Raw genomic sequence first — 56,067 nt, forward strand, 5'->3', positions numbered from 1 at the left:
ACGTCCGCGGAGGGGGTGCGCCTCACCCGTGAGGACGGTGCCGCCTCCGTCGACCGGTTCGGCGAGGAGTTCGGCCGCTATCCCTACGGCGAACTCGACCTCGTGATGACCAGCGGGTTCGGCGGCGGCATGGAGTACCCCGGACTGGTCCTCCTCGGCACCACCGAGGAGGGCAGCGCCGTCGTCCACGAGGTCGCCCACCAGTGGTGGTACGGCATCGTGGGCAACGACGAATACGGCGCGCCCTGGCTCGACGAGAGCTTTGCCCAGTACGCCAACGCCCGCTTCTACGGCTGGGAAACCCGCGACTGCTGGTCCCAGGTCGACTGGCCGAGCGACGAAACGGCGCTGACCAATTCGATGGCGTACTGGGCCGGACACCCCGGCGAATACCACTTGCTCTACACGGCCAGCCCCTGCGCGCTGGCGGACCTGGAACGCACTCTCGGCGCGAACACCATGGCCCGCCTCCTCAAGCAGTACGCCCGCGACCACTGGTACGGCGTTTCCACCACCGCGGAATTCAAGAAAGCCGCACAATCCGTGACGGGCAAGGACCTGAACCCGTTCTGGAAGCTGCACCGGATCCGGTGAAGGACGGTCAGGGAACCGGCCTGATCGAGTTGTACGGCCTCAGCGAACCGTGGAACGCCTTCCCGGCGGGAATCGTCTTGTACGTGCCGTAGTAGTAATGGCGATGCTCGGGGACCGGGTTGCCCATGGGAATCAGCGATTACCGGTCGCATCAGTCCTTGGAGAAACGGCGCTGCACGTCGGGCCGGGACCTGAGGCGGTCCGGGTAGCCGGGGCCCATCCGCGCGGTCGTGTCGTCGGCGTGCAGCGGCTCGTGGCACGCGGAGCACACCACCTCCGCCCGACCGTCGTGGCCGCAGGTCTCGTGGTGCAGGGTGACCGGAGGTCCCTCGGGCCCGGCGAGCCAGCGGTCGCCCCAGCTCGCCATCGCGGCGAGGACCGGGAAGAGGTCCTTGCCCTTCTCCGTCAGCACGTACTCGTGGCGTGGCGGCTCGCTCTCGTAGAGCCGTCGCTCCAGCAGCCCCGCCTCGACCAGGCGGCGCAGCCGGTCGGTGAGCGTGTTCCGGGCGATGCGCAGCTCTGCCTGGAAGTCGTCGAAACGACGGCAGCCGTAGAACGCCTCCCGCAGGACCAGCGGGGTCCAGGCGTCCCCGACCACGTCCAGGGTCCGCGCGATGGAGCACGGCCAGTTCGCGAAGGACGTCCGCGCGCTCATGTCCGCACTCCGGCCTCGTGGACCAGCTCGATCGCTCGGCCCAGGGTGTCGAGCCGGGCGGCCAGGTCCGCACCGGCCGGGTACAGGCGGACGGTGTCCACGCCCGCGTCGCGCCAGACGCGCAGCCGCTCCCGGACCATGGTCTCGGTGCCGATCAACGTCGTCGCGAGGACCATCTCGTCGGTGACCAGCGCGGCTGCCCCGTCCCGGTCGCCGGCCTGCCAGCGCTGCCGTACCTCTGCGGCGACCTCCGCCCAACCCTGCCTGCTGTAGGCACGGTTGTAGAAGTTGGTGGACGCCGAGCCCATGCCGCCGAGGCTGAAGGCCAGTTCCTTCTTGCGGCCGGCCACCATGGCGCTCAGAGCTTCCTCGTCGGGAGCGAAGGCCACTTCGGCGCCCTGGCAGACGTCCAGATCCGCTCGGACGCGCCCGCCGTGCGCCAGCCCTTCGTCCAGGTGAGCGAAGTAGGCACGCGCCGCTCCCTCGGGCACGAAGCTCGTGCCGAGCCAGCCGTCGGCGACCTCGCCGGCCAGCCGGAGCATGGCCGGTGACAGTGCGGCCAGGTACAGCGGCACTGGGTGCTCGGCCCGCATCGACAGTTTCATCGGCACGGCGTCGCCGCCGGGCAGCGGGATGCGGTACTCGGTGCCGGAGTGGTCGATCTTGCTGCCGGCCAGGACCTGCCGCACGATCTCCACCGTCTCGCGGACGCGTGCCAGCGGGCGGGCGAAGGGAACGCCGTGCAGTCCCTCCATCACCTGCGGGCCCGAGGGGCCGAGGCCGAGCAGGAAGCGTCCCCGGGACAGGTTGGAGAGGGTGATCGCGGTCTGCGCGAGCGCGACCGGGGTGCGCGTCCCGACCTGCATGACTCCGGAGCCCAGCAGCATGCGTTCGGTGCGGGCGGCGTAGTAGCCCAGGGCGGAGGGCGCGTCCGAGCCCCATGCCTCGGCCACCCAGCAGATGTCCAGGCCCAGCTTCTCCGCCTCGACGACGAAGTCCGCCTGCCGGGTCCAGGAACCGAGCCCCGACGCCTCGACCGTGATCGCGGCCCTCATCACGCCTCCGCCAGCTTCTTGATCTGTCCCAGCGTGACGGCCATGTTGCGCTCGAACTCACGCAGGCGCACGAACACGATCTTCTGTTCCTTGTCCGGCATCGCGTCGATGGCGAAGGACAGACCGGACCGGCCGGGGCCCATCTGCATCCACTCGGCCAGTTCGGTTCCGCCGTCCTTGGACTCCAGGCGGAAGCGCCAGACGGCAGAGGGACTGGCAGGGTCCGACACGGCCCAGGCGAGGAGGTGCGGGGGCCGGCACTCGATGACATGCGAGGTGGTCTCCCACTCGCCCAGGGACTCGTGCCTGCTCCTGCCGACGAACCGAGCGCCCACGGCGGGCCGGACCGCGCCGTCGAGCCACTGCACCGACTGGAGCTCGTCGCTCATGTCCGGCATCAGCGTCACATCGGAGACGATCTCCCACACCCGGTCCGGCGGCGCGTCCACCCACGTCCGCACTTCGACCGTGGGCGTGTCCGCATAGCGTGCGCCCGTCCACTCCACTCCGCACCAACTCCATCCCCGACGAAGGTCCGTGACGCCTGTGACCTTTAGAGTTGCGTAACGAGACTCGCTGCGTCAAGAGTGCTGCGGAGCCAGGTCTCCCCCGCCCTTGTCCCTTCGCGTCGCCCCTTACGCGTCAGCCTTACGCGCCGACGTCGCCCGTCTCCTTATGCCGGACGGCTCTCCTCACTTGCGTCTCGACATCGCTGCGCTGCTCGCCCTGCGCCTTCGCATAGTCGGCAACCGCGGTCCGCGCATCCCGAGCCAGGTCCCGCCAAGCCCGCAAGGCGGTGTTGTACGTGGTGGTCTGCCGCTGGCTCCAGCCGCCTTCCTGAGTGGGCGGCCCGTACATGCCCCGCAGCTTCTCCACGCGGTGGTGCGCCTGCTCGGCCGCGCGCTGCTTCTCCACGAGCTCATCAAAAATGTTCGTCACACAAATGGAGCATAGGGAGGTAAATGCCGCACCGCGCGTCGAGCCGGGACCTGGCTTGGGCGGACGCCCACCGGAGGTATCGCCCGGCTCAGGCCGACGGCGCCACGGCGGCCCGCTCGGCCCAATCCTGCGCCGAGAGATCGAGCATCGCTTCCATGTCCTGCGGGTCGGGCAACGGCCCATGATCTCCCGTCACTTGGAGGGCGGAGGCGGCGGTGATGTGGCCCAGTCGCAGGGCGCGTGCCGTGGTCCCGCCCCGCAGGAGGCCCGCGAGGAAGCCGGCCGCGAAGGCGTCACCGGCGCCGACGGCCTCCACCACCGTCGTGCGCGGCGTCGGCACCGTGGTTCTGCCTTCGTCGCTGAACGCGCTCGCGGCGTTCGCCCCGTCCTTGACGACGAGGATGTGCGGGCGCGGGAGGTGCTTCCGTACGTCCTCCGGTGTCAGGTTCTCGCCCCACAGGGCCTGTGCCTCGTCCAGGCCGACGAAGACGATGTCCGCCCGGTCCGCCAGCTCACGCAGCACTGTCGGGGCCGAGCCGTCCGGCCACAGGGCGGCACGATGGTTGACGTCGAAGCTCACCGCGTACGGGCGTACGGCGCCCCCGGGGTCCAGCGCCCGCGCCACCAGGCGACGGCACGGCTCGGAGAGCGCGGGCGTGATGCCGGTCAGATGCAGCAGCGAGGCCGTGCGCAGGGGCTCGCAGTCCAGGGCCTCGGGGCCCAGGGCGGAGGCGGCCGAACCGCGCCTGTAGTAATGCACGCGGGTCCCGGCGGGGCTCGGGTCCTTCACGAGCAGGCCGGTCGGGCGGTGGGGGTCGGTGCGCACGTGCGACACGTCGACGCCGGCGGCGGCGACGGTGGCGCGCACACGCTGTCCCAGCGGGTCGTCGCCGAGCGCGGAGAGCCAGGCCACCGGGATGCCGTGGTCGGCGAGATACATGGCGACGTTCGACTCGGCACCCGCCACGGACAGCCGCAGCTGCGCCGCGGTCACCAGCGGGGTCGGCGGGTCGGGGGCCAGGGCCGCCATCGTCTCGCCGACGCAGACGACGGGGCCCGGGGTGAGGCGCCAGGGGGTGGTCGTGGTGGAGGGCTGGGCGGCGGGCGTAGGGGGTGCCTCCGGGGGTGCCGTATCGGATGGCGGCGCGGCGGTCATGCCGGACGGCTCGGCAGGTGCGGTCCCGGACGCTCGCAGGGCTGCCACACCGAACGGCAGCCCGGCCGTCACGCCGGAAGCCCCGGCACGTGCGGCGCCGGATGCCTCTACGGCCGCCTTGCCGGACGGCTGCCCGACACGCACCCCGGACGCCTCCGCGGCAGCCGCAGCAGACGGCCGAACACCAGCCGCACCGGAAACCTGAGCAGGCGCGGCGCCGGACGCCCCTACGGCTGCTATACCGGACGACCACCCGACCCACACCCCGGACGCCCCCGTGGCAGCCGCAGCAGACGGCCGAACAACGGCCGCACCGCAAACCTGAGCAGGCGCGGCGCCAAACGCCCCTACGGCTGCCTTACCGGCCGCCCACCCGACCCACACCCTAGACGCCTCCGCGGCAGCCGCGGCAGACGGCCGAGCAACGGCCGCGCCGGATGCCTCAGCAGCTGCGGCTCCCGATGCTCCCAGGGCCCCCACAGCGAATGGCAGCCCGACCGTCACGCCGGATTCCTCCGCGGCGGCAGCGGATCCCGTACCGGACAGCCCCGCGGCGGTCACGGCTGGTCCCCGACGGCGGTGGGCCTCGGGGGATCGCCGGCGGTGGTCGGGCTCGTCCGATCCCAGGTGGTCCCAGCATGCCGGGCGATGTCCAGGCGGACCGCGGGCGTCGGCGTGCCCGGCACGTTCACGCGGGTGGTGAACAGGGCGCCGTCGTCCGGGCCCGGTGCGGGCAGGCCCACGTGGGCGGTCGTGATGTGCAGGACGTCGTGGGCGAGGCACAGACCGGCCGGCTGCCGTGCGGGCAACCGCAGAGTGCGGTCGAGCGTGCCGTCGGGAAGATGGCGGCGGACGGTGCCGATGCCCCAGACGGCGATCCACACGGCGCCCTCGACGTCGACCGCCATGCCGTCGGGGCTGCCCTCGCCGATCGTCACGAAATCCTGGGGTGCGCCGAGGGCCGCGGTGACGGGGTCCACGGGGTAGCGCCGGACCACGCCCCGCGCACTGTCGGCCAGATACATGACGCTGCCGTCCGGCGTGAACGCCGGTCCGTTGGGCACGGTGATGCCCTCCAGTACCCGTACGACCGTGCCGTCCCGGTCGAGGCGGTACAGCGAACCGGCGCCCTCCTCGGCGTCGTAGGCCATGCTGCCGGCCCAGAAGCGGCCGAACGGGTCGGCGACGGCGTCGTTCATGCGCATGGGGGTCCGGGCGTTGTCCTCCGGCCGGGCCAGCCAGTCGACCTGGCCGTCGGAGTGGAGGATGCAGATGCCGGTGCCCGCGGCGGCGACCCACGTGCCGACGTGACCGGCCAGGGGTGCCACGGCGCCCAGCGGGACGGGGAGTTGGGCCACCGTGCGCAGGGGTGCCGCGGGGTCGTCCGGGGCCGACAGGAGGCGACCGGCGAGGATATCGACGAGGACGATGCCGGAGCCGGTCCAGCGGATGCCCTCGCCCAGTTCGAGGCGGTCGGGTCGGGTGGTGCGCAGCTCCGGGGTCACCGCGTCGCCTCTTCCACAACCTTGCGGAAGGCACCGGCCCGCTCCCTGAGGGCGGTGATGCTGCCGCCGTCGGCCGCGTCGCATACGAGGGGGGAGCCGACGCCGACCGCGATGGCCCCGGCCGCGAGGCAGGCGCGGGCGACGACCTCGTCGACTCCGCCCACCGGGACGAACGCGGCGTCGGGGAACGGGCCGCGCAGGGCCTTCAGATAGGCCGCTCCCCCGGCCTCGGCGACCGGGAAGACCTTCAGCGCGGCCACTCCCATGGCCTGCGCCGCGATGATCTCGGTCGGGGTCAGCACGCCGGCCAGGACCGGCATGCCCAGCTCCTGCGCCGCGCGGACGCCGTCGCCGAGTCCCGGCGTGACGGCGAAGTCGGCTCCGGCACTGTGGGCGGCGCGGGCGTCCTCGGCGGTCAGGACGGTGCCGACACCGAGGGGTCGGTCCGAGCCGAGCGTGGTCCGGGCGCGTTCGATGACGGAGAGGGCGCCCGGGGCGGCGAGTGAGACCTCGATCAGTTCGACGCCCTCCTCGGCCAGGGCCAGCACGGTGCGCAGGGCGGCATCGGGGTCGCCGCCCCGCACTATCGCGACCAGGCGGTGGATGGCCAGCGCGGCAGTCAGGTCCACGGACGGTGCTCCTTCGGTGCGGGGGTCGAGGGGCAGCGGCAGGCCCCGGTGAGGGTGAGACGCCAGCGGACCTCGCCGGACGCCGGTACCCGCGCGGCGTCGGCGGGGCCGGCGTCGGCGAGGTCGAAGACGCGGCCGAGCATGGGCTCCACGCCCGTGCTCCGGTACGGGTGCGGCCGGGGGTAGCCGGCGAGGTTGCGCCACAGGGCGATCGACACGGGTTGTCCGTCCGTCACCAGTTCCAGGGCGAGCCGGTCGCGGGCGTCGTGGACGCAGCATCGCGCCGAGTCGACGACCGCCCCGACCGCGGTGCCGTCGTCGGGGCCGAGCCGGTCGAGGGGCAGTCCGTGGGGTGCGGGCCAGCTGCCGGTGATCCAGGGTGCCCCGGCGGGCCAGGCCCGGGCCATGAGAGGGGCGGCCTCGGGGAACAGGCGGGTGGCCGCGCCGGCCGGCATGCGCAGGGTGGCGTGCGGCGAGAGGTCGAGCAGGGCGTGCGCGGCCCAGACGAAGCGGAACCCGGGCCGTGCGGTGAGGAGGTAGTCGACGTGGGTGCCGTCGGACGTTTCGCGGACGGACCGTGCGAGGGCGAAGGACTCGCACTCGACGTGTTCGGTGTCGCCGGTGCGGGTCCAGGGGCGTGACCAGGCGTCGCCGTGATCGGGGAGGCCGCGGACGGTGGGGATGCACTCCTCGAGGCCGCCCGCGTCCACGAACGCATCACCCGGTACGGCCTTGTCCCGTTCCGGCGCCGTACGGTGCCACAGCCATTCGCGGCCCCCTGAACGCAGGGACGTCCAACGGCCGCCGTGCGCGGGGTCGGTGGTGATGGCCGGCACCCTCGTCACCATTCGGCGAAGGAGCCGTCGGCGTGCCGCCAGACCGGATTGCGCCAGGTGTGTCCGCTGCGGTCGGCCGCGCGTACGGCCGCCTCGTCGATGGTGATGCCCAGGCCCGGGGCGTCGTTCAGCGGTGCGTGGCCGGCCACGAAACGGAAGGGGGCGGGGTCGGCGAGGTAGGACAGCAGGTCGGCGTCCTTGTTGTAGTGAATGCCTCGGCTCTGTTCCTGGATCAGGAAGTTGGGTGTGGCGAAGGCGACTTGGAGGCTGGCGGCCAGCGCGATTGGGCCGAGCGGGCAGTGCGGGGCGAGCTGGGCGCCGTAGGTGTCGGCGAGGGAGGCGATGCGGTGGACCTCGGAGATGCCGCCGGCGTGGGACAGGTCGGGCTGGGCGACGGCGATGCCCGCGGTGAGGGCGGGCAGGAACTCGGCGCGGGAGTAGAGGCGTTCGCCGGTGGCGAGCGGGATCGGGGTCGCGGCGACCAGGCCGGGCAGCAGATGGCCGTGTTCGGGGACGACGGGTTCCTCGACGAACAGCGGGTGCAGCGGGGCGAGTTCGGCCAGGACCCGGCGGGCGCTCGCGGCGGTGAAGCGGCCGTGGAAGTCGACGGCGACGTCACGGTCGGGGCCGAGTGCCTCGCGGGCGGCTGCCACACGGGCGACCACCGCCGCGGTCTCGGCCGCGGTGCCGATCGGCGAGGTGGCGCCGGCGCCGTTCATCTTGACCGCGGTGAAACCGGCCTCGACCTGGGCGGCTATCTGTTCGGTGAGCTCGGCGGGTTCGTCGCCGCCGACCCAGGCGTAGACCCGGACGCGGTCGCGCACGGGGCCGCCCAGCAGGGCGTGCACGGGGGCTCCGTACGTCTTGCCGGTGATGTCCCACAGGGCCTGGTCGAGGCCGGCGACGGCGCTGGACAGGACGGGGCCGCCGCGGTAGAAGCCGCCCTTGGTGAGGACCTGCCAGTGGTCCTGGATGCGCAGCGGGTCCTGGCCGACGAGGTACTCGGCGAGGACGTCCACCGCCGCCCGGACCACCTCGGCCCGTCCCTCGACGACGGGTTCGCCCCAGCCGACCACGCCGTCGTCGGTCTCGATCCGGCAGAACAGCCAGCGCGGCGGGACCAGGAAGGTTTCTATTCGGGTGATCTTCACTTACCGCCGTTGCCTTTCGTGTCGTCGGGTCCGTCGATCCGGTCCAGGTCGCGTCCGGCCTGGACGAGCAGGGCCCGCATCGCCGCCTCCGCGGCCTGCGCGTTCCGGTCGCGTACGGCGTCCAGGACGGCCCGGTGGGCCGGTACGGGGTCCTCGCTGTGCGGGTGGCTGTGCACGATGCGGTCGCGGTGGGCGAGGCCGGGCTCGATGACCATCTCCATGCGCTGGAGCAGCTCGTTGTGGGTGGCGCCGAGCAGGGCGCGGTGGAAGGCGAGGTCGGCCTCCACGGCCTGTCCCGGGTCGGAGCCCTGCTCGCCCATCGCCTCCAGCGCCGCGTCCAGGGCCGCCAGGTCGGCGTCGGTACGGCGTTCGGCGGCGAGGCGTACGGCGGCCGGTTCGACGATGGCGCGTACTTCGGCGAGGTTGGCCAGCAGTGTCCGGTCGGCGTCGGTGGCGACGTCGGCGCCCTCGAACTGCCAGCGCAGTACGTCGGCGTCGAGGAGGTTCCAGTCGGCGCGGGCTCTGACGAAGGTGCCGCGTTTCTGGCGGGCGTCGACCATCCCCTTGGCGGCGAGCACTTTCAGGGACTCGCGCAGGGCGGTGAGACTGACGTCCAACTCGCTCTGCAGCGCCACCAGGTCGAGCGTGGCTCCCTCGGGGATCCGGCCGCCCAGGATGCGGCGGGCGAGGGCCTCCACTGTCTGGCCGTGCACGCCGCGGCGGGCGTAGGGCGTCATGTCGTACAGCCTTTCTGCTGGGAAGTGGGGAAGGCGGCGGTCATGCGGACGCCTTCACGACGCTCCAGCCGCCGTCCACGACCAGGCTCGTGCCGGTGATGTACGCGGCTTCGTCGGCGCTCAGGAAGGCGATGGCCGCGGCCACCTCCTCGGGGGTGCCGAAGCGGCGGGCGGCCGTCTCGGCGACGCTGCGCTCACGGTCCTCGGGCGGCACCCGGTCCCAGGCGGCGGTGAGGATGGGGCCCGGCAGGACGGCGTTGACGCGGACGTCGGGCCCGTACTCGACGGCGAGCTGACCGCACAGGGACAGCAGCGCGCCTTTGGACGCGGCGTACGCGGGGTGGCCGGGAATGCCCACGCGGGCGTGCACGGACGAGGTCAGCACGGTCGCCCCGCGCCGGGCCCGCAGATCGGGCAGCACCGCCCGGAAACCGAGGAAGCTCGCGGTGAGGTTGACGGAGAGCTGCCGCTGCCACGACTCCAGGGTCATCTCGTGGGCCGGGACGACGTCGACGGTGTAGGCGTTGCCGACGAGGACGTCCACGGGTCCGAAGTCGTGGGCGGCGGCCACGATCCGCTGCCAGTCGTCCTCCGCCGCCACGTCGGCCCGCACGAACCGGGCCCGGCCGCCGTCCTTCGCGATCCTTTCGGCGACCGCCGCCCCGCGTTCCGGCGACACGTCGGCGAGGACCACGGCGGCTCCCTCCGCCGCGAGGCGTACGGCGGTGGCGGCGCCGATTCCGGAGGCCGCACCGGTGACGACGGCCGTGCGGCCGGTGAAGCGGTCCATCGTGGGTCGACTCCTTCGTGAGCGCGTTGCGCGTGCTCCGTGAGCGGGGACAGGCCGTGCGGGAAACATATGCGGCTCACTGACGTGTCAGTACCACGAGGTCCGCGTCATGATCGGCTCTCCAGGCGAACGGCAGCCCGTAGTGCAGCAGATGGGCGCCGCTGTACGTCGTCCCGGTGGCGGTGTCCCGATAGCGTGCCGTCGGCTCCAGTGCCCGCAGCCGGAGCCGGTCGGGGCGGCCGGGTACGAGGGGGGAACCGTCGAGCCGTCCGGTGCCGAGCGCGGCGACGACCGTGCGGTCCCCCGCGTCGTACTGGACCCCGCAGGTGGTGTCGGCCGGAGAGCCGAGCAGTCGGGCCTCTCCGTGGTGGACGACCTCGCGCAGATCCTTGTAGCGGGCGATCCACCGCGCGGCCTCGACCCGCTGCTCCGGAGTCCATGCGCGCAGGTCCGCGCCGATGCCCAGGACCCCGCACATGGCGTTCACGAAGCGGAAGGCGAGGCTGCGCGGGCGCGGGTCGAAGATGCCGGGCGCGTCGGTGACCCAGGAGCTCATGACGTGCGGGGCGTGGGCGTGCAGGAAGCCGTGCTGGACGGAGAGCCGGTCCAGCGGGGCGGTGTTGTCGCTGGGCCAGACGACGTCGGTGCGGGCCAGGGTGGCGTGCTCGACGCGTGCGCCGCCGCCCGCGCAGCCTTCGACGGTGACGTGGGGGTGGGTGGTGCGCAGGTGGTCGAGGACGCGCAGGTAGCCGTGGACGTGTTCGGCGTCCAGGTCGAGGCGGTCGGCGGGCCGGGCGCCGGGGCGGCCGCGTTCGGTGGGCGGGCGGTTCATGTCCCACTTCAGATAACTGATGTCGTACGTGCCGAGGAGCCGGTCCATCGTGCCGATCACGAAGTCCTGGACGTCGGTGCGGCCGAGGTCGAGCAGGAGTTGGTTGCGGATCAGGCGGGCGGGCCTGCCGTCGACGCGGTAGACCCAGTCGGGGTGTTCGGTGTGGAGCCGGCTGCCGGGGCTGACCGCCTCGGGTTCGACCCACAGGCCGAAGTCGAGTCCCAGGCCGCGCACCTCGTCGACGAACCCGTCGAAGCCCTGTGGAAAGGCGGCCGGGTCCGGATGCCAGTCGCCGAGCCCACCGGTGTCGTCGCCGCGGCCGGTGAACCACCCGTCGTCGACGACGAACAGTTCGGCCCCGATGTCCGCTGCCGCCTTCGCCAGCTCCAGCTGTCCGGCGGCGTCGACGTCGAAGCCGGTGGCCTCCCAGGAGTTGTAGAGGACCTTGCGGGGGCGGTGCAGCCGGTCGCCCGCGAGGTGGCGGTCGTAGCGGTGCCAGACACGGGACAGCCCGTCGAGTCCGTCGGGGCTGAAGGCGCAGGCGAGGCGGGGCGTGACGAGGGTGTCTCCGGGCGCGAGGAGGACCGCGCCTTCGTGGGGGACCCGACCGGCGCGCACGCGCACCGAGCCGCCCGGTTCGGCCTCGGCGGTGATGTGCCAGTTGCCCGGCCATTCGAGCGCGATGCCGTACGTGGCCTGCGCGTCCCCGTCCTGCACGGCGAGCCAGGGCGCGTACGCGTGTCCGGGCGCGCCCTGGAGGCTGCCCATGGTGAACGTCCCTCTGGGCAGGTCGAGTTGGGTGCGCTGGAACTCCTGCGACCACTGGCCGGTGAGGTAGGTGAGCCGGGCCGCGTCGGTCACCGGGATGTTCACGGCGCCGGAGTCGAACCGCTCCAGTCGCAGTTCCGCCCTGCCGGTGTGCTCGGTCCAGCGGAGGATCACGTCCGTGCCCGGCACGGTTTCGTAGCACAGGACCGTGCGCAGGCCGAGCACCTCGTCGGTGAAGGCGAGCCGTAGCGTCCCCTGCCCTTCCTCCGCCCCGTCGAAGTCCCACCACACGCCCCGCTCGTCGCCCGGGCGTGCCGCGATGAGGTCGGCGCCGGTGAAGAGCCGCAGTCCGTGCGGCAGATACTCGGCGGGGGCGGCGTCGGCGGGCGTGATGAAGTGGGTACGCCGGGACCGGTCGAGGGCGGAGGGGCCGTGCTCGACGCCGAGCGGGCCCCAGGCCTCGAGTTCGGCCCACGGGCCCTGCGGGGAGAGGCGGACGGTGTAGCTGGTGTGCTCGGTGTGCAGGGTCCAGCGCCGGTGCGAGGTCACTTCACCGCTCCCAGGTTGAGGCCGGCCACGAAGTGCCGCTGGAACCGGAGGAACACGGCGACGGTGGGCGCGGCGGCGATGACGGAGCCGGCGGCGATCACGTTCCACATCGACACGTACTGGCCCTGGAGTCCGATGAGGGCGGCGGTGATCGGCATCTTGGTGTCGCTGCGCAGCACGGTGATCGCCCACAGCAGGTCGTTGAAGATCCACGTGAACGACAGGGCGCTCAGCGCGGCGAGCGCGGGCCGCGTCAGCGGGAGGATGATCCGCCAGAAGATCTGCCAGGGCCCGGCGCCGTCGACGACCGCGGCCTGCTGGATCTCGGCCGGTATCGCCCGCATGAAGCCGTGCAGGACGAAGACGTAGAACCCGACACCGAAGCCTATCTGCACGCCGATGAGCGCGGTCAGGGTGTCGTGGACACCCATCAGTTCGCTCAGCTTGGAGACCGGGATGAGCAGGATCTGCGGCGGGAGCAGGTTGCCGCCGAGCATGAGCAGCAACAGGGAGCGGCGCAGGGGCAGTTCGTAGCGGCTGAGGGCGAACGCGGCCATGGCCGACAGGGCCAGGGTCACCAGGACGCACGGGACGGTGACGAGCAGGCTGTTGATCAGGGCTCGCTGCTGACCGCCGTCGACCCAGGCGAGCCGGAAGTTGTCGAGGGTGAAGGAGTGGGGCCAACTGCCCAGGCCGTGCGCGGCGATGTCGTCGAAGGAGCGCAGGCTGGTCACCAGGACCAGGGCGATGGGCAGCAGCCACAGCACCGCGAGCGCACCGGCGCCGAGGTGGAATCCCGCGGTGGCGGTACGGCGGCGGCGCAGCGCCGCGGAGCCGGCGGAGGTGCGCGGGGCGGAGGTACGGGTGGTCGCCATCAGTCGGCCTCCCGGAAGGCGCGCACGAGGTAGGAGGCGATGACGCCGAACGCCAGCAGGAAGATGACGACGGCCAGGGCGGAGCCGTATCCGAGGCGCAGGGACTGGAAGGCGGTCGAGTACATGTAGGTGCTCAGCAGTTCGGACGAGTGGTAGGGGCCGCCGCGGGTCAGCGACCACACGACGTCGAAGGAGCGCAGCGAGTCGATGATGATGACGGACACAACGACCGCGTTGACGCTGCGCAGTTGGGGCAGGGTGACATGCCGGAAGCGCTGCCAGGCGCTCGCACCGTCGACCTTGGCGGCCTCGTACAGCGCCGGGTCGATGCCCTTGAGCCCGGCGAGGTAGAGGACCATCACGTAGCCGATCTGCCGCCACAGCGCGGGCACGATGACCGCGTACAGGGCGGTGTCCTGGTCGGCGAGCCACGCGTGCCGCAGGCTGCCGAGGCCCACCGACTCGAGGAGTTGGTTGAGGACACCGTCGGGCTGGTAGATGGCCTGCCAGACCAGCGCGGTGGCGACCAGGGAGAACACGACGGGCAGGAAGAGGGCGGCGCGGTAGAAGCCGATGCCGCGCCGCTCCTGCTGGAGCAGCATCGCGGCGGCGAGGCCCAGCAGGGCGGAGAGGCCGCCGAAAAGGACCAGCCACAGCACGGTGTGCCCGACCGCGCCGCGGAAGATGTCGTCGCCCGCCATCTCCCGGAAGTTGTCCAGGCCGACGAACTTCGGTGCCGACACACCGTCCCAGCTGGTCAGGGCGAGGTAGAAGCCCTGCAGTGCGGGCCAGAACACCCACACCGCCTCGGCGAGCAGCGGGACGAGGACGAAGGCGACCACCAGCGGGGGTGTGCGCCTCGGTCCCCGGCCCCGGCCGCCACGGGACGGCGCCGGGACCGGGAGCTTGCGGTGGGGGGCGGTCAGGACGGCCATGTCAGGCGTTCCAGATCTTCTCGGCGTCGCGCTGCCAGTCGGTGAGGATGCTCCCGATCTCCTTGGGCTTGGCGAGGAACTTGGTCAGCGCGGTGTCGGCGGTGGGCTGGAGGGCGTCGCTGGAGTCGCGGTTGAAGTACTGGGTGATCTCGGCCGCCTCCTCGATGTGCTTACGGCCCTTCTTCACCAGCGCGGTGCCGGCGTCGGCGGCGTCGGGATGGCAGGGCAGGGCGGTGCCGGACGATCCCTTGATGTAGATCTCCTGCGCCTCGGCGGTGGCGAGGTAGCCCAGCAGATCGAGCACCCCGTCGCGGCGGCCGGTGCGGGCGCTGGCGAAGTAGCCGTCGGTGGGGGCCTCTTCGGCGAGCGGGACCTTCGCGTCGATGACCGGGAAGCGGAAGAAGTCGATGTCGTCGAGGGCGTCCTTGGGTGCCGCGTCGGCGAAGAAGGTGCCGATCAGCATCATGCCGCTGCGGCCGTTCAGGAGGGCGGTCGTGGCGTCCTGGAAGGCACCCGCGGTGCCGTTCGGGTCGAAGTATGGCAGCACTTCCTGCCAGCGGTCGAAGACCTTGCGGACCTCGGGGTCGTCGAACCGGTGCTGTCCGGCGAGCAGTTGGCGGTGGTACTCGGCGCCGTTGATGCGGATGTCGAGGTAGTCGAACCAGGCGGAGGCCACCCAGGCGGTGTTGCCGCCGGCGCCCAACCCGATCGGGGCGACGCCCTTGCTCTTGAGCTTGTCGCACAGGTCGAGGAAGTCGTCCCAGGTCTTCGGCTCGCGCACGCCCCACTTGGCGAAGTTGGACTTGCGGTAGAACATGCCCCACCAGTAGTAGGTGGTGGGGACGAAGACCTTCTCGCCGGAGCCGGCGGTGCACAGTGAGTTCAGTGCCTTGGAGTAGCGCCCCAGGTCGGGCGAGTCCCAGAGCTCGCCGAGGTCGAGCAGCAGGTCCTTCTTCGCGTAGGCGTCCGCCACCGAGCCCGGGTACCAGGTGTACACGTCCGGCGGGTTGGCGGAGGTCAGGTACGTCGGCAGCTGGGTCCGGAAGGTCTCCGCGGCGACCGTGTTGAGGCTGACGCTCCCGGCGTCCTTCTTGCCGTAGGCGGCGACGATGTCCTCCATCGCCGCCTTGGCCTGCGGTGCGGACAGGTTGGACTGAAGGGTGACCGCGCCCGTGGACGAGGACTTCGAGGAGGAGGTGGACGTGACACAGCCGCTGAGCAGCGAGGCCGTCCCGGCGGCGCCGAGTCCGGCGAGGAAGCGCCGTCGGCTGGGCTGAGGGTTGGTCATGAAGAGCTCCCTGTGGGTCCGCGCGGCGGATCCAGGTTCGCGTGGCGCTTCCACCACGTCAAGATTAATTACTAATTTATTTGAACTGGGTCCGGTGGACGTATCCGTCGACCCCGCGGAACACGACGTCGACCGCCCCGTCCTCCCCCGCGACCGCCCCGAGCGAGCCGTCGAAGGCGGCACTGGGGAACTCCTCCCGCTTCGACCAGCCCTGCCATGCCGCACCGTCGTAGCGGCGCTGCCAGAGCGTGTAGTCACCGGCCCGGGCGTACAGCACCACGGCGTCCCCCACGGCGACGAGTGTCGGACTGCCGCTCACGGTCCCGCCGAGCGAGGTCCACTCCGACCACGCCCCCGACGCGTCCCGCACCCGTGTCCACACGTCGTCCGCCGGGGTCCGCACGGCGACATGGACCCGCCCCTGCGTGTCGACCACGGCGGACGGCCTGCCGTACGTCGGCCGGTCGCCCGGCGCACCGAGCGACGACCAGTCCGAAGACGACCCGCGCTGCACGATCCGCCCGTCCGCCCCGCGCGCGACGAGCGTCCAGTTCGTGGAGTCGGTGAACGCGACCGACGGCGCGTCGGTCACCCGTCCGCCCAGGCTCTGCCAGCCGCCCCACCGTCCGTCGGCGAACACCCGCCGGTACACACGGGAGTCGGCGCCGCGCACGAACACGTCGATCCGGCCGCCGGCGGACGCGTAGGCGGCGGGCTGGCCGAGGATCCCGCCCCCGGCCGGGCCCCCGAGGTCCCTCGTACGCGGTGTACCGCCGCCGTTCGTCGCCGCCGAGTGCTGCACGAGGTTCCCGCGCGGTCCGCGGTAGAAGGTGGTCAGCGTGTCGCCGTTGCGCACAAGGGCCGGGCTCGCGGTCGCCCTCTCGCCCAGGCTCGTGCCGGGCAGGGCGTCCTCCCCGGTCAGCTTCAGGAACGCGGTGCCGTGGGCGGGGACCTCGACGGTGTACGACCCGGTGTGCGTGCCGCGATCGGCGCGCGCCCGCAGGTCGCGTACCTTGACCGCGCCGCCCAGCGCCGCGTCGGCGAAGTTCACGGTGCGCCGGACCGGCTGGTCGGAGCGGTTGAGGAGAACGACCGCGCGGCGGCCCTGCCCCGAGAGGACCTTGCTGTAGACGTCGCCGTCGGAGTCGGTGGCCACGCGGACGCCCTGGACGGCGAGCGGGTCCTGGTTCACGGCGATGATCTCGGGGTTGCGCAAGGTCTTGATCATCGACTCGGACAGGGTGCGCGGGTCGGAGCCGAGGACGAGCGGCGAGGCCATCTCGGCCCACATCACGAACTGGGTGGTGGACTCCTCCTGCGTCAGCTCGTACGACCCGTCGGTCATGCGGCGCATCGGGATGAGGTAGTCGGGGTCGTTGTAGTGGCCGGGCCCCTGAGCCTCGGGGTGCCAGGCGTTGGCGTCCATGTTGCGCAGGACGTTGGGCCACTGGCCCGGGCTGGGCGTACCCCAGGCGATGTCGGTCCCGGTGCGCCAGGAGTCCGCGATGGTCGGGGCGTAGGCGTAGGTGTTGTGCGCGTCCTGCTCGGGCGTGTGCGGCAGGCCCCAGTCGTCGGTGAGCGGGTTGCACAGGTTGAGCAGCATCCTGCGGCCGGACTTGGCGACGGCGTCGCTGAACTCCTTGAACGCGGGCCCGGGATCGAGCTTCGCGCCGATTCCGCACAGGAAGTCGACCTTGATCGCGTCGACCTTCCAGTCGGCGAACTGCCGTGCGTCCTGGTCGTAGTGGCCGCGGCTGCCGAGCCCGCAGGTCTTGCCGCCGTCGTAGGCGCCGGCGTCGGTGTAGATGCCGGCCTTCAGACCGCGCTTGTGGAGGTAGGAGACCAGGGCGGGGATGCCGGACGGGAAGCGGTCGGGGTGGGCCGTCAACCGCCCCTGCGTGTCACGGGGGTTGTCGGCCTGCCAGCCGCCGTCCAGCCACACGATGTCGTAGCCGCTGTCGCGCAGCCCGCTGCTGACGAGCTTGTCGGCGACGGCCCGGACCTCCTTCTCGGTGGGCGCGCCGAGCCCGTAGTAGGTGTTCCAGCCCATGTACGGCGTGGGGGCGAGACCACTGTCGTAGTAGTCGGGCGCGCCCTGGTCCACGGTGGTGTGCGCGGTGGCGGTGGGGGCCGCCGACGCGGTCAGGACCACGGAGATCGCGGTCGCGAGAGCGAGTGAAGTCACGTGCCTCTCCCGGAGGTTGGGAAGCAGGAGGAGGTGTGACGCGGGCCGCGCCGGAGGCCGGGGCCGTCGGCGTCACGGCGATGACTGTGGCGCGCGGCCGGAACCCTGTCAATATTAATTACTAATTTAAAGAAACAAGGATCCGGCCCTGCCGGAAGCCTTGACGGGTCCACACCCACGGTGCAGGGTTTGGCAACGTTGTCAGCGAGCGTTCGACAACGTTGTCACAGCCATGCGGCGGCCCTACGGCTGGGTCGAACCGCAGCGCTACTCTGCCGCGACCACCTACGGCAGCGGCGGTTTCGGCTTCCACACCGAGATCGGCATGCCGGTGCTGCCGACGGCGCAGACCATGCGCCGGCTCGTGGGCGACGAACCGGAGTGGCCGGTCAAGGGCGCCTGGTACCACCACGACTGGAGCACCCGCGGGAACCAGGCACCGCAGAACTACCGGGCGGCCATCGAGACGAGGCTCGGCGAGGCGAAGGACCTCGACGACTTCTGCCGCAAGGCGCAGTTCGTCAACTACGAGAACTTCCGGGCCATGTTCGAGGCGTGGAACGCCCGGCTGTGGGACAACGCGAGCGGGCTGATGCTGTGGATGTCCCATCCCGCCTGGTACAGCACGGTGTGGCAGACGTACGACTACGACTTCGACGTCAACGGTGCCTACTACGGCGTGCGCAAGGCGAGCGAGGCCGTGCATGTACAGGCCGATCCGGTCAGCGGGGAGGTGATCGCGGTCAACCACACGCCCCACCGCATCTCGGGCGCGACGCTCTCCGCGCGCCGCTACCACCTCTCCGGCCGTCGCCTCGGTGCCGAGCAGCGCGCGACCGTGGACGTCGCCGCCTCGTCGACCGCACCGGCGTTCACCGCGGACCGGCCGGACGACCTGCCCGGCCTCCATCTGCTGCGGCTGCGCCTGGTGGACGCGCGCGGGGAACAGCTGGCGAGAACACCTACTGGCGGTACCGCGAGGCCGCCGACATGCGCGCCCTGAACCAGGTCGGCGGGACCAGGGTCTCGGTGGAGATCACCGACGCGGACCGCTCGGGCGACCGCCACGGCCTCACCGCCCGCCTGCGCAACCGCGGCACGACGGTCGCGGCGATGGTGCGCGTCTCGCTGCTCGACGCCGAGTCCGGACACCGGGTCCTGCCCACGCTGTACGGGGACAACTACCTCTGGCTCCTCCCCGGCGAGTCCCGCACGGTCAAGCTGTCCTGGCCGGCCGCTTCCCTCACCTCCGGCAGGCCGGCCGTTCGGCTGGAGGGTTACAACGTGCCGACGACGACCGTGGGTCGGGCGCGCACGTGAGGCCGCCACGTCATTCAGAAACGGCATCGCTGAATCCGATGAAAAGGATGCGTTGGACGTCAGAATCAGGCAGGAGCACAGTGAACACGTCCTCACCTGGACCGAACCACCCCGACTGCACCCCTGCGGAGAACACTCGATGAACCACGTCGCGGATCCCGAGCGCTACAACGGCACCATGCGATACCGGCGCACCGGACGCTCAGGACTCGACCTTCCCGTGCTGTCCCTGGGGTACTGGCACAACTTCGGTGACGACCGCCCGTTCGAGGCCCAGCGCGAGATCGCCCTGCGCGCCTTCGACCTCGGCATCACGCACCACGACCTCGCCAACAACTACGGCCCGCCCTACGGCGCCGCGGAGATCAACTTCGGCCGGCTGATGAAGCAGGACCTGGCGCCGTACCGGGACGAGCTGGTGGTCTCCACCAAGGCCGGCTGGGACATGTGGCCCGGTCCGTACGGCCAGGGCGGCGGCTCGCGCAAGTACGTGCTCGCCTCGCTCGACCAGTCCCTGCGGCGGACGGGCCTGGACTACGTCGACATCTTCTACTCCCACCGGCTCGATGCGAGCACGCCGCTGGAGGAGACGATGGGGGCGCTCGACACGGCCGTCCGCCAGGGCAAGGCCCTGTACGTCGGCATCTCCTCCTACGACGCCGAACGCTCCCGGCAGGCGGCCGCCATCCTCCGGGAGCTGGGCACGCCGCTGCTCATCCACCAGCCGTCGTACAGCATGCTCAACCGCTGGATCGAGAACGAGGGCCTGCTGGAGGCCGCCGGGCAGGAGGGCTTCGGCGTCATCGGTTTCACCGCGCTCGCCCAGGGGCTGCTGACCGGGCGCTACCTCGACGGCGTCCCCGCCGACTCGCGCGCCACGCAGGGCAAGTCGTTCGACGAGACGTGGCTGACGGAGGACATGCTGGGCAGGCTGCGGGCGCTCAACGACCTCGCGGCCCGCCGCGGCCAGAGCCTCGCCCAGATGGCGCTCGCCTGGGCTCTGCGCGACCCCCGTGTGACCTCGCTGGTCATCGGTGCCTCGCGCACCGAGCAGCTGGAACAGAACGTGGCCGCGCTGGAGAACCTCGACTTCAGCGACGAGGAACTGGCCGAGATCGACAAGTACGCCACCGACGGCGGCGTCGACCTGTGGCAGGACGCGCGAACCGGAAATCTCGGCTGAGGTCCGGGCCGCCCGCCCTCCACTCGACCCGGTCGCTGGTATGGACCTGATGCGTCGTCAGGGCTAAGCTCTGCCCGACCCTGAATGAGAGCGCTCTCAGATTGCGGTTGTTCCACCCCACCTTGTTGGAACGACGAAGGGCAACTCCCTTGAGACGCATCAGACTCACGTACGCCGGCCTCGCCGCACTCCTGGTCCTCGGCAGTTGGACCGCGGGCGGAACCGCGCAGGCCACGGCGGACGACTCCGCCACCGTGGCGGACGCCGAACCGGCCTCCCCCGGACTGCTGCAGGCGATGCAGCGCGACCTCGGCCTGTCGAAGGAGCGGGCCGAGGCGCGCCTGGCCGCGGAACGCACCGCCATGGACGTCGCACCGAAGGCACGCAAGGCCGCCGGATCCGCCTACGGCGGCTCGTGGTTCGACGCGAAGAGCGAGCGGCTCACCGTGGCCGTCACGTCGGACGCCGCGCCCGCGACCCTGCGCAAGGTCCGCGCCACCGGCGTGACGGTACGCACCGTCACGCACAGTGCGCGCGATCTCGACGCGGCCAAGGCACGCATCGACCGTCTCCCCGCACCGTCCGGCGTGAGCAGTTGGCACGTCGATCCGGTGGCCAACACGGTCGTCGTGAACGTCGTCCGCGACAAGCGGTCGGACAACGATGTCCGAGGCTTCGTCTCCCGCGCCCGCGCGGCCGGACCCGTCACCGTCGAGACCGTCGCGGCGGCCCCGCAGACCTTCGCGGCGGGAACGGTCGGCGGAGATCCCTACTACACCGGTAACGTCCGCTGCTCCATAGGCTTCTCGGTGCACGGCGGCTTCGTCACGGCCGGGCACTGCGGTGGGCAGGGAGCGAGTGTCCGGGGCTGGGACGGCAGCCACATCGGAACGTTCCAGGGCTCCTCGTTCCCGGGCAACGACTACGCCTGGGTGAGCGTCGGCAGCGGCTGGTGGACCGTGCCGGTGGTCCTCGGCTGGGGTACGGTCCCGGACCGGCTCGTGCGCGGCTCGGCCGAGGCGCCCGTCGGCTCGTCCATATGCCGCTCCGGCTCCACGACGCGCTGGCACTGCGGCGCCGTGCTGGCCAAGAACGAGACCGTCAACTACAGCCAGGGCTCGGTGCACCAGATGACGAAGACCAGCGTCTGCGCCGAGGGCGGCGACTCCGGGGGCTCCTTCATCAGCGGTGACCAGGCCCAAGGGGTCACCTCGGGCGGCTGGGGCAACTGCTCCGGCGGCGGGGAGACCTGGTTCCAGCCGGTGAACGAGATACTCGGCCGGTACGGGCTGACCCTGCACACGGCCTGATGCGCCGGAGCTGATGCGCCGGACCTGGTTCGTGGCGCCACACCTGTGAAGCACGAGCCGCCGCGCGTCCGCCGGCGGCCGTGCGGCAGGATGAGGACCATGAGCGTAGTCAAGATCAACGTACTGACCGTGCCCGCCGAGCAGCGCGAGACGCTGGAGAAGCGCTTCGCCTCCCGTGCCCACGCCGTGGAGAACTCGGACGGGTTCGAGTGGTTCGAGCTCCTCCGGCCGGTCGAGGGCACGGACACCTACCTCGTGTACACGCGCTGGCGCGACGAGGAGTCCTTCCAGGCCTGGATGGAGGGCCCCATGAAGTCGGCCCACCAGGGCGGCGGCCAGGAAGGCGCCGAGCGCCCGAAGCCGGCGGCCAGCGGGTCCACGCTGTGGTCCTTCGAGGTCGTGCAGCAGGCCGGGCCGAAGGGCGAGTGACGACGAGCGGTCGGCGGTGAGCGGCGGGGGCCAGGGCCTGATGTGAAAGTGGCGTCGTCGCCCGAAGGGCGGCCGCGCGGCGTCCGGTGCGTGCCGGGCGTCGCGCGGCAGGCGCCACGTCCACAACAGGCCCTGCGGCAATGCCCCTGCCGTGTTCGGCTCCGGTCGCGTTCGGGATGCCAGAATGCGCGAATGGTGTCCTCGCGCAGCCTCCCCGCTTCCTCCGACGGCCGCCTTCGGGCCCAGTTGGTCGACCTCGTCGACGGCATCGACCCCTGGGACGACCTTGAGCGGGACCACCTGCGTCTGGCCGGCGAGTGGCTCGCCGGCGGCGCACCGGTCTACCGGACGCGCAAGCCTGACGTCCCGGACACTCACCTCGTGAGCTACTTCGTCGTACTGGACGCCGAGTGCGGCGAACTGCTGCTGGTCGCGCACCGCAAAGCCGGCCTGTGGCTGCCCCCGGGCGGGCACGTGGAGCCGGGTGAGGACCCGTGGGCGGCGGTTGAACGCGAGTGCCGGGAGGAGCTGGGTATCCCGGCACTGGCCTCGGACATCACCGGCGAGCACCCCCTCTTCCTCACCGTCACCCGAACCCGTGGTCAGGGGGAACACACCGACGTCTCGCTCTGGTACGTCATCACCGCGGACGCGCGAACCCTCACCTCCTACGACGAGGAGGAGTTCACGGCGATCCGGTGGCTGACTCCCGAGCAGGTGCTCGCCGAGTCACGCGACTCCCTGGACCCCCACATGCACCGCTTCACTCGCAAGCTGATGCAGACCGCCGGTGCGACCGGGTCACTGCCGCGAGGACGAACGTCACGCTGATCAGCAGGGCCCAGGCACCGAACTTCTCCACTCCCACGGGCTGCCAGCCGTCGAGTTGGTAGGGGTAGCGCCAGGCCCCCACGTAGGTGGCGAGGTTCTCCGCGACCCACAGGAAGAAGCCGATCAGGACGAAGGACAGCGCCAGGGGCATCCGGCGGCGGGTGGTGCGCACCGTGTAGCGGACCGAGGTGCCCGCGGTGACGGCCAGGAGCAGTGCGGCGAGGAGCCAGCGGGCGTCGGGGAGCCAGTGGTGGCTGAAGAAGTTGACGTAGATGGCCGCGGCGACCACGGCCGTCGCCCGCGGGCGGTACCGGACCAGCTCCAGGTCGAACAGGTGCCAGGCACGGCAGACGTAGCTGCCGACAGCGGCGTAGAGGAAGCCTCCGTACAGCGGGACGCCCGCGAATTTCAGTACGGCGGGCTCCGGATAGCTCCACGAGCCGAGGGACACCTTCACCAACTCGAAGGCCAGGCCGATGACGTGGCAGACCGCGATGACGGCGACGTCCCGCCCGTCCTCCCAGCCCCGCAGCCAGAACAGCAGCGTCAGCAGCACGCCGTAGACGACGAGCAGGTCGTAGCGGGCCACGGGAAGGCCGGGCAGCAGGGCCGAGGCGGCCACGCCGGACATCAGGGCGATGGCGAAGGCGCAGGACCGCGTCTGTATCCAGGCGAAATCGAGCAGCTGGCGCAACGACGCCGTCAGGGTGCCGGCGATGCTTGTGGTGACCATGATCCCAAAGACGAGCTCACGGCGCCCTCGGTTGCGCGGAGGGGGGTGCCTGAGAAGTCTCAGCATCCGTGTGGCCTCGCGTTTCCCTGGAGTTCCGAGCACCGGTCGAGTGCCGGAGTGCCGTCGCCCGGTCACCGAAAATCCGTTGCGGCCGTCCTCCCCTCCCCCGACCCTTGGCCCATGCCCTACGCCCTTCGTCCGGCCGGCCTCACCGACGCGCCCGCCATCACCGAACTCCTCAACGAAGTCGACCGCATCGAGATCGGTCGGCCCGAGACCGACCTGCACACCGTCGAGGCCGACCTGAAGCACCCCGAGATCGTTCTGGACCGCGACTCGTGGCTGGCCTTCGACGGCGACCGGCTGGTGGCGTACGGCCTGTTGTGGGACGACTCGGCCGGTGAGCGCGTCGACGTCGACCACTACGTGCTGCCCGACCACCAGCCGGCGGGCGAACTGATCCTGGACGCGCTGCAGGACCGTGCCCTGGAGAAGGCCCGCGAGAACGGTGCGGCCAGGGCGGTGGTGCATCTGCACCTCAACACCGAGCCCACGCTCGACACGGAACTGATCGAGCGACGGGGCTGGCACGTCGTACGGCGCTATCACGTGCTGCAACGGCCCCTGGACGGCGCGGCGGACCTCGTACCGGAACTCCCGAACGGCATACGCCTGCGGCCGTGCGCCGAGGAGACGGACCGTGCGCGTGTCCACGCGCTGTACCAGTCCAGCTTCGCCGAGCACTTCGACTTCCAGCCGCGGAGCTACGACCAGTGGCTGCACGACGTCGACGCCGAGGTGCTCGACTGGTCCCTGGTGTGGATCGTCGGCAGCGAGGAGTCGGGGGACGCCGGATTCCTCATCGCCCGCGACGACCGTGAGGCGATGGGCTGGATCCGGAGCATCGGCGTGCTGAGCGAGGCACGCGGCTGCGGTCTCGGCGGTCTGCTGCTGCGGCACGCGTTCGCCGCGTTCGCGGCGCGCGGGCGGGACACGGTGGGGCTGGGCGTGGACACCGCCAACCCCACGGGGGCGCCCGCGCTGTACGCCCGGCACGGTATGGCCGTTCACTACGCCGTCGACACCTGGGAGACGGTGCTCAGCTGACGTGGGCCTCGACCTGGCCGGAGCCCTCTGCGCGCCGCTTCTCGAGGCGCAGGGCCGCGCCCGTGACCACCGCGCCGATCCCCTCCCACAGGCCCACGCCCAGGAAGCCGGCGGGAGCACGGCCACTGACCACCGCCAGTGTGAACACCGTGCAGGTCAGCAGGCGGAAGGGGACCGTCCAGCGGAAGAACGCCTTCCAGTCGGAGAGCGCGGCCAGCACGTAGTAGACGCCCATATTGAGCGCCGCCATGGAGGAAGCGGTCAGAAAGACCAGGGTGTGGTCTCCTTCCGCACGCCGAGAGCCCGCCTCGGTGGCGAAGCCCATGGCGGTGAGCAGAGCGTCCGGGGCGACGAGCCCCACCGCGCCCATGACGGCGGCGAGGACGCCGAACACCGCCATGGTCCAGCCGGACAGGGAGCGGGGCAGACGTCGCACGCGGTCCTCCATGGGTGACGGGTCAGCGGCCTCTCGCGCCCGGCTGGGCACTGCTTCTACGGGTGTTGTTGTACAGGCGCAGCAGGTGTTTGGCGACTGCGCACGGTATCGAGTCGGCGTAGCACTGCCGGCAGGTCCGCATGTGGTGGTCGTAGTCGGCACGTGCCTGCTGCAGGGCATCGGTCTGGGACGACATCGAGGTCCTCGGAGTTGACGACGGAAGGGGGTTGGTGGCGGAGCGGGTGTCGCGGTGACTGCGAGGTCCACCTGAGGACAAAGTTGATCATGTTACTTGTGGTACGGGAAAGTCGTGTTTCGTGTGCGACCGCATGCTCCGGCGCGGGTCCCCGAACGCCCCCGGTGAGCCCCCCACCGACCGGAAAACGCTTGGACTTCGCGGTCGCCGCCACGGGACACTACGGTCGAAATGGGAACTCCTGAATCGCACAAGGTTCAGCCGGGCAAGCGCTCGGTACTTCTCGCACTTCGTTACTACGGACGGGAGTTGGCCCGGCTTCGCCTGCTGACGGCCCCCGCGATGGTGCTGTCGGCGCTGGGCAACATCGGCATCAACTACGTCGCGCCGCTGATCGTGGCCAAGCTCGTCGGCGACATCGCCGGCGGCGGGGACGTCACGGTCGGTTCGACGCTGCCGTACGTCCTCGGCTTCGTCGGTGTGCTGCTGCTGGCCGAGGCGCTGTGGCGTGCCGCGCTGCACTGCCTGAACCGGCTGGACGCCCTCGGCATCGAGCATCTGTATGTGATCGGGATGGACGAGCTGTTCGCGAAGGACGCCGCGTTCTTCCACGACAACTTCGCCGGGTCGCTGACCAAGCGCGTCCTGAGCTTCGCCTCGCGTTTCGAGCAGTTCGTCGACACGCTGACGTTCCAGATCGTGGGCAGCTTCGTGCCGCTGGTGTTCGGCGCGGTGGTGCTGTGGCGCTACGAACCGCTGCTCGTCGTCGGGCTGTTGACGATGATCGCGCTGACGGCGGTGTGTGTGGTGCCCCTCATCCGGCGCCGTCAGGCCCTCGTCGACCAGCGGGAGGAGGCGATCGCCCGGGTGTCGGGGCACGTCGCCGACAGCCTGATGAACATGGACACGGTGCGCGCGTTCGGCGCCGAGGAGCGCGAGGCCGCCGAGCACCGCTCCCGGGTCGCGGTGTCACGCCGGCTGACCTTGCGGGCGTGGGACTACGGCAATCTGCGCATCGACACGCTGGTCGCGCCGATGTCGGTGCTGACCAACGCGCTGGGGCTGCTGCTCGCGGTCACGCTGGCCGGGGGCGCGCACGGTGTGGAGGCGATCGTGGTGGCCTTCACCTACTACAACAACGCGACGCGGATCATGTTCGACTTCAATCAGATCTACCGTCGGCTGGAGAGCTCGATGACGGAGGCCGCGCAGTTCACCGAACTGCTCCTGACGCCGCCGACCGTGCTCGATCCGCCGTCACCGGAGCCGCTGCTGCCCGCGCCCGCCGACGTCCGCTTCGAGAAGGTCACCTTCGCCCACGCCGGCGGCCGGCCCCTCTTCGAAGGACTCGAACTGGCCGTGCCCGCCGGGGCGAAGATCGGCCTCGTGGGCCGGTCGGGCGGCGGCAAGACCACGCTGACCCGGCTGCTGTTGCGGATGACGGACATCGACGCCGGGCAGATCCTGATCGGCGGTCAGGACATCACCATGCTCCGCCAGGCGGACCTGCGCGGCCTGATGGCCTATGTGCCGCAGGACCCGGCGATGTTCCACCGCACGCTGCGGGACAACATCGCCTTCGCCCGGCCGGACGCCACCGACGCCGAGATCCGCCGCGCGGCGGAGGCGGCGCACGTCACGGAGTTCGCCGACGCGCTGCCGCACGGCTTCGACACCATGGTGGGCGAGCGCGGCATCAAGCTGTCCGGCGGTCAGCGCCAGCGGGTCGCCCTCGCCCGGGCGATCCTGCGCGACGCACCGATCCTGCTGCTCGACGAGGCCACCAGCGCCCTGGACTCCGAGAGCGAGATCCTCGTCCAGGAGGCGCTGTGGCGGCTCATGGACGGGCGGACCGCACTCGTGGTGGCGCACCGGCTGAGCACGGTCGCCACCATGGACCGGCTCGTCGTCCTCGACCGGGGACAGATCGTCGAGCAGGGCACCCACGAAGAACTGCTCACCCTGGACGGCGCCTACGCGAAGCTGTGGCAGCACCAGTCGGGGGGCTTTCTCGAGGACAGCCCGGCACAGGTGGAGTTGCCCTGACCGCGTCACGGCCTCGTGCGCCACTCGCCCTCAGGCGCCGCGGTGCACGATCTGCCCGCCGGTCACGGTGAGACGGACCGGCGCCTCGGCGACCTCGTCGGCGGGTGCGTCGACGGGGTCGAGGCCGAGGGCGGTGAGGTCGGCCCGGAAGCCTTCGGCGATGCGGCCCGCGAAGGTCGCCTCGCCGCGGTTGAAGCGGGCCGAGCACAGGTACGACCCGCTAGGGATTCTGATCCCGGGGCAGGAGATCTTCCCGGTGAGGTGACGGTCGGCGTTCGCCGCTGTTGTTTCAGGGCTAAGATTTCTCCGAGGTTCGCAGGGCCACGGAGCCCGCGTTTCCCGACAGGAATCCGCGAAGGGACGACATGGCTCAGCGCAGGGCGAAGCGGCCGGATGCCGTGGCGCGGATCGTGGAGGACTGGGCGCGCGAGCGACCGGGGCTGGACACCTCGCCGCTGGAGGTGCTCGCCCGGCTGCACCGCGCCTACCTGCAGTACCAGTCGCGGCTGACCGCGCAGATCGAGAAGCACGGCCTGTCGGTCGCCGGTTTCGACGTGCTCACGGCGCTGCGCCGGGCCGGCGCCCCCTACCGGCTCACCGCGGGCCAGTTGGCCGCCTCCGGCCTGATCTCCTCGGCGGGAGTGACGCTGCGTCTGGACCGCCTGGAGAACGACGGGCTGCTGGTGCGCGAGCGCGACGCGGTGGACCGCCGCGTGGTCTACTCGCGGCTCACCGACGCCGGGTTGAAGAAGGTGGACGAGGTGTTCGCAGAGCACCTGGACAACGAGCGGCGGATGCTCAGCGGGCTTTCCCTCACCGAGCGCCGTCAACTCGCCCGGCTGCTGTCCGGGCTGGAACACTCGATCGTCGAATCCGACACGGCGGGGGAGGACGCGGCCGGCTGACCAACGGGCCGCCCCCCCGCCCGGGGGGTCAGGCGGCCGGACCCGCCGCGACCGTCTCGGACCGCTGCGCCGACGCGGACTGCTGCGCCGCCTGGGCCTGGTAGAGGCGCCGCAGGCGGACCACGCCGAGGTCGTGCTGGTAAAGGTTCTCGTACTGGTCGGCGTCGGCGGGCATGGCCTCCAGCATGACGCGATCCTGTTCCAGGACCTGCCAGTGGCGTTCCTCGATGAGCGTCTTGTAGAGGAACCGCCAGTTGTCGCGCTGCCAGCCGTCGACCCTGCGGTAGCGCCAGAAGAAGACCCCGGTGCGTTCGGCGTCCACCGGGCAGGCCATGCCGACGATGCCGAAGGCGCCGCCCGGCCCCGCCGACGACGGGTACGGAATGGACAGGTCCACCCAGTCGACTCCGGTCCGGCACAGCTCCACCCAGTCGAAGTTGACGCCCCGCTGGTCGGTCTTCTCGAAGAAGTAGCCGCGCTCGGTCTCCCGGATACGGAACTTCGCCCGGGTGTCGCCGTCGTACATGGTGTGCGACTCGTGGTGCAGGAAGGCGCCGTGCATCGGGTCGAGGAGGTTCTCCATGGCGTAGCGCCACGGCACGTTCCACTCGGCGTAGCACAGGAAGGCTGAGACAGCGGGGTCGGTGAGCGGTTCGGGGAGGGTCAGGTCCGCCGGCTCCGGGTGCTCCTCGTCGCCGAAGTAGGCGAGGATCGCGCCGCCGACCTCGCGCACCGGCAGGGACGTGACGAGTGTCTTGCCCTCCAGGTTGCAGCCGGGCAGGCCGGGTACGGAGGTGACCGTGCCGGAGCCGTCGACCTCGACTCCGTGGTACCAGCACGCCACCCGGTCGCCCAGGTGTTTGCCGAGGGAGAGCGGCGCGCCGCGGTGCGGACAGCGGTCGGCAAGCATCGACAGGGTGCCGTCTGCCTTGCGGAACAGCAGCCAGTTCTCGCCGAGGGCGGTGACCTTGCGCAGACCGCCGGGCGCGACGAAGTGGGAGGGGACGACCGGGTGCCACTGGTTGCGCAGGCCGTGGGCGTAGACGTGGTCCGCGGTGTCGGATACGGAAAGTGGCATGTCAGGCTCCCAGGCGGTGTATCTCGGTACGGAAGGTCTCCTCGGTCCAGGGCTCCCCGGACGGGGTGCGGACCTGCCGGGCGTTCAGCCCGGCGACGACGTCGGCCAGTTCGTGGCCGTCGTGGGTGAAGATCTCCTCCAGCGTCCGGGCGAGCTTCTGCTCGTAAGGGGTGGGCTCGTGGTCGCGGGTCTGGTGCGGGGCGAGGTGGGGCCAGGGGGTGGCTTCGGTGGTCATCAGGGTCTCCGTACGGGTCACAGGTCCAGGACGAGGCGGTCGGAGGCGCACCGGGAGACGCAGAGCATCATCGTCTTGCCGGTGGCGCGTTCGGCGTCGCTGAGCAGGAAGTCACGGTGGTCGGGGGTGCCGGCGAGCACGCGGGTCTCGCAGGAGCCGCAGATGCCGTCCCGGCAGGAGGAGTTGACGTTCAGCCCGGCGTTCTCGGCGGCCTCCAGGACGGAGGTGGTGGCGTCGACGGTCAGGGTCACGCCCGACGTTCGGCACTCGACCTCGAAGGCGGTGTCGTCGCCGGTGCGCTCGACGACGGGGGCGGCGAACCGCTCCACCCTCAACTGCCCGGCGGGGCACGCCTCTTCGACGGCGTTGAGCAGGGGTTCCGGCCCGCAGCAGTAGACCAGCGCGTCGGCCGGCAGGTCGCGAAGGACGGCCGCCAGGTCGGGGTGGCCACGCTCGTCCTGCGGTACGACGGTCACCTCGCCGGTGAGTGCGGACAGCTCGGCGCCGAAGGCCATCGAGGCCCGGGACCGGCCGCCGTGGACCAGGCGGTACGGGATGCCGTCGCGGTCCGCCTGGCGGGCCATGGCCAGGATCGGGGTGATGCCGATGCCGCCGGCGAGGAGGACGTACGAGGAGGCGGGCTCCAGCGCGAAGTGGTTGCGCGGGCCGACCGCACGGACGCCCTGCCCGGGGCGGAGCTTGGTGTGTACGTGCCGCGAACCGCCGCGCGAGGAGGGCTCGTTGAGGATGCCGAGACGGTACGTGGTCGAGTCGGCGGGGTCGCCGCAGAGGCTGTACTGGCGGACGAACCCGCCGATGTGCAGGTCCAGATGGGCGCCCGGGGTCCAGGCGGGCAGCGGCTTGCCGTCCGGCCGGGTCAGTTCGACGGAGAGCACGCCGTCCGCCTCCCAGGTCATCCGGCGGACGAGGAGGTCGAGTTCGTGCTCGTCGGCAGTGGTGGTCATGACGGTGGCCTCCCTACGCGGTGGGGATCTTGACGGGCGGGGTGAACGGGTTCTTCATCGGGCCGAGCGCGGCGAGGTCGACCTCGACGAGGGTCGGGCCGTCGGCGGCGAGGGCAGCCTTCAGGACCGGCGCGGCGTCGGCCGGGGCGGCGATGCGGGCGTACGGCAGTGCGCAGGCGGCGGCGAGCGGGCCGAAGTCGGGCGTGAACAGGTCCACGCCGGAGCGGCGTTCGGCGTACTTGTCCTGCATGTTGCGCAGCACCCCGTACCCGCCGTCGTTGAAGACGATCAGGGTCAGGCGGGGCCGTTCCTGCGCGACGGTGAGGAGTTCACCGAAGTGCACGGCGAGGCCACCGTCGCCGGCGATCACCACGGTCGGCTCATCAGGGCGGGCGAGCGCGGCGCCGATGCCCATGCCGAGGCCCTGTCCGATGCCGCCGCCGCGCGGGAAGACGTTGGCGCGGGGGTCGTGGATCGGCAGGAGCCGGTTGCCCCAGGAGGACGACGGGATGGTGACGTCGCGGGCGACCACCGTGCCGCGCGGCAGGGCGGCGGCGAGGGCGTCGCAGATCGCGGCCTGGGGTCCGATGCCCTCGTGCAGGGCTGCTCGGACCTCCTCGCGGACAGCGGTGACACGGGCCGTCCAGTCGGTGTCGGCACGGACGGCTTCCCCGGTCAGGGTGGGCAGGACGCCGGCCGCGTCGCCGTGCAGGGCATGGCGTGCCGGGTAGACCCGGCCGAGGGCGTCCGCGTCCACGTCGATCTGAATGTGCGCGTCGGGAAGCTTCAGGCCGTAGTCGGCGGTCTCGTTGGACCGGAAGTGGGTGCCGACGGTGACGAGGACGTCGGCGTCGGCGAGCAGGGCGCGGGCGGCGGGTGTGGTGGCGAAGTTGCCGATCACGAGGGGGTGGTCCTCGGGAACGGAGCCACGCCCGGAGTTGGACGTGAGCAGTCCGGCGCCGGTCGCCTCCAGCAGCGCGAGGAGTTCCGGCCGGGCACGGCACGCTCCGCCACCGGCCCAGATCAGCGGGCGTCGGGAGCCGCTCAACAGCGCCTGTGCGGCGGCGAGTTCGGTGGCATCCGGGGAGGGGCCCGAGGCTCCGGGCCCGGCCTCTTGCGGATCCTCCTGTGCCGCGTACTGCAGGTCGATCGGCCACTCCACGCTGGCGGGGCCTCCGGGCACCGCGAGTGCCGCCGACGTCGCCTCGCGCAGGACGCGCCCGGCATCACGAGCGGAGCTGACGGTGGCCGCGTACGCCGACACCGCGCTCAGCATGCCGAGTTGGTCCTTGGTCTCGTGGATGAAGCCCCGCCCGCTGCCCAGGTACGCCGACTCGACCTGCCCGGTGACGTGCAGGACGGCCGTGCCGGACGCCAGTGCCTCGATCAGCGAGCCGGCGGCGTTCCCCGCGCCCGTGCCGGTCGAGGTGAGGGCGCAGCCGATCGAGCCGCGTGCCCGTCCGTAGCCGTCGGCCGCGTTGACGGCGGTCGCCTCGTGCCGGACCGGTACGAAGCGCAGATGCCGGTCGACGGCCTCCACGAGCGGCAGGTTGTGTACCGACACGACGCCGAAGACGGTGTCGATGCCGAGGGATTTCAGGTGGGCTACGAGGAGTTCGCCCCCGTTGTCGTACTGCATGGGAAGAGTCCTCACAGGATGCCGCGGCCGACTCCGCCGCAGACGTCGATGCTGGTTCCGGTGATGTACGAGGCGCGCGGGGAGAGCAGCGCGACGATCGCGTAGGCGACCTCCTCGGCGCGCCCGAGACGTCCGAGGGCGACCCCGCGGTCGGCGGCGAGTTCGGCCTGCCACTCCTCGTACGTCAGGCCGCCGTCCGTGGCGGCGTGGCGGCGGGTCCACTGGCCGGTGTCGATCAGGCCGAGGCAGACGGAGTTGACCCGGATGCCGTCGCCGGCGAGTTCGACGGAAAGGGTTTTGGAGAGGTTGAGGATGCCTGCGCGTGCTGCGCTGGTGGTGATCAGCCGGGTCTCGGGCTGCTTGGCGAGGACCGCGTTGACGTTGACGACGGCGGCCGTGTCCGAGGCGCGCAGGTAACTCCGGGCGGCGGACAGCGGGTTGAGCACACCGGCGAACTTCAGCTCCAGTTCGTCGCGCCAGTCCTCGGCGGTCGTCTCGTCGAGGCGCTTCATACGGGACTGGCCCGCGTTGTTGACCAGACCGTCGAGTCCGTCGCCGAAGTGCCCGGCGGCTTCCTCCGTGAAGTGCCGTACGGCAGCCGCGTCGCGGACGTCGCACGCTCCGGTGAACAGCCGGTCGGGGCCCGCGCCGAGCCAGGCGGCGGCCTTGTCGAGCCGTTCGGGGTCGCGCCCGCAGGTGGCGACGCGGGCGCCCTCGTCGAGCAGGGCGCGGACCGTGGCCAGGCCGACGCCCGAGCTGCCGCCGGTGACCAGGACGGTGCGGCCGGCAAGGCCGAGATCCATGACGTACTCCTTGCAGATCGGGTGGTTCAGTGCATGGTGAAGCCGCCGTTGACGGCGATCACTTGGCCGGTGAGGTACCGGGATTCCGCGGAGAGGAGGAAGGAGACGAGGCCGGTCAGGTCGTCGGGCTGCTGCGGTCTGGAGATGGCACGGCGCTCGGCGTAGAGCGCGTGACGCTCGGGCGGGACCGTCTCGGTGGCCTCGACCTCGGTGAGGCCGGGGGCGACCGCGTTGACGGTGATGCCCCGCTCCCCCAGTTCGCGGGCCATGGCCCGGGTGAGGGAGATGACCGCGCCCTTGGAGGCGATGTAGTGGGCGAGACGCGGCGAGCCGTGAAGGGCCGCGTCCGAGGCGATGTTGACGATCCGGCCGGGCCGGGTCATCAGCGGCAGCAGGTGCTTGGCGACGAGCCAGGGTCCGCGTGCGTTGACCGCCATGAGCCGGTCCCAGGTCTCGACGTCGATGTCCTGGAACTCCTTGCCGCCCACGCCGTTGGCGAGGGCCGCGTTGTTGACCAGGCCGTGGACCGGGCCGGTGACGGCCAGCCGGTCCGCTAGCGCGGCGACCGACTCCGGGTCGGCGACGTCGAGCGGTACGAACTCCGCCGTGCCGCCCGCCTGTCGGATCCGCGTGGCCGTACGCTCGCCCCACTCTTGGTTGAGCTCGGCGACCACGACCCGGAATCCGTCGGCCGCCGCCCGGCGGGCCATGGCCTCCCCCAGGCCACGGCCCGCCCCGGTCACGACGACCGTGCGCGCAGAGCTCTGCTCAGTCACGGGTGACGCCGTACAGCGGCGAGTACTCGGGGTAGGTCGGCACCTGCGGCTTCTGCGTGCCGATGATCACGCAGAACAGCGCGTCGGTGTCGCCCTCGTTCTTCAGGGAGCGGGTGACGCCGGCCGGCACCACGATCATGTCGCGGTAGCCGAGGGTGCGGTACTCGACCTCGTCCGGGCCGCGGTGGATGCCGACGCGGACCTGTCCCTCCAGGACGAAGAACGCCTCCTCGACGTCGTGGTGGGTGTGGGCGGGGCCCTCGGCGCCGGGCGGCAGCAGCATGTTGGAGAAGGTGAAGCCGCCGGAGGGGAGGATCCGGTTGTCGTTGTCGTGGTTGCCGGTGGCGCCGGAGCCGACGTAACGGATCTGCGCGCGCTTGTACTGCGGACCGGCCTTCTCCTGGAAGGACAGGGTGCCCCAGTCGGGCTCGCGGGAGTCCTTGGTGGCGATCAGGGCGTCGGTGTACTTGGTGAGGTCGCCGCCGTTGTCGTACTCGGTGGTGGTCAAAGGCATGGGATTCGGCCCTTCCTAGCGGTGGGTGACGGTCTGTCGGTGGGTGGCGATGTGCAGATGGGAGGCGAGCCAGGCGTTGACGTGCTCGGGCTGCTCCTGGTTGGCCAGGTGACCGGCGTCCTTGACGATCACGTACGCGGTCCTGTGCAGACCGCCGGCCAGGACCTGTGAGGCGTCGGGACCGGTGACCCGGTCCTGGTCGCCGCACAGGACGAGGGTGGGCGCGGTGACGCGGTGCAGTTCGCCGCGCAGGTCGGTGGTGGCCATGGCCTCGGCGGCGTGGCCGTAGCCGGGCAGTCGGACGGCGGCGGCCATGGTGGCGGTGACGCGCTCGACGAGGTCGGCGGGCGCGGCGGCGGTCAGCAGGCGCGGACCGCGGACCGCTGCGAAGGCGTCCGGGCCGAGCCGGGCGAGCTCGCCCGCGCGGTCCCGCATCGCGGCCGCCTTGTCGGGATCGGTGCCGGAGCCGGGCGTCGAGGCGACGGCCATCAGCGACTCGACCAGGTCCGGGTGCCGTACCGCGAGCCGCAGCGCGATGACGCCGCCCCAGGAGACGCCGAGGACGTGGGCGGCGCCGCCGCGAGTACGGATCACTTCCGCCGCGAGGTCGGCGTAGTCGTCCATCGTCAACGGGTCGGTCGGGTCGGCCGACTTGGCGTATCCGGGAGCGTCCCAGGCGACCATCCGGTACGACCCGCTCAGCGCCGCGAACTGCGGGGCGAAGGCGGCCGAGGACGAGCCGATGCCGTGCAGGCACAGCATCAGCGGGCCGCTGGCCCCCGCCTCCTCCAGGTGGAGCCCGGCCAGGTCGTACGGGGCCGCAGGGGCGGTCACAGGATCTGCCCCGTCCGGCCGGCGAGCGCGGCGAGGGAGCGCAGTACCGCGTACGGGACGACCTGGCTGGTCGCAGGGTTGGCGGCGTCGGGCAGGTGCCGTACCTCGAAGCGGTAGGTGCCGTGCGTGCCGCTCGCCTCCACCACATGGGAGGTGTGTGCGGCGGCGGGGTCGGCGACGACGCTCACCCGCACCGCGTCCAGGTCTCCGGTCGCGAGGGCCACGGACGCGGCCACGTTCGTCGACTTGGGGAACTTCACGGGTACGTCCCGCGCGGTGCCGGCCATCACCTCGACCGGCCCGGTGGCCGACCGCATCCGGTCGAGCAACTCCTCGTCCATCCACGGCTGTTCGAGGGTGGACGGCAGCTTGGTGGTGGTCAGCCGTACTTCGTCGAGGGGGCCCATGGCGCGTACGGCCTGGAGCAGGTCGAGGCCGCCGACTGCGCCGCCGGTGAAGTACACCCGGCCCGGGCCGGCGTTCAGGAGCTCCTTCGCCAACTGCTCGTCCGTGAGCGCCCCGGTCGAGGCGACGAGCAGGTCCGTGCCGGTGGCGAGGATCGCCGTGCCCCACTCCCGTACGACGCCCTGTCCGGCGGCCTCGACGATCAGGTCGCAGGATTCCAGGGCCTGTTCAAGGGTGCGCTGCGGTGCCGGGACCGAGTCGCCGAGCGGCCGGTTGTCGATCACGCAGACCAGTTCGGCGCCCGGAATCCCGCCCGCGGCGAGGGCACCGCCGACGACACGGCCGATGGCGCCCCAGCCGATGAGGCCGACTCGGCGGGGGGTGGCGGCCCGGCCAGGTGCGGTGCTGTTCATGCGGGGACTCCTTCGGCATCGGCTGCGGCATCGACTGCGGTGTCGGCTTCTGCGTCGACGGGCGGGACGACGGGGCTGCCGTCCGGCGTGCCCGCCATGTGCGCGCGGATCTGCGGGGAGGGCGGGCCTGCTGTGCCCCACACGTCGGAGAGTTCGGGTGTGCGCCGCCACACCTTGCAGATCCAGGCGTCCTCGACGACCTGGGCGACCTCGGAGGTGTACTCGCAGACGAGGCCGGTCGGGTCGGTGAAGTAGGAGAAGGTGTTGTTGCCCGGCCCGTGCCGCCCGGGACCCCACTCGGGGGTGACGCCGTGGTGCCGGAGCCGGCCGAGGCCGCGCATGAAGTGGTCGACCGACGTCATCTCGTACGCCACGTGGTTGAGCGACACCCAGGGCGCCTGGTTGAAGGCGATGCTGTGGTGGTCGGCGCTGCAGCGCAGGAACGCCATCTGGTGCTCGGACCAGTCCGAGACGCGCATGCCCAGGACGTCCCGGTAGAAGGCGACCGAGGCGTCGATCTCGGGCGTGTTGAGCACGGCGTGGGTGACGCCGACCGGCACGGCTGCATCGCGTCCGCGGGCCGTGACGGCCCAGGTCTCGGCGGAGAGTTCGATGAGCCGTCCGTCGATGTCGTGGAAGCGCAGGCCGTAACCGCCCCCGACCTGGTCGAGCCGTCCGGGCCCGCTGACCGGCGTGATGCCGCGCGCTTCGAGTCGCCGTGCGGCTTCGTCGATCTCGGCGGGAGTGGCCACGGCGAAGGCGAGCCGGCCGAGGCCGATCCGGTCGGCGCGGGTGAGCTGGAGGGCATGGTGCTCGTCACCGGTGCCGCGCAGCCAGCTCGTACCGGGCTCGGCCTCGACGACCTCCAGCCCCCACACCTCCTCGTAGAAGTCGGTGGCCTGCGTGAACTCCGGGGTGAGCAGCTCGACCGAGCGCAGGGCGCGCAGCCGGGCTATCGGGGGGTGAGTCATGGTGAGGGTCTCCGGGGTGCGTTTCAGTTGGCCCAGGGCAGGGGCGTGGATTCGGTGCCCCAGTACAGGGACTTCTGCCGCTGGTAGGAGCGGATGAGGTCGCGGCCCTTCTCGGTGCCGAGGCCGCTGTCCTTCATCCCGCCGAAGGGGGTGGAGATGGAGAACTGCTTGTAGGTGTTGATCCAGACGGTCCCCGCGTCGATGCGCCGGGCGAGCCGCCAGGCGGCGCGGGCGTCACGGGTCCAGATGCCGCAGGCCAGCCCGTACACGCTGTCGTTGGCCTGCCGCACCAGGTCGTCCTCGTCGTCGTAGGGCAGCGCGACGAGGACCGGGCCGAAGATCTCCTCCTGGCAGGTCCGGGCGGAGTTCGGCAGGCCGTCGATGACGGTCGGCAGGTAGTAGGCGCCGTCGGCGTAGGCCTCCCCCGCCGGGATCGCGCCCCCGCACAGGACGCTCCCGCCCTCCGCCCGGGCGAGATCCACGTACGCGGCGACCGCGTCCCGGTGCCGGTGATGGACGAGGGGGGCGACCTGGGTGTCGGGGTCGGTCCCGGGCCCGACGCGCAGCTTGCGCACGCGCTCGACGAGCTCGGCGACGAAGGAGTCGTACAGGGACCGGTGCACGAAGAGCCGGGAGCCGGCGATGCAGGACTGGCCGCTGGAGGAGAAGACCCCGAACATCACGCCCGCGAGGGCCTGCTCGACGTCGGCGTCCTGGCGGACGATGGTCGGTGACTTGCCGCCGAGTTCCAGCGAGGCTGGGGCGAGCTTGTCGGCGGCGGTGCGGGCGATGGCGCGGCCGGTGGCGGTGCCGCCGGTGAAGCCGATGCGGCGCACGAGCGGGTGGGTGACGATCGCGTCCCCGACGACACGCCCCTTGCCGGGCAGCACGGACAGCAGCGCGGTCGGCAGCCCCTCCTCGGCGAGCACTCGGTGGACCAGGCGGCCGAAAGCCAGGGAGACGAGCGGGGTCCACTCGGCCGGCTTCAGCAGCACCGCGTTCCCGCCGGCGAGGGCCGGGGCGACCTTCTGGGCGTCGGAGGCGATCGGCGAGTTCCACGGGTTGATCGCGCCGACCACGCCGATCGGCTCGTGCACGCTCATCGTGACGTACGGCCCCCGGGCGGGGGTGAGCGAATCCTCGGCGGTCTCCAGTGCGGCTGCCGTGTACCGGAAGGTGGCTGCGGCGCTCAGCGCGAGCGCCCGGGTCTCGGTGAGCGTCTTGCCGGTGTCGGCGGTCTGCAGGGCGGACAGATCGTCGGCGTGCTCCTCGATCAGGTCGCCGATGCGGTGCAGGACGCGGGCGCGCCGGTGCGGGAGCAGGTCCCGCCACGCGGGCGCCGCCACGGCCTTTGCGGCTGCCTCGGCCGCCTCGTCGACATCGGCGGGCGAGGCGGCGTGGACGGTGGTGATCGGGGTGCCGTCGGCGGGGTTCACGGTCTCGATCGGCGCGCCCGTGCCGCGCCTGAAACACCCCGCGATGAGGATCTCGTCGACTGGCGTGCGCGGCATGGCAGGACCTCCGGATCGGATGTATCGAAGTGCTGAACATCTAAGGGCTTAACTATTTTCACCGCAAGGGGAACCCGGCAAGTTTTTTGCACGACGTGAGGAAGAACCCTTGACTGGCCGCTCCACAGACGGGATAAAACTTGAGCGCTGAGAGATTTAGCGCTTAGCCAGATGGCCTGTGTGGCCCCGATCTCCGAGCCCCGTCCCCCTCTGTCGCCGAGCCGGCGTACGGCTGTCCAGCCACCGCCGACCGGCCCGAACCGTCCCGTGCGTATCCTGTGCCTTTCCCAGCACCCCGTGCGCGGGTCCGGAGGACCCCTCCATGACGACCGACACTCCCCATGCCACCGCGGGCCGGCCCGCGGACACCGCGGCGCTCGTCGCCGCGATCGGCGCCCGCTTCGAACGCCTGCCGCTGTGCCGGTGGCACGTCACCGTCCGGCTCATCATCGGCGCGGTGACCTTCTTCGAGGCCTTCGACCAGTTGCTCATCGCCTACGCCCTGCCCGAACTGCGCGCCGAGTGGCAGCTGACCACCGGGCAGACCACGTCCCTGATCACGGTCGGCTCCCTGGGCATGCTCGTCGGCGCACTCCTCTCCGGCCGCCTGGCCGACCGCATCGGCCGGGTGAAAGTGATCGCGGCGTGCATCGCCCTTTCCAGCTTCAGCAGCCTGCTGCTCACACTGTGTGACTCGCCGGGGCCGTTCATGGCACTGCGCTTCGTGCAGGGTCTCGCCATCGGGGGCGAGGTGCCGGTCGCGGCCACCTTCATCGCCGAGATCACCCGCGCCCACAAACGGGGCCGCTTCGTCCTGCTGTACGAGCTGGTCTTCCCGGCGGGTCTGACCGCGTGCGCCGTGCTGGCCTGGTGGCTGATGCCGATCCTCGGCTGGCGCTGGATGTTCGGCCTCGCCGCGATCCCCGGCGTCCTGTGCGTCCTGGTGACCCGCTTCGTGCCCGAGTCGCCGCGCTGGCTCGCGGACCACGGCAGGCACGAGGAGGCGCTGGCGACGATGGCGTCGATCGAGACGAAGGTCGAGCGGATCACCGGCGAGCCGTTGCCGCAGCCGGCGCCCGCGGCCCCCGTCGCACGGCAGTCCGCCGCCAAGGGCGGTCTGCGCGAGCTGCTGTCCGGCCGCTATCGCAAGCGCACCCTGGTCGTCTGCGTCCTGTGGTTCTGCGGCTACTTCGTCAACTACGGCATCTCGTCCTGGCTGCCCACCATCTACGGCTCCCGGTTCCACCTGGACCTGTCCGACGCGCTGCTGTACTCGACCGTGACGTCCTGCGCGGGCTTCCTCGGCTGCCTCGCCGTCGCCCTGACCGTGGACCGCGTCGGCCGCCGGCACACCGTCACCTGGTGTCTGGGCGGCGCCGCCCTCAGCCTGCTCTGCCTCGGCCTGTTCGCGGGCGGCTCGGCGAGCAGCGTGCTGATCTGGACGTCCCTGTCGGCGGTGTTCTTCTTCGGCGCCAACATCTGCCTGTACCTGTACACCCCCGAACTCTTCCCGACCCGGATGCGGGCCCTCGGCACCAGCCTCGGCGGCGCCGTGAACCGGCTCGGCGTCATCCTCGGCCCGATCGTCGTCGGCGCGGTGTACGCGGGCGGCGCCCTCGGCACCGTCTTCGTGACCCTCGCCGCGGTCGCACTGGTCGGGGCGGTCACGGCAGGGGTGGCGGCGGAGGAGACGAGCGGCCGGCGATTGGAGGACGTGGCGCCGTAGATCCCCGGCATGACGGACACGCCGACCGCCGGGATCCAACGAGCCCCGGCGGTCGGCACCGAACCGTCCTCACCTATAGGAATTCAGGGAAATAGCCCATAATGCCTGCAAGGAGAACCCTTGTGAGCAATCCCGCCGACGAGCTCGACTACCGGACCCTGCGGCTCGACCGGACCGGTCAGGCCGAGGCCTTCGACGCCATCGGCGAGCGCTATGACGAAGCCTTCCCGCACAAGGAAGGGCAGGTCGCGGACGCGGAGTGGCTCATCGGGTCGCTGCCGCCCGGATCCCGGGTACTGGACCTCGGGTGCGGCACCGGCCTCCCGACCGCACGCCGGCTGGCGGAAGCGGGCTTCGACGTCGTCGGAGTGGACCTGTCGGAGCGGATGGTCGCGCTGGCCCGCGATCATGTGCCCGGCGGCGAGTTCCACCGGGCGGACATCGCGGACCTGCGGCCCTCAGGCTCCCTGGACCTCGGCCGCTTCGACGCGCTGACCGCCTTCTTCGCCCTGCTCATGCTGCCCCGCCCCGAGATCCCCCTCGCCCTGCAGACCGTCCGCCACCTGCTGGTTCCGGGCGCACCGTTCGCGCTGTCGATGGTGGAGGCCGACGTGGACGACTTCGCGATCCCGTTCATCGGCAGCAGCATCCGCGTCTCCGGCTATCTGCGGGACGAGCTGCGCGAGGTCGTCGAGTCGGCGGGCTTCGAGATCGTCGGGGAGTCCTCGTACACCTACGCTCCGGCGGTCGCCGACATCCAGCCCGAGGTACAGATCTTCCTGCGGTGCGTACGGCACTCCTGACGACCCCTGACCCGCCCGCCCCGGCGCAGGCCGCACGGACGGAAGGACAGGCATGACGAAGCAGCTCGGAGGTGGTGATCCCGCGCCGCCGGCCACACAGGCTTCCCCCGGCACCCCCCTCGCCGGCGGACCCGACGACGCCGAGCCGCACATCGACAGGCTCCGCTACCTCGACGCGGCGACCCGCCGCATCGCCCGGGGCATGGACCTCGACGAGACCCTGCACGAACTGTGCGGCGCGGCCGTCCCGGCATTCACCGACACCGCGTTCGTCCACCTGTACGCACCCCTGCCGGTCGGGGACGAGGCGGGCGCCGCCGCCGGCGTCCTGCGGCTGCACAGCGCGGACCGCGCGTCACCTCCGGACCCGGGCACCCGGTATTCCGGACCGCCCCCGACCGACATACGCGCCGTCCCGGCGGCAGAGGTCGTGAACCCCGCCGCCGACGGCCTGCTCAGCAAGCTCCTTCAGGACGGGCGGCCGGTGTTCGGAAACACCCCGGGCGTCACCTCCGCGGCGGCCGAGCTGCTGGGGACGGCGAGCGCTCCCCCGGCGGTGCCGCCCGGGCGCCGGCTGATCATCGCCCCGCTGCACGGCCGCAGCCACGTCCTGGGCAGCGTCGTCCTCATCCGCGGAACCGGCCGCCCGGAGTTCACCGACGACGACCTGATCGTCGCCTCCCAGCTCGCCACGCACACCGCACTCGGGCTGGAGAAGGCGATGCTCTATGAGCGTGAGGCGGCCATCGCGGACACGTTGCAGCGCACCATGCTCCCGCCGTCCCTGCCGGAGGCGCCCGGTGTCCGACTGGCCAGCCGCTATCTGCCGTCCTCGCGGACCGCGCAGGTCGGCGGCGACTGGTACGACGCGATCCCGCTGCCCGGCAACCGGGTCGCCCTGGTCATCGGCGATGTGATGGGCCACTCCATGACCTCGGCCGCGATCATGGGCCAGCTGCGCACCAGCGTGCAGACCCTGGCCGGGCTCGATCTGCCCCCGGACGAGGTACTGCACCATCTGGACGAGCAGGCGGGCCGGCTGGGCAGCGAGCACACGGCGACCTGCCTGTACGCCATGTACGACCCCGTGCAGCACCGGCTGGTGGTGTCCAGCGCCGGCCATCTGCCCCCGGTGCTGCTCCATCCCGACGGCCGGGCGGAGGTTCTCCACGTCCCGCCCGGGGCGCCGATCGGCGTCGGCAGCGGCGGATTCGAGTCCGTCGAGACGCACGCACCGGCCGGTGCGACCCTGCTGCTCTACACCGACGGCCTGGTCGAGTCCCGCGACTCGGACGTACTGGCCGGCGTTGAGGCGCTGCGTGCACGGTTGCGCGCGGCCGCGTCCGGGTCCGTGCCGCCGGCGCTCGAGGACCTGTGCGACGAGGCGCTCGGCGCGCTGGGCACGGGTGACCGGGACGACGACATCGCGCTGCTCGCCGCCCGCTTCGAGGGGATCCTGCCGGAGACCGTCGCGTACTGGTACATGGCGCCCCGCCCGCAGACCGCGGGCCAGGCCCGTCGGCTGACCCGCCGGACGCTGGACCACTGGGGACTGGAGTCCTTGGTGGAGACGACCGAGCTGATGGTCAGCGAGGTGGTGGCGAACGCAGTGCGCTTCGCGTCCCGGCCGATCACCCTGCGGTTGCTCTGCACGGACGTGCTGCGCTGCGAAGTGGGCGACGACTCGCCGATCGTGCCGAGGATGCGGCACGCCCGGCTGAGCGACGAGGGCGGCAGGGGCCTGTTCCTGGTGGACCAGCTGTCACAGCGCTGGGGCGCGACGAGGGTGAGCACGGGCAAGGTGGTCTGGTTCGAACAGCCCCTGCCCGACGCATCCACGGGTGACTGAACCCGTCAGTCGGCGCAGCAGTCGCCCTCGGTGCCGCCTGCGGTGATCGCGTCGAGTCGGCAGAAGCAGGAGGCCTCGACCGGTACGTCCGCCAGCGCGGCGGCGAGACGCAGCTGCCGGCCCACGATCTGGGCCTCCCCTGTCCGGCCCAGGCGCGTCAGGCACTCGTGCAGGCCGTGCAGGGACCAGACGTTGTTGGGGTGCTGAAGGGCGCGCGGGAGGGTGCCGTCGAGGCCGAGGTCGGCCCGGTAGACCGCCTCGGCTTCCTCGACCCGGCCCTGCTCGAGAAGGAGGGCGCCGTAGGCGTGCCGGGTGGGCTGCATCCAGCCCCACGGTTCGTCGTAGGGGAGGTTGTCGTCCAGTGCGATGGAGCGTTCCAGCGCGGCGAAGGCGGCGTCGTGGTTGCCCTTGCGGTATTCCAGTTCGCCGTCGAGCATCGCCGAGGCGATCGCGAGGATGTCGGCGCAGGTGTTGTTGAAGAGCATGCGGGTCTCGGGGACCCGGGCGACGGCCTCGTGGAAGAGCCGGCGTTCCGTCTCGGCCTCCGGGACGCGGCGGGTCGAGGACAGGGCGACGCCGCGGGCGTAGTGGAGCATCGCGGTCGTCACGCAGTACAGCTCGGGGTCGGCGGGCATCGGCAGGGCGAGGATGTCGTGCCAGCGGCCGAAGCGGATCAGGGCGTGGAACCGCATGCCGAGGAAGGCCTCGAGCCAGTCGGCCATGGGCGGACTCGGCACGCGCAGCAGGTCTTCGGGGATGGACGCCTCGAGTTCCGCGGCCGTCCTGAGAGCGACTTCCGACTGGCCGAGGAACATCGCGCCGTAGATCTTGAAGTGGTAGTTGTGCGAGCGGTACAGGGTGTAGAAGTTCATCGCGCCGGCCCGGGCGTGGTACTTCTCGTCGACCGCGATCGCCGTCGTGTTGTCCGAGACCACCCGCCGGTAGTCGCCGCAGAGCACCTCCAGGTGCGAGGGCATGTGGTGCAGATGCCCGGCGTCGGGCACCAGCCCGCGCAGCCGGTCCGCGATCGACAGGGCGGCTTCGGGGGTCGGGGACATCTCCATCAGGTGGATGTACAGGTGGACCAGGCCCGGGTGGTCGCGTCCCGCGTCGGTGGCGAGGGCGCGTTCGAGGACGGCCCTGGCCGCCACCGTGCGTGCGCCTTCGGCCGGCTCGCCGGTCCTGAGGTCCCACAGCTGCCAGGGGGTGAGGTTCATCAGGGCGTCGGCGTACAGGGTGGCGACGTCCAAATCGTCGGGGGCGAGCTCGTAGACCGAGCGCATGCTGTCGGCATAGGGGGCGTTCCAGACCGAGCAGTCGTCGACGGCCTTCGCCTGCGGGTAGCGGGCACGCAGTGCGCCGATCAGGGCCTGCTCGACGGGTGTGGCGGCGGCCGCCTTCTCGTGGGCCGTCTCCACGGCGGCGTGGGTGCGGTCGACGGTGCGCACCAGGTCCTCGTCGTCGAAGAACTCCCACGGCTTGTTGTAGTTCGGGCCGAGCGCGTAGGCGATGCCCCAGTGGGCCATCGCGCAGTCGGGGTCGGCCTCGGCAGCCGCCTGGAAGCAGGCGACGGCCTCCTCGTGGTGGAAGGCGTACGTCCACATCAGCCCGCGGTCGAACCAGAGTTGGGCCTGCGCCGAAGAGGTGGTCACGGAGCGTGTGTAGGTGCCGAGGTCGTAGTACTCCATGGCTCTGTCTCCTGCCTGTGCGCCCCGCCGGTCTGTTCCCGAGTCTTCCCGAGAGCACCGGGACTCGCACCGACAACGGCGACAGGCCCTGCCCGGTTGCGGGGAGGCTGCCCTTTCGGGCGCCTGCGTCGGTCCGCGTCATCCTGGGTACCCGGCACGGTGGTGCGGTGACGAGCCCGGTGCCGCGACCGGGTGTTCGGTTCGTGCCGCCCAGGTGCGGGCGGGGGGCCTCGTGGCGCATTCTTGCTGTGTCGCGCGCGTGACGGCGTACGGACGAGGTAGGGCCGATGACTGGGAGCGCCGAGGGCGCAGAGCGGGCGCCGGGCAGGCTGGCGGCGCTGCTGATCGATGCCTCGGCGGAGGCGATCAGCGCGACCGGTGCCCACGCCGGTGGGGTCTATCTGCGCTCAGGCACGCCCGGCCTGCTGCGTCTGGCGGTGCTGGAAGGGCTGCCGGGGCCGTTGTTCCGGCCGTGGTGGCGGGTGCATGTGGACCGGCCGTTCCCCGTCGCTGACGCCTATCGGCTCGGGGTCGAGGTGGCGCTGCCCAACGCGACGGAGACGATGCGCCGCTATCCCCAGTTCGCGGCCGGGTTGCCGTTCCCGTTCGGGTCCCTGCACGTTCCCGTCGCGGGTGCCTCGAGCGTCTTCGGTGTGCTGACCGTGCTGCTGCCGTCGGCGGCGGACGGCACCGAGCTGATGCCCCTGCGCGACCGCGTCGCGCGGCTGGCCGAGGAGCTGGGGGTGGCACTCGAGAAGCTGGAGGACCAGGACGCGTCGGCGGTGTCCTGGGAGAGCGGGCCCCTGTGTCTGCGGCCCCCGGCCGGCCGCCCTCCGTCCGGGCAGCTCGGGCGGTTCACCTGGGATCCGGTGACGGGCGTCCTGGCGGCGGACGAGCGGCTGAACGTCGTACTCGGCATGGCTGAGGCGGAGGCCCACAGCACCGCCGAGGCGTTCGCGGACGCGGTCGCTCCGGCTGACGCGGTGCGGATCCTGGCGGCGCTGCGGGAGGCAGCCGGTGGCCGGCCGCCCGCGCTGCCGCTGTATGTGCGCTCGGCGGACGGGGCACTACGCCTGGTCGAGGTCTGGGGGCCGCACGACGATTCCGCACGCTCCCGTTCGACGAACGTACGGGGCGTGGTGGTCGACCCGGGGCCGGGCGCGGTGGCGGACGCGGCGGCCGATCTGCTGCCGGACGGCGTGCTGTGCCTGGACCGGCTGGGGACGGTCGTCTACGCGAATCCGCACGCGGCGCGGCTGCTGCGCCGGCCACGCACCGAGCTGCTGGGCCGGGCTCTGTGGGAGGGCGTGCCGTGGCTCAACCAACCCACCCTCGAGGACCATATGCGCGGCGCGCTGCTGTCCCCGGATCCGGTGCACTTCCACGTGCGCAGACCGTCCGCGCAGGTCCGTGAGCGCGCCACCCACCCGGTGGCGGGAGACTGGCTCGCCCTGTCCATCTATCCCGGCCCGGACATTCTGACCTGCACGATCCGTCTGGGGCACCGCGTCGCGGACAGCCCGTCAGGCGCCCCGGAGGCGCACGGCACCCCGGCCCCGACCGGTGCGCCCTCGCTGGCCCCGCTGTACCGCCCGATCGTGCTTGCCATCGCGCTGACCGAGGCGGTCACCGCCCGTCAGGTGTCGGCGGTGGTGATGCGGGAGCTGCTGCCCGTGTTCGGCGGCCGACGGCTCGCCATCTACCTGCTGCAGGAGCGGCATCTGTACCTGGCCTGGGAGACGGGCTTCCCCAAGGGGTTCCTCGCCCCGTTCGACGGGGTCGGGCTGGACGAGCGGCTGCCCGGGGTCGAGACGCTGACCAGCGGGCGCCCGCTGTTCTTCGACTCGATGCAGGAGCTCTCCGACGCCTATCCGGGCATCGCGCTGGACGCGACGGAGGGGGCCCGGGCCTTCCTGCCGCTGATCGCCTCCGGGCGCCCCGTCGGGTCCTGCATCCTCGGCTTCGACCGGCCGCGCAGTTTCAGCACCGAGGAGCGCACGGTGCTCACCGCCATGGCCGGACTGATCGCCCACGCCATGGAGAAGGCGCAGCGCTACGAGAGCGAGGCCGCGCTCGCCCGTGGGCTGCAGCAGGCGCTGCTCCCGCGGCGGCTGTCGCAGCATCCGCTGATGGAGACCGCCGGACGCTATCTGCCCGGCACCCAGGGCATGGAGGTGGGCGGTGACTGGTACGACGTCGTCGCCGCCGGGGACGGCCTGGCCCTGGTCATCGGCGATGTGCAGGGGCACGGCGTGCAGGCGGCGGCCACCATGGGCCAGCTGCGCAGCGCCGTGCGGGCCTTCGCACTCGGCGACCGGCCGCCCGACGAGGTCATGAGCGGCACCAACCACCTGCTCATCGACCTCGACGCCGGCCTGTTCGCGAGCTGCTGCTACATCCGGCTCGACCCGAGGAGCGGCATCGCCCAGGCCGCCGTGGCCGGGCATCCGCCACCGCTGCTGCGCCGCCCGGACGGCCGTACCCATGTCGTCGACCTGCCCGGCGGGGTCGTGCTAGGCGTGGATCCGCAGGCCACCTATCCCGTGGCGGAGCTGCGGATGGAGCCGGGCGCCGTCCTCGCGCTGTACACGGACGGGCTGGTCGAGCGGCCCGGCGCCGACATCGACGACGGCATCAGCGCACTGCGGGTGGCGCTGGCCAAGGCGGGTGCCCCCGGTGCCCGGCCGGGCGGACGCTCGCTGGCCGGCGTGGCCGACCGGCTCACCGCGGCGGCCCGGCACATGGCGGACCGCCCCGACGACATCGCGCTGCTGCTCGCCACTCGGCGCGCCACGGCCCTGCGCCCGAGCTGAGGCGCGCGCCGAGGGCAGCGTGCTTCACTCTCGGCGTCGTAACCCTGCTGCGGGGACGGGAGTTGCACCAATCCGGGCATCACACCCGTGGCCGTGGTGTGGGAGAGCCGGCAAGTCCTGTCACGGTCTGTGACGTCTCTCGCCTCCCGGGGCCCGGCAGTGTAGACATGGGCACATGGTCCGACTATTGGGTCGATCCGGGGCCCGGTCGGCCCCTCGTCCCAGCGGTCTGCGCACACGCGGTGCGTCCGACCGCTTCCTTGGAGTGTCCGAGCCGGGGGTCCCGAGCGACGAGCCGGCTCAGGGGCGGCGCAAGGGGTGGTTCTCCGCCCTGCGGGCGGCGGTGGGCGGACGCAGTGTCGCCGGGCAGGTGTTCCTGCTGCAGGTGGTGATCGTGCTGCTGCTGGTCGTCGCCGCGGTGGTGGCGCTGGTGCTGCAGGTGCGCTACGACACCACGCAGGAGGCCCGTAACCGCTCGGTGGCCGTCGCCGAGGCGTTCGCCAACGCGCCCGGCACCCGGGAGGCGCTGAGCAGCCCGGATCCGTCCGCCGTGCTGCAGCCCCGTGCCGAGGCGGCGCGCGAGGCGACGGACGTGGACTTCATCGTCGTCATGAACACCGACGGCATCCGCTACACCCACCCCAAGCCGGACCGGATCGGCAAGCAGTTCGTCGGGAACATCGCACCCGCGCAGGCCGGGCGGGTCGTGACCGAGGAGATCACCGGCACCATCGGACCGCTCGTGCAGGCCGTGGTGCCCATCAAGGCACCCGACGGACAGGTCGTCGGGCTGGTCTCGGCCGGGGTCACCAAGGCGACCGTGGGCGGTACCGCGGACCGGCAGCTGCCGCTGGTGCTGACCGCGGCGGCGGTGGCGCTCGCCCTGTCGACGGCGGGCACGGCACTGGTCAGCAGGCGGCTGCTGCGGCAGACGCACGGTCTCGGACCGCACGAGATGACGCGGATGTACGAGCACCACGACGCCGTCCTGCACGCCGTGCGGGAGGGCGTGATCATCGTCGGCACCGAGGGTCGGCTGCTGCTCGCCAACGACGAGGCGCACCGCCTGCTCGACCTGCCCGCCGACGCCGAGGGACACCGGGTGCTGCACCTCGGCCTCGCCCCCGACACCGCCGAACTGCTGGACTCCGGCCGGATGGCCACGGACGAGGTGCACCTGGTCAAGGACCGGCTGCTGGCGGTCAACCAACGCCCCACCACCCTGCGGGGCCGCCCGTCCGGCAGCGTCGCCACCCTGCGGGACTCGACCGAGCTGCGGGCCCTGTCCGGCCGGGCCGAGGAGGCCCGCGAGCGCCTGAACATGCTGTACGACGCCGGTGTGGGCATCGGCACCAGCCTGGACGTCACCCGCACCGCCGAGGAACTGGCGGAGCTGGCGGTGCCCCGGTTCGCGGACTTCGCCACCGTCGACCTGTACGAGGCCGTGCTGGGGGGCGGGCAGCCGGAGGCGGCGACGCGGCTGCGCCGCACGGCGAGCAGCGGCATACGCAAGGACGCGCCGCTGTACCCGGTGGGTGAGCAGCTGAGGTTCGTCGACTCCTCGCCGCAGGCCCGCGCGCTGAAGGACGGACAGGCCGTCATCGAGCCGCGGCTGGACGAGGCGCCGGGCTGGCGTGCCCAGGACCTGGAGCGCTCGGCACAGGTCGTGGAGTTCGGCATCCACTCCCTGATCGCGGTGCCGCTCAGGGCGGGGTCCCTGGTGCTGGGCGTGGTCAGCTTCTGGCGGTCGCAGAAGGGCGAGCCGTTCGACGCGGACGAGGTGGCGCTGGCCGAGGAGCTGGTCGCCCGGGCCGCGGTGTCGATCGACAACGCCCGCCGGTACACGCGCGAGCACAGCATGGCGGTGACGCTGCAGCGCAGCCTGCTGCCGCGCCGTCTGCCCGAGCAGAACGCCCTGGACATCGCCTACCGGTATCTGCCGGCGCAGGCCGGGGTGGGCGGCGACTGGTTCGACGTGCTGCCGCTGTCCGGCGCCCGGGTCGCGCTGGTCGTGGGGGACGTCGTCGGACACGGGCTGCACGCGGCGGCGACGATGGGCCGGCTGCGTACGGCCGTGCACAACTTCTCCGCCCTGGACCTGCCGCCGGACGAACTGCTCGCGCTCCTCGACGAGTTGGTCGCCCGTATCGACCAGGACGAGGCCCAGGAGGGCGACAGCGCCCCGGTGACCGGCGCGACCTGTCTGTACGCGGTCTACGACCCGGTGACCCAGCGGTGCACGATGGCCCGCGCGGGCCACCCGCCGCCGGCCCTGATCCAGCCGGACGGCACCGTCGGCTTCCCCGACGTGCCCGCCGGTCCCCCGCTGGGCCTGGGCGGGCTGCCGTTCGAGACGGCCGAGCTGGAGCTGGCGCAGGACAGCCGGCTCGTGCTCTACACGGACGGTCTCGTGGAGGACCGTGAACGGGACATCGACGAGGGCCTCGAACTGCTGCGCGACGCTCTGTCCCAGGCCGGCCCGACACCGGAGGAGACCTGCCAGGCCGTCCTGGAGGCCCGGCGCCCGGCCCGGGCCGGCGACGACATCGCGCTGATCGTGGCGGGCACCCGGGCGCTCGGGGCCGACCTGGTCGCCGAGTGGGAGGTGCCGTCCGATCCGGCGGCCGTGGGTCAGGTGCGCTCGGCCGTGACGCGGACGCTTCAGGCGTGGGACCTGGAGGAGCTGTCGTTCACCACGGAGCTGATCCTGAGCGAGCTGGTCACCAACGCGATCCGGTACGGCGGTGAGCCGATCCGCGTGCGCATGCTGCACGACCGCAGTCTGATCTGCGAGGTCTTCGACAGCAGCAGCACCTCGCCGCATCTGCGCTACGCGACCATGACGGACGAGGGCGGGCGCGGACTGTTCCTCGTCGCGCAGCTGGCCGACCGCTGGGGCACCCGGTACCTGCCCGCGGGCAAGGTGATCTGGGCGGAGCAGCCGCTGCCGTAGCCGGCGGCCGTTTGTGCATAGGTACGAACCTTGGACGCGACCGGTGCTCTCACACACGCCTTCTGATAGGAAACCTTCCTATCAGTGTCACGCAACGGCCAACCCCCCACCCCCCACCTCCACTTGGAGCCGCCGTGAAGCACCCAGCACGCACCTCGCGCCGAACTCTGCTCGCCCTGATCGGCGCGTCGCTGGCGTCAGTCCCCCTTCTCAACTCCCCCCGCGCGGCCGCGGCCGCGGTGGGACTCGACGACCCGGCGAAGAAGGAGATCGCCATGAAGCTCGTGTCGAGCGCGGAGAACTCCTCGCTCGACTGGAAGGCGCAGTACAGGTACATCGAGGACATCGGTGACGGCCGCGGCTACACCGCCGGGATCATCGGCTTCTGCTCCGGCACGGGCGACATGCTCGACCTCGTCGAGCTCTACGCGGACCGCCGCCCCGGCAACGTCCTCGCCCCGTACCTGCCGGCGCTGCGCCGGGTGAACGGCACCGACTCGCACGACGGACTCGACCCGAACTTCCCGCGCGACTGGGCCCGGGCCGCGCAGGACCAGGAGTTCCGGCGGGCGCAGGACGACGAGCGCGACCGCGTGTACTTCGGTCCGGCCGCGCGGCAGGGCAGGACGGACGGGCTGCGCACGCTCGGGCAGTTCGCGTACTACGACGCGATCGTCATGCACGGCGACGGCACCGACCCGACCAGCTTCCGCAACATACGCAAGCGCGCCCTGAACCAGGCCCGGCCCCCGGCGCAGGGCGGAGACGAGGTCACGTACCTGCACGCCTTCCTGGACGCTCGGGTATGGGCCATGAAGCAGGAGGAGGCCCACAGCGACACCAGCCGGGTCGACACGGCCCAGCGGGTCTTCCTGCGCGCGGGCAACCTCGACCTGAACCCGCCGCTCGACTGGAAGGTGTACGGGGACAGCTACCACATCGGCTGACCCACCCGCGGGGTGCCGTACGCCCTCGTGCGGTACGGCACCCCGCGTCATGCTCATGCTGTGCAGCCCATAGAATTGATTTATGAGCTCATAGGTTGGACCCGCGTACCGACTTAGGCTTGCCTTAGTTTAGGCTTCCCGACGAGATCGCTTGTCATCGCTCGAAGGGACCCTGATCATGCCCCGCCCCCTGCGGGTAGCCATCGTCGGAGCCGGCCCCGCCGGGATCTACGCCGCCGACGCCCTGCTCAAGTCCGACGTGGCCGCCGAACCCGGCGTGTCCATCGACCTCTTCGAGCGCATGCCGGCGCCGTTCGGACTGATCCGGTACGGCGTCGCCCCCGACCACCCCCGCATCAAGGGCATCATCACGGCCCTCCACCAGGTCCTCGACAAGCCGCAGATCCGTCTCTTCGGCAACGTCGACTACCCGACCGACATCAGCCTGGACGACCTGCGGGCGTTCTACGACGCCGTGATCTTCTCGACGGGTGCGACGGCCGACCGGGCGCTGCCGATACCGGGCGTCGACCTCGACGGGTCGTACGGCGCCGCGGACTTCGTCTCCTGGTACGACGGGCACCCGGACGTTCCGCGCACCTGGCCGCTGGAGGCCGAGAAGGTCGCCGTCCTCGGTGTCGGCAACGTCGCCCTCGACGTGGCCCGCATCCTGGCGAAGACGGCCGAGGAACTGCTCCCGACGGAGATCCCGCCGAACGTCCACGAAGGCCTGAAGGCCAACAAGGCCCTGGAAGTCCACGTGTTCGGCCGCCGTGGCCCGGCGCAGGCGAAGTTCAGCCCGATGGAGCTGCGCGAGCTGGACCACTCCCCCAACATCGAGGTCATCGTCGACCCCGAGGACATCGACTACGACGACGGCTCGATCGAGACCCGGCGCGGCAACAAGCAGGCCGATATGGTCGCCAAGACCCTGGAGAACTGGGCGATCCGCGACGTCGGCAACCGGCAGCACAAGCTGTTCCTGCACTTCTTCGAGTCGCCCACCGAGATCCTCGGCGAGGACGGCAAGGTCGTAGGCCTGCGCACCGAGCGCACCACCCTCGACGGCACCGGCAACGTCAAGGGCACCGGCGAGTTCAAGGACTGGGACGTCACCGCGATCTACCGTGCGGTCGGCTACCTCTCCGACAAACTCCCCAAGCTGCCCTGGGACATCGACTCGGGCACGGTCCCGGACGAGGGCGGCCGGGTCATCCAGGAGTCCGGCGAGCACCTGCAGTCGACGTACGTCACCGGCTGGATCCGCCGCGGCCCGGTGGGCCTGATCGGCCACACCAAGGGCGACGCCAACGAGACGGTGTCCAACCTGCTGGACGACTTCGCCCATGACCGTCTGCAGACGCCGGGTTCGCCCGAGCCGGAGGCGGTGGACGCCTTCCTCGCCGAGCGCGAGATCCGCTTCACCACCTGGGACGGCTGGTACAAGCTCGACGCCGCCGAGAAGGCGCTGGGCGAGCCCGAGGGCCGTGAGCGCGTGAAGCTCGTCGAGCGTGAGGACATGCTCCGGGAGAGCGGCGCCTGAGACGCCGAAGCTGAAACCGTGAGGGCCGGGGGTTCCAACCCCCGGCCCTCACGGCCTTTGTCAGCGCGCTCCGGATGATCAGTACCTGCTAGCGTCCCCCGGTGTTCTCACTCCTGGAGCCCCCTTTCTTCACCCGGCTGCGCGATGCGCGGCGGGTGCTCGTCGCCGGTGCGGGCGGCGGTTTCGACGTGTACGCCGGGCTGCCCCTGGCCCTCGCGCTCCGCGCGGCCGGCAAGGAAGTCCATCTGGCCAACCTGTCCTTCTCCGATCTGTACGGGCTCTCACTCGACGCGTGGGTGGACCACGACATCGCGGCGATACGCCCGGACACCGCGGCGCGCGGCGACTACTTCCCGGAGCGGACGCTCGCGCGGTGGCTCGCCGCGCACGACCTGCCCGACACCGTGTACGCGTTCCCCCTCACGGGCGTCCAGCCGCTCAGGGCCGCTTATCGCGCGCTCCTGGCGCACCTGGGCGGCGTGGACGCCGTCGTGCTGGTGGACGGCGGGACCGACATCCTGATGCGCGGCGACGAGCACGGACTGGGCACGCCGGAGGAGGACATGGCCAGCCTGGCCGCGGTGTCCGGGCTGGACGAGGCTCCGGTGCGACTCGTGGCCTGCCTCGGGTTCGGCGTGGACGCCTATCACGGGGTCAACCACTCCCTGGTGCTGGAGAACCTCGCCGCGCTGGACCGCGAGGGCGGCTACCTCGGGACGTTCTCGCTGCCGCGCCACAGCCACGAGGGGCGCCTGTACCTCGACGCGGTGGAACACGCCCAACGGGCCACGCCGGAGCACCCGAGCATCGTCCAGGGCTCCGTCGCGGCGGCCGTACGCGGTGACTTCGGCGATGTCCGGTTCACCGAACGCACCAGGAACAGCGAACTGTTCATCAATCCGCTCATGGCCCAGTACTTCTGCGTCGACGCACCCGCCCTGGCCCGCCGCAACCTGTATCTCGACCGCATCGGGAACACCGCGCTGATGCGCCAGATCAGCTCGGTCATCGCGGAGTTCCGCGACGACCTCACCCAGCAGCGGCCACCGCGCGCCTACCCCCACTGACGCGCCCGCGTCTCAGTTTTCGGTGAAGCCTCCACACCGCGCCTGTGCGTTGCATACACTCCTGATCTTCACACAAGCTCCACACAGGGGGGATGTTTCACCATGCGCATACGCATTGTCGCCACAACCGCCATCGCCGCCGGCACGCTCGCCGCACTCTCCGCCGTACCGGCCCAGGCCACCGAGTACTCGTCCGCGCTGAAGATCCGCGGCATCCAGTACGACGCACCCGGCAGCGACTCGAACAACTGCCGGACCGGCAACACCGACGAGGAGTACCTGACGATCAAGAACTACTCGTCCGGTACCACGGTCAACCTCAAGGGCTACGTCGTGAAGGACAAGGCCGGCAACCGGTTCGCCTTCACCGCCAACCACTACCTCCAGCCCGGGGACTACGTGAAGCTCCGGGGTGGCAACGGCAGCGACTCCGACGCGAAGAACGTCGTCTACCGCGACAACTGCAACTTCATGTGGAACAACGACAAGGACTCGATCTACCTGTACAAGCCCTCGGGCGCCGGGGCCGACTCGCACTCCTACACCAGGAGCGGGAACGACGGGGACCGCAACGGCTACATCACGTACCACAACTGAGCGGACCCCGAGTCACGAGCAGGACCCGCCCCAATGCGGATGGTGGGCGGGTCCTGCTCACCGAGTCATTGTCATGACCGGAAGCGGTGCGGACCACGAGTGAGGGACGCCGGCCGGTGCGGATGGCGCACACCCCGTGTGCGGACCCCGCCCGGCGGGCAGGCATCTGCGGCGACGATACTGATACGAGCACGTGCTCCCGCCCACAGATGGACCCCATGCCCAGCTCCTCCAGCACCCGCCCCACGACTCCCCCCTCGGTGTGGTTGGCCCGTGGCCGCCACCTCGGACCCGCCGCGGAAGAGGTACTCCGGCTCAGTCTGCGGCACCTCAAGGACAGCCGGGCCATCGACGACTTCCTGGAGCTGCCCGAGACAGAGGGTGCCCAGGAGTGGATGTTCGAGGCCCGATGGCGGGTCGCCGGCTCGGTGGCCGTGCGAGCCCGGCTGACCGTCGAGCACGACTCCGGCAGCGGCCAGGACTGGATACTGATCGCTGAGGCGGAGGCGCCGTGGGACCCGCGGTGGCCGTCGCCTGCCACCCTGTTCTGGCCGCAGGAGCCCGACGCGACCTGGGACCACACGCCGGTCTCGGACCTGCGCCTGACGGACATCAACCCCCTGCCTTCGGACGACAAGGCCGTACGGCACCTGCTGCGGGACTGCGCGCGTGACCGCTGGAGCATCCATGTGGTCGTCCACGAGGCCATGACCACGGACGAGGCCGGCCGCGCGCCCCTGGCCGGCATGCTGCCGCCGAGCCTGCGGCACCGGCTGGTCGAGCACCGCGCCGCGCCCAGCCAACTGCGCGTCGTGAACTGGGCCCTGCGGGACCTCGGCGTACAGGTGCCGCGCGGGGGCGCCGTGGTGCTGCCCGGAAGTCCGGCGCCGTCCGGGTACGACGCGGACGACTTCGCCGTACGCAGCGTCTTCCTCGACGGCACGGAGCCGGCCGAGCTGATTCACGCCGTGACGCGGTTCGCCGCCCTGTCGCGTCCGCTGCCGGACGGCGCCGAGGAGGCGCTCTCCGCCCTTCGGGAGGACTGGCGGCTGCTGACGCCGGCGGAGGAGCTCGATCGTGAGCGCAAGCTCGTGGCGATGTACTCCGACGCGCTCGAGGCGATGACGAAGTCCCGCGACCTGTACCGGGAGGCCGCCGAGCAGGCGCACGCGGCGCTGGCCGCCTTCCGGGAGTCCGCGGCCGCCGTGCCCGGGACCCGGCCCGACACCCCCGCGTCCCCGGCGGGGTCCCCGCTCCAGCAGCTGACCCGGACCTTCGAGCGTTTCAAGGGCTCCGCCCGGACACGCAGGCCCGCGGCCGGGTCGGTGGACGCGCAGGAGGACAAGGCCGCCGAGGAGCAGCCGGAGATCCCGGGCCGCCGGAGGGCGTAGGACGGCTGCGCCGGATCCCTGGCGGGGGCGTACTGCGTCCTGCGGGCTCGCTTCGGCGCGCGGGTGGACGGGTCGTGCGCCTGCGCGAGCAGGTGACCGGGCCGATTCGCGCGTCTTCCGTCCTGACGGGTGACGGCGTGCGGCCGAGTGAGCGCTGCCATGCAATGCACAGGCCGCAAGGGGGAATCCGACCGGCAGGTGCGCATGGTGCGCGCCGCCGGCAGGAGGAGGGTCCATGGAGTCGACCACCGCGGCGATCGTCGTCATTGTGGCCCTCGCGGCCGTCGTGCTCGCCGTGGCCGTCTGGGTACTGGCGCGGCTCGTGCGCACGCGACGTGTGATGCGGCGTGCCGGGCTGCCGACGGGGCCGCGCTGGGTGTTCTGGGGCGCGGTCCTGTACTTCGTGCTGCCGGCCGATCTGGTGCCCGATCCGGTGTATCTGGACGACATCGGCGTGCTCTTGCTGGCACTGCGTACCCTGCGCCGTTCTCCCGTTGCGGGACCGCCGGACGCCGTTGATTACAGAAAGTAAGGAAACCAATCACCCGTTCGATTCGTTTAAGTAAGTGGA

General features: G+C 71.6%; 50 protein-coding genes and 2 pseudogenes (1 of these 52 running past the window's edge). 20 read left to right on the top strand and 32 right to left on the bottom strand.

What is annotated here, in order from left to right:
- Positions 1-594: the 3' portion of a M1 family metallopeptidase gene (locus ACZ7M7_RS16655; protein ID WP_472117171.1), read on the top strand. The gene continues 810 nt to the left of window position 1, outside the view; 594 of the gene's 1,404 nt are visible here — the last part of the coding sequence; the start codon falls outside the window, past its left edge; its stop codon occupies positions 592-594.
- A 151-nt stretch (positions 595-745) separates the two neighbouring features.
- Here ACZ7M7_RS16655 and ACZ7M7_RS16660 read toward each other — a convergent pair whose 3' ends face one another.
- The 16 genes from ACZ7M7_RS16660 to ACZ7M7_RS16735 all read right to left on the bottom strand — a co-directional run bounded on the left by ACZ7M7_RS16660 (position 746) and on the right by ACZ7M7_RS16735 (position 17,479).
- On the bottom strand, positions 746-1,249 hold the full coding sequence (locus ACZ7M7_RS16660; RefSeq protein ID WP_383602008.1) for a winged helix-turn-helix transcriptional regulator: 504 nt from the start codon (positions 1,247-1,249) through the stop codon (positions 746-748).
- A complete protein-coding gene (locus ACZ7M7_RS16665; RefSeq protein WP_472117174.1) occupies positions 1,246-2,304 on the bottom strand; it encodes an LLM class flavin-dependent oxidoreductase in 1,059 nt (352 codons plus the stop codon). The genes ACZ7M7_RS16660 and ACZ7M7_RS16665 overlap by 4 nt, the downstream gene beginning before the upstream one ends.
- On the bottom strand, positions 2,304-2,810 hold the full coding sequence (locus ACZ7M7_RS16670; protein WP_472117177.1) for an SRPBCC family protein: 507 nt from the start codon (positions 2,808-2,810) through the stop codon (positions 2,304-2,306). The genes ACZ7M7_RS16665 and ACZ7M7_RS16670 overlap by 1 nt, the downstream gene beginning before the upstream one ends.
- A gap of 142 nt (positions 2,811-2,952) precedes the next feature.
- The gene (locus tag ACZ7M7_RS16675; RefSeq protein WP_383627569.1) at positions 2,953-3,243 is read right to left on the bottom strand and encodes a hypothetical protein; all 291 of its coding nucleotides are present in this window, start codon (positions 3,241-3,243) and stop codon (positions 2,953-2,955) included.
- An 88-nt stretch (positions 3,244-3,331) separates the two neighbouring features.
- Complete coding sequence (locus ACZ7M7_RS16680; RefSeq protein ID WP_472118004.1) at positions 3,332-4,273, bottom strand: sugar kinase; 942 nt, start codon at positions 4,271-4,273, stop codon at positions 3,332-3,334.
- 683 nt (positions 4,274-4,956) lie between these two features.
- Positions 4,957-5,904, bottom strand: coding sequence for an SMP-30/gluconolactonase/LRE family protein (locus ACZ7M7_RS16685; RefSeq protein WP_472117180.1), 948 nt, complete (start codon positions 5,902-5,904; stop codon positions 4,957-4,959).
- Positions 5,901-6,533, bottom strand: coding sequence for a bifunctional 4-hydroxy-2-oxoglutarate aldolase/2-dehydro-3-deoxy-phosphogluconate aldolase (locus ACZ7M7_RS16690; protein WP_472117183.1), 633 nt, complete (start codon positions 6,531-6,533; stop codon positions 5,901-5,903). Before ACZ7M7_RS16690 ends, ACZ7M7_RS16685 begins: the two co-directional genes overlap by 4 nt.
- Entirely contained in the window at positions 6,524-7,381 is an 858-nt protein-coding gene (locus tag ACZ7M7_RS16695; protein ID WP_472117187.1) for a hypothetical protein, read from the bottom strand. The genes ACZ7M7_RS16690 and ACZ7M7_RS16695 overlap by 10 nt, the downstream gene beginning before the upstream one ends.
- On the bottom strand, positions 7,375-8,520 hold the full coding sequence (gene dgoD, locus ACZ7M7_RS16700) for a galactonate dehydratase (RefSeq protein ID WP_472117190.1): 1,146 nt from the start codon (positions 8,518-8,520) through the stop codon (positions 7,375-7,377). The genes ACZ7M7_RS16695 and dgoD overlap by 7 nt, the downstream gene beginning before the upstream one ends.
- Positions 8,517-9,257, bottom strand: coding sequence for a FadR/GntR family transcriptional regulator (locus tag ACZ7M7_RS16705; RefSeq protein WP_383601987.1), 741 nt, complete (start codon positions 9,255-9,257; stop codon positions 8,517-8,519). The genes dgoD and ACZ7M7_RS16705 overlap by 4 nt, the downstream gene beginning before the upstream one ends.
- Before the next feature lie 40 nt (positions 9,258-9,297).
- Positions 9,298-10,047 (bottom strand): SDR family NAD(P)-dependent oxidoreductase, encoded by a 750-nt coding sequence (locus ACZ7M7_RS16710; protein WP_383601984.1) that lies wholly within the window; start codon positions 10,045-10,047, stop codon positions 9,298-9,300.
- Positions 10,048-10,123: 76 nt separating this feature from the next.
- Positions 10,124-12,196: an alpha-galactosidase gene (locus tag ACZ7M7_RS16715; protein ID WP_472117194.1), complete on the bottom strand. Its 2,073-nt coding sequence runs from the start codon at positions 12,194-12,196 to the stop codon at positions 10,124-10,126.
- Complete coding sequence (locus tag ACZ7M7_RS16720) at positions 12,193-13,071, bottom strand: carbohydrate ABC transporter permease (RefSeq protein ID WP_472117197.1); 879 nt, start codon at positions 13,069-13,071, stop codon at positions 12,193-12,195. Before ACZ7M7_RS16720 ends, ACZ7M7_RS16715 begins: the two co-directional genes overlap by 4 nt.
- Positions 13,071-14,006, bottom strand: a complete 936-nt coding sequence (locus tag ACZ7M7_RS16725; RefSeq protein WP_383627553.1) for a carbohydrate ABC transporter permease — start codon at positions 14,004-14,006, stop codon at positions 13,071-13,073. The genes ACZ7M7_RS16720 and ACZ7M7_RS16725 overlap by 1 nt, the downstream gene beginning before the upstream one ends.
- Before the next feature lies 1 nt (position 14,007).
- The gene (locus ACZ7M7_RS16730) at positions 14,008-15,294 is read right to left on the bottom strand and encodes an ABC transporter substrate-binding protein (RefSeq protein WP_472117200.1); all 1,287 of its coding nucleotides are present in this window, start codon (positions 15,292-15,294) and stop codon (positions 14,008-14,010) included.
- 76 nt (positions 15,295-15,370) lie between these two features.
- Positions 15,371-17,479, bottom strand: coding sequence for a DUF8189 domain-containing protein (locus ACZ7M7_RS16735; RefSeq protein WP_472117203.1), 2,109 nt, complete (start codon positions 17,477-17,479; stop codon positions 15,371-15,373).
- A 241-nt stretch (positions 17,480-17,720) separates the two neighbouring features.
- On the opposite strand from ACZ7M7_RS16735, the pseudogene ACZ7M7_RS16740 reads away from it, so the two are divergent.
- The 5 genes and pseudogenes from ACZ7M7_RS16740 to ACZ7M7_RS16760 form a co-directional block, all read left to right on the top strand.
- Positions 17,721-18,799: pseudogene (locus ACZ7M7_RS16740) on the top strand (discoidin domain-containing protein); the annotation flags it as partial.
- A 139-nt stretch (positions 18,800-18,938) separates the two neighbouring features.
- Positions 18,939-19,982: an L-glyceraldehyde 3-phosphate reductase gene (gene mgrA / locus ACZ7M7_RS16745; RefSeq protein ID WP_383601963.1), complete on the top strand. Its 1,044-nt coding sequence runs from the start codon at positions 18,939-18,941 to the stop codon at positions 19,980-19,982.
- Positions 19,983-20,131: 149 nt separating this feature from the next.
- On the top strand, positions 20,132-21,292 hold the full coding sequence (locus ACZ7M7_RS16750) for a S1 family peptidase (protein WP_472117206.1): 1,161 nt from the start codon (positions 20,132-20,134) through the stop codon (positions 21,290-21,292).
- A 99-nt stretch (positions 21,293-21,391) separates the two neighbouring features.
- A complete protein-coding gene (locus ACZ7M7_RS16755; protein WP_328419826.1) occupies positions 21,392-21,721 on the top strand; it encodes an antibiotic biosynthesis monooxygenase family protein in 330 nt (109 codons plus the stop codon).
- Positions 21,722-21,913: 192 nt separating this feature from the next.
- Positions 21,914-22,552, top strand: a complete 639-nt coding sequence (locus ACZ7M7_RS16760; RefSeq protein ID WP_472117209.1) for an NUDIX hydrolase — start codon at positions 21,914-21,916, stop codon at positions 22,550-22,552.
- Here ACZ7M7_RS16760 and ACZ7M7_RS16765 read toward each other — a convergent pair.
- Positions 22,485-23,285, bottom strand: a complete 801-nt coding sequence (locus ACZ7M7_RS16765) for a DUF817 domain-containing protein (RefSeq protein WP_472117211.1) — start codon at positions 23,283-23,285, stop codon at positions 22,485-22,487. The two genes, ACZ7M7_RS16760 and ACZ7M7_RS16765, sit on opposite strands and share 68 nt — an antisense overlap.
- Before the next feature lie 180 nt (positions 23,286-23,465).
- On the opposite strand from ACZ7M7_RS16765, the gene ACZ7M7_RS16770 reads away from it, so the two are divergent.
- Entirely contained in the window at positions 23,466-24,392 is a 927-nt protein-coding gene (locus tag ACZ7M7_RS16770; protein WP_472117214.1) for a GNAT family N-acetyltransferase, read from the top strand.
- Here the strand turns inward: ACZ7M7_RS16770 and ACZ7M7_RS16775 are convergent.
- Both ACZ7M7_RS16775 and ACZ7M7_RS16780 read right to left on the bottom strand, forming a co-directional pair.
- Positions 24,385-24,792 (bottom strand): hypothetical protein, encoded by a 408-nt coding sequence (locus tag ACZ7M7_RS16775; RefSeq protein WP_472118008.1) that lies wholly within the window; start codon positions 24,790-24,792, stop codon positions 24,385-24,387. The two genes, ACZ7M7_RS16770 and ACZ7M7_RS16775, sit on opposite strands and share 8 nt — an antisense overlap.
- 58 nt (positions 24,793-24,850) lie before the next feature.
- On the bottom strand, positions 24,851-25,024 hold the full coding sequence (locus tag ACZ7M7_RS16780) for a hypothetical protein (protein WP_453820564.1): 174 nt from the start codon (positions 25,022-25,024) through the stop codon (positions 24,851-24,853).
- Positions 25,025-25,255: 231 nt separating this feature from the next.
- On the opposite strand from ACZ7M7_RS16780, the gene ACZ7M7_RS16785 reads away from it, so the two are divergent.
- Positions 25,256-27,070, top strand: coding sequence for an ABC transporter ATP-binding protein (locus ACZ7M7_RS16785; protein ID WP_472117217.1), 1,815 nt, complete (start codon positions 25,256-25,258; stop codon positions 27,068-27,070).
- A gap of 30 nt (positions 27,071-27,100) precedes the next feature.
- Here the strand turns inward: ACZ7M7_RS16785 and ACZ7M7_RS16790 are convergent.
- A pseudogene (locus ACZ7M7_RS16790) lies at positions 27,101-27,256 on the bottom strand (amidohydrolase family protein); the annotation flags it as partial.
- A 179-nt stretch (positions 27,257-27,435) separates the two neighbouring features.
- Here ACZ7M7_RS16790 and ACZ7M7_RS16795 point away from each other — a divergent pair.
- Positions 27,436-27,975, top strand: coding sequence for a MarR family winged helix-turn-helix transcriptional regulator (locus tag ACZ7M7_RS16795; RefSeq protein ID WP_383601942.1), 540 nt, complete (start codon positions 27,436-27,438; stop codon positions 27,973-27,975).
- Between the two features lie 28 nt (positions 27,976-28,003).
- Here the strand turns inward: ACZ7M7_RS16795 and ACZ7M7_RS16800 are convergent, their stop codons facing one another.
- Genes ACZ7M7_RS16800 through ACZ7M7_RS16850 form a run of 11 tightly spaced genes read right to left on the bottom strand, consistent with a single transcriptional unit; the run spans position 28,004 to position 38,119 of the window.
- On the bottom strand, positions 28,004-29,053 hold the full coding sequence (locus ACZ7M7_RS16800; protein ID WP_472117220.1) for a Rieske 2Fe-2S domain-containing protein: 1,050 nt from the start codon (positions 29,051-29,053) through the stop codon (positions 28,004-28,006).
- Position 29,054: 1 nt separating this feature from the next.
- Positions 29,055-29,288: a recombinase-like helix-turn-helix domain-containing protein gene (locus tag ACZ7M7_RS16805; RefSeq protein ID WP_383627526.1), complete on the bottom strand. Its 234-nt coding sequence runs from the start codon at positions 29,286-29,288 to the stop codon at positions 29,055-29,057.
- Between the two features lie 17 nt (positions 29,289-29,305).
- Positions 29,306-30,253 (bottom strand): PDR/VanB family oxidoreductase, encoded by a 948-nt coding sequence (locus ACZ7M7_RS16810; RefSeq protein WP_472117223.1) that lies wholly within the window; start codon positions 30,251-30,253, stop codon positions 29,306-29,308.
- A 13-nt stretch (positions 30,254-30,266) separates the two neighbouring features.
- Entirely contained in the window at positions 30,267-31,892 is a 1,626-nt protein-coding gene (locus ACZ7M7_RS16815) for a thiamine pyrophosphate-binding protein (RefSeq protein ID WP_472117226.1), read from the bottom strand.
- Positions 31,893-31,903: 11 nt separating this feature from the next.
- Positions 31,904-32,695, bottom strand: coding sequence for an SDR family oxidoreductase (locus tag ACZ7M7_RS16820; protein ID WP_472117229.1), 792 nt, complete (start codon positions 32,693-32,695; stop codon positions 31,904-31,906).
- 26 nt (positions 32,696-32,721) lie between these two features.
- Entirely contained in the window at positions 32,722-33,471 is a 750-nt protein-coding gene (locus tag ACZ7M7_RS16825; protein WP_383601924.1) for an SDR family oxidoreductase, read from the bottom strand.
- Complete coding sequence (locus tag ACZ7M7_RS16830; RefSeq protein ID WP_383627519.1) at positions 33,464-33,985, bottom strand: cupin domain-containing protein; 522 nt, start codon at positions 33,983-33,985, stop codon at positions 33,464-33,466. Before ACZ7M7_RS16830 ends, ACZ7M7_RS16825 begins: the two co-directional genes overlap by 8 nt.
- Positions 33,986-34,000: 15 nt before the next feature.
- Positions 34,001-34,819, bottom strand: a complete 819-nt coding sequence (locus ACZ7M7_RS16835; RefSeq protein WP_472117233.1) for an alpha/beta fold hydrolase — start codon at positions 34,817-34,819, stop codon at positions 34,001-34,003.
- Positions 34,816-35,637, bottom strand: a complete 822-nt coding sequence (locus tag ACZ7M7_RS16840; RefSeq protein ID WP_472117236.1) for an aspartate dehydrogenase domain-containing protein — start codon at positions 35,635-35,637, stop codon at positions 34,816-34,818. Before ACZ7M7_RS16840 ends, ACZ7M7_RS16835 begins: the two co-directional genes overlap by 4 nt.
- The gene (locus ACZ7M7_RS16845) at positions 35,634-36,608 is read right to left on the bottom strand and encodes a VOC family protein (protein WP_472117239.1); all 975 of its coding nucleotides are present in this window, start codon (positions 36,606-36,608) and stop codon (positions 35,634-35,636) included. The genes ACZ7M7_RS16840 and ACZ7M7_RS16845 overlap by 4 nt, the downstream gene beginning before the upstream one ends.
- A gap of 23 nt (positions 36,609-36,631) precedes the next feature.
- Positions 36,632-38,119 (bottom strand): aldehyde dehydrogenase, encoded by a 1,488-nt coding sequence (locus tag ACZ7M7_RS16850; RefSeq protein ID WP_472117242.1) that lies wholly within the window; start codon positions 38,117-38,119, stop codon positions 36,632-36,634.
- 322 nt (positions 38,120-38,441) lie between these two features.
- Between ACZ7M7_RS16850 and ACZ7M7_RS16855 the strand changes: the two genes are divergently transcribed.
- From ACZ7M7_RS16855 to ACZ7M7_RS16865, 3 genes are all read left to right on the top strand, one after another.
- Positions 38,442-39,845, top strand: coding sequence for an MFS transporter (locus ACZ7M7_RS16855; protein WP_472117244.1), 1,404 nt, complete (start codon positions 38,442-38,444; stop codon positions 39,843-39,845).
- 101 nt (positions 39,846-39,946) lie between these two features.
- On the top strand, positions 39,947-40,648 hold the full coding sequence (locus tag ACZ7M7_RS16860) for a class I SAM-dependent DNA methyltransferase (RefSeq protein ID WP_472117247.1): 702 nt from the start codon (positions 39,947-39,949) through the stop codon (positions 40,646-40,648).
- 52 nt (positions 40,649-40,700) lie between these two features.
- On the top strand, positions 40,701-42,497 hold the full coding sequence (locus ACZ7M7_RS16865; RefSeq protein ID WP_472117250.1) for a SpoIIE family protein phosphatase: 1,797 nt from the start codon (positions 40,701-40,703) through the stop codon (positions 42,495-42,497).
- A gap of 5 nt (positions 42,498-42,502) precedes the next feature.
- Here the strand turns inward: ACZ7M7_RS16865 and ACZ7M7_RS16870 are convergent, their stop codons facing one another.
- On the bottom strand, positions 42,503-44,185 hold the full coding sequence (locus ACZ7M7_RS16870; RefSeq protein ID WP_472117253.1) for a tetratricopeptide repeat protein: 1,683 nt from the start codon (positions 44,183-44,185) through the stop codon (positions 42,503-42,505).
- Between the two features lie 287 nt (positions 44,186-44,472).
- Here ACZ7M7_RS16870 and ACZ7M7_RS16875 point away from each other — a divergent pair, with 287 nt between their 5' ends.
- From ACZ7M7_RS16875 to ACZ7M7_RS16910, 8 genes are all read left to right on the top strand, one after another.
- Positions 44,473-46,998: a SpoIIE family protein phosphatase gene (locus ACZ7M7_RS16875; protein ID WP_472117256.1), complete on the top strand. Its 2,526-nt coding sequence runs from the start codon at positions 44,473-44,475 to the stop codon at positions 46,996-46,998.
- A 175-nt stretch (positions 46,999-47,173) separates the two neighbouring features.
- Positions 47,174-49,951: a SpoIIE family protein phosphatase gene (locus tag ACZ7M7_RS16880; RefSeq protein ID WP_472117259.1), complete on the top strand. Its 2,778-nt coding sequence runs from the start codon at positions 47,174-47,176 to the stop codon at positions 49,949-49,951.
- A gap of 134 nt (positions 49,952-50,085) precedes the next feature.
- A complete protein-coding gene (locus tag ACZ7M7_RS16885; RefSeq protein ID WP_472117262.1) occupies positions 50,086-50,898 on the top strand; it encodes a chitosanase in 813 nt (270 codons plus the stop codon).
- A 178-nt stretch (positions 50,899-51,076) separates the two neighbouring features.
- Positions 51,077-52,441: an FAD-dependent oxidoreductase gene (locus ACZ7M7_RS16890; RefSeq protein ID WP_427845507.1), complete on the top strand. Its 1,365-nt coding sequence runs from the start codon at positions 51,077-51,079 to the stop codon at positions 52,439-52,441.
- 101 nt (positions 52,442-52,542) lie between these two features.
- Positions 52,543-53,508 (top strand): DUF1152 domain-containing protein, encoded by a 966-nt coding sequence (locus ACZ7M7_RS16895; RefSeq protein ID WP_472117265.1) that lies wholly within the window; start codon positions 52,543-52,545, stop codon positions 53,506-53,508.
- A gap of 102 nt (positions 53,509-53,610) precedes the next feature.
- On the top strand, positions 53,611-54,105 hold the full coding sequence (locus tag ACZ7M7_RS16900) for a lamin tail domain-containing protein (protein ID WP_383601879.1): 495 nt from the start codon (positions 53,611-53,613) through the stop codon (positions 54,103-54,105).
- A 218-nt stretch (positions 54,106-54,323) separates the two neighbouring features.
- Positions 54,324-55,496, top strand: a complete 1,173-nt coding sequence (locus tag ACZ7M7_RS16905; RefSeq protein ID WP_472117269.1) for an HAD family hydrolase — start codon at positions 54,324-54,326, stop codon at positions 55,494-55,496.
- 235 nt (positions 55,497-55,731) lie between these two features.
- Entirely contained in the window at positions 55,732-56,028 is a 297-nt protein-coding gene (locus ACZ7M7_RS16910; RefSeq protein ID WP_472117272.1) for a DUF1232 domain-containing protein, read from the top strand.
- Positions 56,029-56,067: the final 39 nt, after the last annotated feature.

It is taken from the genome of Streptomyces sp. NPDC111606, assembly GCF_055656945.1.

Bases quoted from the DNA above. Each gene is read 5' to 3' on its own strand.
- ACZ7M7_RS16880 (WP_472117259.1), top strand. From the start codon at position 47,174: ATGGTCCGACTATTGGGTCGATCCGGGGCCCGGTCGGCCCCTCGTCCC.
- ACZ7M7_RS16840 (WP_472117236.1), bottom strand. From the start codon at position 35,637: ATGAACAGCACCGCACCTGGCCGGGCCGCCACCCCCCGCCGAGTCGGC.
- ACZ7M7_RS16680 (WP_472118004.1), bottom strand. From the start codon at position 4,273: ATGGCGGCCCTGGCCCCCGACCCGCCGACCCCGCTGGTGACCGCGGCG.
- ACZ7M7_RS16775 (WP_472118008.1), bottom strand. From the start codon at position 24,792: ATGGCGGTGTTCGGCGTCCTCGCCGCCGTCATGGGCGCGGTGGGGCTC.
- ACZ7M7_RS16850 (WP_472117242.1), bottom strand. From the start codon at position 38,119: ATGCCGCGCACGCCAGTCGACGAGATCCTCATCGCGGGGTGTTTCAGG.
- ACZ7M7_RS16890 (WP_427845507.1), top strand. From the start codon at position 51,077: ATGCCCCGCCCCCTGCGGGTAGCCATCGTCGGAGCCGGCCCCGCCGGG.
- ACZ7M7_RS16785 (WP_472117217.1), top strand. From the start codon at position 25,256: ATGGGAACTCCTGAATCGCACAAGGTTCAGCCGGGCAAGCGCTCGGTA.
- ACZ7M7_RS16830 (WP_383627519.1), bottom strand. From the start codon at position 33,985: ATGCCTTTGACCACCACCGAGTACGACAACGGCGGCGACCTCACCAAG.
- ACZ7M7_RS16865 (WP_472117250.1), top strand. From the start codon at position 40,701: ATGACGAAGCAGCTCGGAGGTGGTGATCCCGCGCCGCCGGCCACACAG.
- ACZ7M7_RS16820 (WP_472117229.1), bottom strand. From the start codon at position 32,695: ATGGATCTCGGCCTTGCCGGCCGCACCGTCCTGGTCACCGGCGGCAGC.
- ACZ7M7_RS16660 (WP_383602008.1), bottom strand. From the start codon at position 1,249: ATGAGCGCGCGGACGTCCTTCGCGAACTGGCCGTGCTCCATCGCGCGG.
- ACZ7M7_RS16725 (WP_383627553.1), bottom strand. From the start codon at position 14,006: ATGGCCGTCCTGACCGCCCCCCACCGCAAGCTCCCGGTCCCGGCGCCG.
- ACZ7M7_RS16810 (WP_472117223.1), bottom strand. From the start codon at position 30,253: ATGACCACCACTGCCGACGAGCACGAACTCGACCTCCTCGTCCGCCGG.
- ACZ7M7_RS16815 (WP_472117226.1), bottom strand. From the start codon at position 31,892: ATGCAGTACGACAACGGGGGCGAACTCCTCGTAGCCCACCTGAAATCC.
- ACZ7M7_RS16860 (WP_472117247.1), top strand. From the start codon at position 39,947: ATGCCTGCAAGGAGAACCCTTGTGAGCAATCCCGCCGACGAGCTCGAC.
- ACZ7M7_RS16905 (WP_472117269.1), top strand. From the start codon at position 54,324: ATGCCCAGCTCCTCCAGCACCCGCCCCACGACTCCCCCCTCGGTGTGG.
- ACZ7M7_RS16755 (WP_328419826.1), top strand. From the start codon at position 21,392: ATGAGCGTAGTCAAGATCAACGTACTGACCGTGCCCGCCGAGCAGCGC.
- ACZ7M7_RS16875 (WP_472117256.1), top strand. From the start codon at position 44,473: ATGACTGGGAGCGCCGAGGGCGCAGAGCGGGCGCCGGGCAGGCTGGCG.
- ACZ7M7_RS16765 (WP_472117211.1), bottom strand. From the start codon at position 23,285: ATGGTCACCACAAGCATCGCCGGCACCCTGACGGCGTCGTTGCGCCAG.
- ACZ7M7_RS16695 (WP_472117187.1), bottom strand. From the start codon at position 7,381: ATGGTGACGAGGGTGCCGGCCATCACCACCGACCCCGCGCACGGCGGC.
- ACZ7M7_RS16900 (WP_383601879.1), top strand. From the start codon at position 53,611: ATGCGCATACGCATTGTCGCCACAACCGCCATCGCCGCCGGCACGCTC.
- ACZ7M7_RS16705 (WP_383601987.1), bottom strand. From the start codon at position 9,257: ATGACGCCCTACGCCCGCCGCGGCGTGCACGGCCAGACAGTGGAGGCC.
- ACZ7M7_RS16795 (WP_383601942.1), top strand. From the start codon at position 27,436: ATGGCTCAGCGCAGGGCGAAGCGGCCGGATGCCGTGGCGCGGATCGTG.
- ACZ7M7_RS16760 (WP_472117209.1), top strand. From the start codon at position 21,914: ATGGTGTCCTCGCGCAGCCTCCCCGCTTCCTCCGACGGCCGCCTTCGG.
- ACZ7M7_RS16870 (WP_472117253.1), bottom strand. From the start codon at position 44,185: ATGGAGTACTACGACCTCGGCACCTACACACGCTCCGTGACCACCTCT.
- ACZ7M7_RS16665 (WP_472117174.1), bottom strand. From the start codon at position 2,304: ATGAGGGCCGCGATCACGGTCGAGGCGTCGGGGCTCGGTTCCTGGACC.
- ACZ7M7_RS16710 (WP_383601984.1), bottom strand. From the start codon at position 10,047: ATGGACCGCTTCACCGGCCGCACGGCCGTCGTCACCGGTGCGGCCTCC.
- ACZ7M7_RS16845 (WP_472117239.1), bottom strand. From the start codon at position 36,608: ATGACTCACCCCCCGATAGCCCGGCTGCGCGCCCTGCGCTCGGTCGAG.
- ACZ7M7_RS16805 (WP_383627526.1), bottom strand. From the start codon at position 29,288: ATGACCACCGAAGCCACCCCCTGGCCCCACCTCGCCCCGCACCAGACC.
- ACZ7M7_RS16910 (WP_472117272.1), top strand. From the start codon at position 55,732: ATGGAGTCGACCACCGCGGCGATCGTCGTCATTGTGGCCCTCGCGGCC.
- ACZ7M7_RS16720 (WP_472117197.1), bottom strand. From the start codon at position 13,071: ATGGCGACCACCCGTACCTCCGCCCCGCGCACCTCCGCCGGCTCCGCG.
- ACZ7M7_RS16855 (WP_472117244.1), top strand. From the start codon at position 38,442: ATGACGACCGACACTCCCCATGCCACCGCGGGCCGGCCCGCGGACACC.
- mgrA (WP_383601963.1), top strand. From the start codon at position 18,939: ATGAACCACGTCGCGGATCCCGAGCGCTACAACGGCACCATGCGATAC.
- ACZ7M7_RS16780 (WP_453820564.1), bottom strand. From the start codon at position 25,024: ATGTCGTCCCAGACCGATGCCCTGCAGCAGGCACGTGCCGACTACGAC.
- ACZ7M7_RS16800 (WP_472117220.1), bottom strand. From the start codon at position 29,053: ATGCCACTTTCCGTATCCGACACCGCGGACCACGTCTACGCCCACGGC.
- ACZ7M7_RS16770 (WP_472117214.1), top strand. From the start codon at position 23,466: ATGCCCTACGCCCTTCGTCCGGCCGGCCTCACCGACGCGCCCGCCATC.
- ACZ7M7_RS16730 (WP_472117200.1), bottom strand. From the start codon at position 15,294: ATGACCAACCCTCAGCCCAGCCGACGGCGCTTCCTCGCCGGACTCGGC.